Annotated in this window: 52 protein-coding genes, 5 tRNA genes and 2 pseudogenes (1 of these 59 running past the window's edge); 32 read left to right on the plus strand and 27 right to left on the minus strand. The window is 63.4% G+C overall.

Annotated features, from left to right (window positions below; translation table 11 throughout):
* Positions 1-49: 49 nt before the first annotated feature.
* From MAQ5080_RS13995 to MAQ5080_RS14020, 6 genes are all read left to right on the plus strand, one after another.
* Positions 50-124, plus strand: a tRNA-Gly gene (locus MAQ5080_RS13995).
* 55 nt (positions 125-179) lie between these two features.
* Positions 180-255 (plus strand) — tRNA-Glu (locus MAQ5080_RS14000).
* A 44-nt stretch (positions 256-299) separates the two neighbouring features.
* Positions 300-374: transfer RNA gene (locus MAQ5080_RS14005), tRNA-Gly, on the plus strand.
* Between the two features lie 55 nt (positions 375-429).
* Positions 430-505: transfer RNA gene (locus tag MAQ5080_RS14010), tRNA-Glu, on the plus strand.
* A gap of 33 nt (positions 506-538) precedes the next feature.
* Positions 539-613 (plus strand) — tRNA-Gly (locus tag MAQ5080_RS14015).
* Positions 614-839: 226 nt separating this feature from the next.
* Positions 840-2,783 carry a tyrosine-type recombinase/integrase gene (locus MAQ5080_RS14020; protein ID WP_012614046.1) on the plus strand — a complete coding sequence of 648 codons (1,944 nt, stop codon included), beginning with the start codon at positions 840-842 and terminating at the stop codon, positions 2,781-2,783.
* Between the two features lie 66 nt (positions 2,784-2,849).
* On the opposite strand, the gene MAQ5080_RS14025 is transcribed toward MAQ5080_RS14020, so the two are convergent.
* Positions 2,850-3,491, minus strand: coding sequence for a substrate-binding domain-containing protein (locus tag MAQ5080_RS14025; protein ID WP_012614047.1), 642 nt, complete (start codon positions 3,489-3,491; stop codon positions 2,850-2,852).
* 89 nt (positions 3,492-3,580) lie between these two features.
* Between MAQ5080_RS14025 and MAQ5080_RS14030 the strand changes: the two genes are divergently transcribed.
* Complete coding sequence (locus MAQ5080_RS14030) at positions 3,581-3,889, plus strand: helix-turn-helix domain-containing protein (protein WP_021205759.1); 309 nt, start codon at positions 3,581-3,583, stop codon at positions 3,887-3,889.
* 26 nt (positions 3,890-3,915) lie between these two features.
* Here MAQ5080_RS14030 and MAQ5080_RS14035 read toward each other — a convergent pair whose 3' ends face one another.
* Positions 3,916-4,809 (minus strand): LysR family transcriptional regulator, encoded by an 894-nt coding sequence (locus tag MAQ5080_RS14035; RefSeq protein WP_012614048.1) that lies wholly within the window; start codon positions 4,807-4,809, stop codon positions 3,916-3,918.
* A gap of 320 nt (positions 4,810-5,129) precedes the next feature.
* Positions 5,130-5,726, minus strand: coding sequence for a VOC family protein (locus tag MAQ5080_RS14040; RefSeq protein WP_017511445.1), 597 nt, complete (start codon positions 5,724-5,726; stop codon positions 5,130-5,132).
* Here MAQ5080_RS14040 and MAQ5080_RS14045 point away from each other — a divergent pair.
* On the plus strand, positions 5,725-5,943 hold the full coding sequence (locus MAQ5080_RS14045; protein WP_017511446.1) for an Lrp/AsnC ligand binding domain-containing protein: 219 nt from the start codon (positions 5,725-5,727) through the stop codon (positions 5,941-5,943). The two genes, MAQ5080_RS14040 and MAQ5080_RS14045, sit on opposite strands and share 2 nt — an antisense overlap.
* A gap of 100 nt (positions 5,944-6,043) precedes the next feature.
* Positions 6,044-6,238 (plus strand): heavy-metal-associated domain-containing protein, encoded by a 195-nt coding sequence (locus MAQ5080_RS14050; protein WP_012614049.1) that lies wholly within the window; start codon positions 6,044-6,046, stop codon positions 6,236-6,238.
* A gap of 74 nt (positions 6,239-6,312) precedes the next feature.
* On the opposite strand, the gene MAQ5080_RS17770 is transcribed toward MAQ5080_RS14050, so the two are convergent.
* The 5 genes from MAQ5080_RS17770 to MAQ5080_RS14070 form a co-directional block, all read right to left on the minus strand.
* A complete protein-coding gene (locus tag MAQ5080_RS17770) occupies positions 6,313-6,681 on the minus strand; it encodes a MauE/DoxX family redox-associated membrane protein (RefSeq protein WP_223656233.1) in 369 nt (122 codons plus the stop codon).
* Positions 6,682-6,776: 95 nt separating this feature from the next.
* The gene (locus MAQ5080_RS17775; RefSeq protein WP_012614050.1) at positions 6,777-7,049 is read right to left on the minus strand and encodes a glutaredoxin domain-containing protein; all 273 of its coding nucleotides are present in this window, start codon (positions 7,047-7,049) and stop codon (positions 6,777-6,779) included.
* Positions 7,050-7,272: 223 nt separating this feature from the next.
* Positions 7,273-7,611 carry an ISC system 2Fe-2S type ferredoxin gene (gene fdx, locus MAQ5080_RS14060; RefSeq protein ID WP_012614051.1) on the minus strand — a complete coding sequence of 113 codons (339 nt, stop codon included), beginning with the start codon at positions 7,609-7,611 and terminating at the stop codon, positions 7,273-7,275.
* A 15-nt stretch (positions 7,612-7,626) separates the two neighbouring features.
* Positions 7,627-8,106 (minus strand): Cu(I)-responsive transcriptional regulator, encoded by a 480-nt coding sequence (cueR, locus tag MAQ5080_RS14065; RefSeq protein WP_012614052.1) that lies wholly within the window; start codon positions 8,104-8,106, stop codon positions 7,627-7,629.
* 15 nt (positions 8,107-8,121) lie between these two features.
* Positions 8,122-10,617: a heavy metal translocating P-type ATPase gene (locus MAQ5080_RS14070; protein ID WP_017511447.1), complete on the minus strand. Its 2,496-nt coding sequence runs from the start codon at positions 10,615-10,617 to the stop codon at positions 8,122-8,124.
* A gap of 235 nt (positions 10,618-10,852) precedes the next feature.
* On the opposite strand from MAQ5080_RS14070, the gene MAQ5080_RS14075 reads away from it, so the two are divergent.
* The gene (locus tag MAQ5080_RS14075; protein ID WP_015912826.1) at positions 10,853-11,209 is read left to right on the plus strand and encodes an ArsR/SmtB family transcription factor; all 357 of its coding nucleotides are present in this window, start codon (positions 10,853-10,855) and stop codon (positions 11,207-11,209) included.
* Between the two features lie 109 nt (positions 11,210-11,318).
* On the opposite strand, the gene lpdA is transcribed toward MAQ5080_RS14075, so the two are convergent.
* The 6 genes from lpdA to MAQ5080_RS14105 all read right to left on the minus strand — a co-directional run bounded on the left by lpdA (position 11,319) and on the right by MAQ5080_RS14105 (position 19,253).
* On the minus strand, positions 11,319-12,746 hold the full coding sequence (lpdA, locus tag MAQ5080_RS14080) for a dihydrolipoyl dehydrogenase (RefSeq protein WP_015912827.1): 1,428 nt from the start codon (positions 12,744-12,746) through the stop codon (positions 11,319-11,321).
* Positions 12,747-12,851: 105 nt separating this feature from the next.
* On the minus strand, positions 12,852-13,250 hold the full coding sequence (locus MAQ5080_RS14085; RefSeq protein ID WP_015912828.1) for a hypothetical protein: 399 nt from the start codon (positions 13,248-13,250) through the stop codon (positions 12,852-12,854).
* Positions 13,251-13,303: 53 nt separating this feature from the next.
* Entirely contained in the window at positions 13,304-16,450 is a 3,147-nt protein-coding gene (locus MAQ5080_RS14090; RefSeq protein ID WP_012614056.1) for an efflux RND transporter permease subunit, read from the minus strand.
* A 13-nt stretch (positions 16,451-16,463) separates the two neighbouring features.
* Positions 16,464-17,579 (minus strand): efflux RND transporter periplasmic adaptor subunit, encoded by a 1,116-nt coding sequence (locus MAQ5080_RS14095; RefSeq protein WP_003821159.1) that lies wholly within the window; start codon positions 17,577-17,579, stop codon positions 16,464-16,466.
* Positions 17,576-17,782, minus strand: coding sequence for a hypothetical protein (locus MAQ5080_RS17615; RefSeq protein ID WP_231870844.1), 207 nt, complete (start codon positions 17,780-17,782; stop codon positions 17,576-17,578). The genes MAQ5080_RS14095 and MAQ5080_RS17615 overlap by 4 nt, the downstream gene beginning before the upstream one ends.
* Before the next feature lie 379 nt (positions 17,783-18,161).
* Complete coding sequence (locus tag MAQ5080_RS14105) at positions 18,162-19,253, minus strand: TolC family protein (protein WP_017642566.1); 1,092 nt, start codon at positions 19,251-19,253, stop codon at positions 18,162-18,164.
* Between the two features lie 519 nt (positions 19,254-19,772).
* Between MAQ5080_RS14105 and MAQ5080_RS14110 the strand changes: the two genes are divergently transcribed.
* The 13 genes and pseudogenes from MAQ5080_RS14110 to MAQ5080_RS14160 all read left to right on the plus strand — a co-directional run bounded on the left by MAQ5080_RS14110 (position 19,773) and on the right by MAQ5080_RS14160 (position 34,421).
* Positions 19,773-20,030: a metal-sensing transcriptional repressor gene (locus tag MAQ5080_RS14110; RefSeq protein ID WP_003821156.1), complete on the plus strand. Its 258-nt coding sequence runs from the start codon at positions 19,773-19,775 to the stop codon at positions 20,028-20,030.
* Positions 20,031-20,039: 9 nt separating this feature from the next.
* On the plus strand, positions 20,040-21,350 hold the full coding sequence (locus tag MAQ5080_RS14115; protein ID WP_003821155.1) for an MFS transporter: 1,311 nt from the start codon (positions 20,040-20,042) through the stop codon (positions 21,348-21,350).
* Between the two features lie 133 nt (positions 21,351-21,483).
* Entirely contained in the window at positions 21,484-22,506 is a 1,023-nt protein-coding gene (locus MAQ5080_RS14120) for a cation diffusion facilitator family transporter (protein ID WP_003821153.1), read from the plus strand.
* Between the two features lie 43 nt (positions 22,507-22,549).
* Entirely contained in the window at positions 22,550-22,927 is a 378-nt protein-coding gene (locus MAQ5080_RS14125) for an ArsR/SmtB family transcription factor (RefSeq protein ID WP_003821152.1), read from the plus strand.
* Positions 22,928-23,156: 229 nt separating this feature from the next.
* On the plus strand, positions 23,157-23,726 hold the full coding sequence (locus tag MAQ5080_RS14130) for a DUF4148 domain-containing protein (protein WP_003821150.1): 570 nt from the start codon (positions 23,157-23,159) through the stop codon (positions 23,724-23,726).
* A 166-nt stretch (positions 23,727-23,892) separates the two neighbouring features.
* A pseudogene (locus tag MAQ5080_RS17780) lies at positions 23,893-24,117 on the plus strand (cation transporter); the annotation flags it as partial.
* 76 nt (positions 24,118-24,193) lie between these two features.
* A complete protein-coding gene (locus MAQ5080_RS14135; protein ID WP_231870843.1) occupies positions 24,194-26,608 on the plus strand; it encodes a heavy metal translocating P-type ATPase in 2,415 nt (804 codons plus the stop codon).
* A gap of 234 nt (positions 26,609-26,842) precedes the next feature.
* Positions 26,843-27,565: pseudogene (locus MAQ5080_RS14140) on the plus strand (efflux RND transporter periplasmic adaptor subunit); the annotation flags it as partial.
* 16 nt (positions 27,566-27,581) lie between these two features.
* A complete protein-coding gene (locus MAQ5080_RS17785; RefSeq protein WP_497706741.1) occupies positions 27,582-28,025 on the plus strand; it encodes an efflux RND transporter periplasmic adaptor subunit in 444 nt (147 codons plus the stop codon).
* Positions 28,022-31,198, plus strand: a complete 3,177-nt coding sequence (locus tag MAQ5080_RS14145; RefSeq protein ID WP_012614062.1) for an efflux RND transporter permease subunit — start codon at positions 28,022-28,024, stop codon at positions 31,196-31,198. Before MAQ5080_RS17785 ends, MAQ5080_RS14145 begins: the two co-directional genes overlap by 4 nt.
* Before the next feature lie 20 nt (positions 31,199-31,218).
* Positions 31,219-32,724 (plus strand): efflux transporter outer membrane subunit, encoded by a 1,506-nt coding sequence (locus MAQ5080_RS14150; RefSeq protein ID WP_003821143.1) that lies wholly within the window; start codon positions 31,219-31,221, stop codon positions 32,722-32,724.
* 49 nt (positions 32,725-32,773) lie between these two features.
* Positions 32,774-33,160 carry a MerR family transcriptional regulator gene (locus MAQ5080_RS14155; RefSeq protein WP_015912830.1) on the plus strand — a complete coding sequence of 129 codons (387 nt, stop codon included), beginning with the start codon at positions 32,774-32,776 and terminating at the stop codon, positions 33,158-33,160.
* A 79-nt stretch (positions 33,161-33,239) separates the two neighbouring features.
* On the plus strand, positions 33,240-34,421 hold the full coding sequence (locus MAQ5080_RS14160) for an MFS transporter (RefSeq protein ID WP_049285968.1): 1,182 nt from the start codon (positions 33,240-33,242) through the stop codon (positions 34,419-34,421).
* A gap of 163 nt (positions 34,422-34,584) precedes the next feature.
* Here MAQ5080_RS14160 and MAQ5080_RS14165 read toward each other — a convergent pair whose 3' ends face one another.
* Positions 34,585-35,157: a TetR/AcrR family transcriptional regulator gene (locus tag MAQ5080_RS14165; protein WP_017638772.1), complete on the minus strand. Its 573-nt coding sequence runs from the start codon at positions 35,155-35,157 to the stop codon at positions 34,585-34,587.
* 122 nt (positions 35,158-35,279) lie between these two features.
* Between MAQ5080_RS14165 and merA the strand changes: the two genes are divergently transcribed.
* Positions 35,280-36,734, plus strand: coding sequence for a mercury(II) reductase (merA, locus tag MAQ5080_RS14170; RefSeq protein ID WP_003821139.1), 1,455 nt, complete (start codon positions 35,280-35,282; stop codon positions 36,732-36,734).
* 377 nt (positions 36,735-37,111) lie between these two features.
* Complete coding sequence (locus MAQ5080_RS14175) at positions 37,112-37,957, plus strand: MFS transporter (protein ID WP_024082530.1); 846 nt, start codon at positions 37,112-37,114, stop codon at positions 37,955-37,957.
* A gap of 46 nt (positions 37,958-38,003) precedes the next feature.
* Here MAQ5080_RS14175 and MAQ5080_RS14180 read toward each other — a convergent pair whose 3' ends face one another.
* Both MAQ5080_RS14180 and MAQ5080_RS14185 read right to left on the minus strand, forming a co-directional pair.
* Entirely contained in the window at positions 38,004-38,507 is a 504-nt protein-coding gene (locus MAQ5080_RS14180; protein ID WP_003821138.1) for a ClbS/DfsB family four-helix bundle protein, read from the minus strand.
* A 181-nt stretch (positions 38,508-38,688) separates the two neighbouring features.
* Positions 38,689-39,231: a nuclear transport factor 2 family protein gene (locus tag MAQ5080_RS14185; protein WP_015912832.1), complete on the minus strand. Its 543-nt coding sequence runs from the start codon at positions 39,229-39,231 to the stop codon at positions 38,689-38,691.
* Between the two features lie 199 nt (positions 39,232-39,430).
* Between MAQ5080_RS14185 and MAQ5080_RS14190 the strand changes: the two genes are divergently transcribed.
* Positions 39,431-40,126: a FadR/GntR family transcriptional regulator gene (locus MAQ5080_RS14190; RefSeq protein WP_003821135.1), complete on the plus strand. Its 696-nt coding sequence runs from the start codon at positions 39,431-39,433 to the stop codon at positions 40,124-40,126.
* Between the two features lie 155 nt (positions 40,127-40,281).
* Here MAQ5080_RS14190 and MAQ5080_RS14195 read toward each other — a convergent pair whose 3' ends face one another.
* Positions 40,282-40,692 carry a hypothetical protein gene (locus MAQ5080_RS14195; RefSeq protein ID WP_012614065.1) on the minus strand — a complete coding sequence of 137 codons (411 nt, stop codon included), beginning with the start codon at positions 40,690-40,692 and terminating at the stop codon, positions 40,282-40,284.
* 180 nt (positions 40,693-40,872) lie between these two features.
* Between MAQ5080_RS14195 and copM the strand changes: the two genes are divergently transcribed.
* The 3 genes from copM (at position 40,873) to kdsA (ending at position 42,889) form a co-directional block, all read left to right on the plus strand.
* A complete protein-coding gene (copM, locus tag MAQ5080_RS17690; RefSeq protein ID WP_003821133.1) occupies positions 40,873-41,574 on the plus strand; it encodes a CopM family metallochaperone in 702 nt (233 codons plus the stop codon).
* 10 nt (positions 41,575-41,584) lie between these two features.
* Positions 41,585-41,842 (plus strand): glutaredoxin family protein, encoded by a 258-nt coding sequence (locus MAQ5080_RS14205; protein ID WP_003821132.1) that lies wholly within the window; start codon positions 41,585-41,587, stop codon positions 41,840-41,842.
* A gap of 174 nt (positions 41,843-42,016) precedes the next feature.
* The gene (gene kdsA / locus MAQ5080_RS14210; protein WP_003821131.1) at positions 42,017-42,889 is read left to right on the plus strand and encodes a 3-deoxy-8-phosphooctulonate synthase; all 873 of its coding nucleotides are present in this window, start codon (positions 42,017-42,019) and stop codon (positions 42,887-42,889) included.
* A 50-nt stretch (positions 42,890-42,939) separates the two neighbouring features.
* Here kdsA and mobH read toward each other — a convergent pair whose 3' ends face one another.
* Positions 42,940-44,811 (minus strand): MobH family relaxase, encoded by a 1,872-nt coding sequence (gene mobH, locus MAQ5080_RS14215; protein ID WP_003821130.1) that lies wholly within the window; start codon positions 44,809-44,811, stop codon positions 42,940-42,942.
* 316 nt (positions 44,812-45,127) lie between these two features.
* Between mobH and MAQ5080_RS14220 the strand changes: the two genes are divergently transcribed.
* The 3 genes from MAQ5080_RS14220 (at position 45,128) to MAQ5080_RS14230 (ending at position 46,849) form a co-directional block, all read left to right on the plus strand.
* Positions 45,128-45,754, plus strand: coding sequence for an integrase (locus tag MAQ5080_RS14220; RefSeq protein ID WP_003821129.1), 627 nt, complete (start codon positions 45,128-45,130; stop codon positions 45,752-45,754).
* A 12-nt stretch (positions 45,755-45,766) separates the two neighbouring features.
* Positions 45,767-46,399, plus strand: a complete 633-nt coding sequence (locus MAQ5080_RS14225) for an RES family NAD+ phosphorylase (RefSeq protein ID WP_012614066.1) — start codon at positions 45,767-45,769, stop codon at positions 46,397-46,399.
* 84 nt (positions 46,400-46,483) lie between these two features.
* Positions 46,484-46,849, plus strand: a complete 366-nt coding sequence (locus MAQ5080_RS14230; RefSeq protein WP_003821127.1) for a DUF3742 family protein — start codon at positions 46,484-46,486, stop codon at positions 46,847-46,849.
* 11 nt (positions 46,850-46,860) lie between these two features.
* On the opposite strand, the gene MAQ5080_RS14235 is transcribed toward MAQ5080_RS14230, so the two are convergent.
* The 8 genes from MAQ5080_RS14235 to MAQ5080_RS14270 form a co-directional block, all read right to left on the minus strand.
* A complete protein-coding gene (locus MAQ5080_RS14235; protein WP_067211417.1) occupies positions 46,861-48,381 on the minus strand; it encodes a conjugal transfer protein TraG N-terminal domain-containing protein in 1,521 nt (506 codons plus the stop codon).
* 15 nt (positions 48,382-48,396) lie between these two features.
* Positions 48,397-48,768 (minus strand): hypothetical protein, encoded by a 372-nt coding sequence (locus MAQ5080_RS14240; protein WP_003821125.1) that lies wholly within the window; start codon positions 48,766-48,768, stop codon positions 48,397-48,399.
* A complete protein-coding gene (locus MAQ5080_RS14245) occupies positions 48,765-50,162 on the minus strand; it encodes an integrating conjugative element protein (protein WP_003821123.1) in 1,398 nt (465 codons plus the stop codon). Before MAQ5080_RS14245 ends, MAQ5080_RS14240 begins: the two co-directional genes overlap by 4 nt.
* 9 nt (positions 50,163-50,171) lie before the next feature.
* On the minus strand, positions 50,172-51,119 hold the full coding sequence (locus MAQ5080_RS14250) for a TIGR03756 family integrating conjugative element protein (RefSeq protein WP_003821122.1): 948 nt from the start codon (positions 51,117-51,119) through the stop codon (positions 50,172-50,174).
* Positions 51,116-51,562, minus strand: a complete 447-nt coding sequence (locus MAQ5080_RS14255; RefSeq protein ID WP_003821119.1) for a TIGR03757 family integrating conjugative element protein — start codon at positions 51,560-51,562, stop codon at positions 51,116-51,118. The genes MAQ5080_RS14250 and MAQ5080_RS14255 overlap by 4 nt, the downstream gene beginning before the upstream one ends.
* 162 nt (positions 51,563-51,724) lie before the next feature.
* Positions 51,725-52,219: a JAB domain-containing protein gene (locus MAQ5080_RS14260; RefSeq protein WP_003821118.1), complete on the minus strand. Its 495-nt coding sequence runs from the start codon at positions 52,217-52,219 to the stop codon at positions 51,725-51,727.
* 182 nt (positions 52,220-52,401) lie between these two features.
* Positions 52,402-53,187, minus strand: a complete 786-nt coding sequence (locus MAQ5080_RS14265; RefSeq protein WP_012614069.1) for a DsbA family protein — start codon at positions 53,185-53,187, stop codon at positions 52,402-52,404.
* A gap of 13 nt (positions 53,188-53,200) precedes the next feature.
* A protein-coding gene (locus tag MAQ5080_RS14270) for a conjugative transfer ATPase (protein ID WP_003821116.1) crosses the window boundary here: on the minus strand, positions 53,201-55,895 show its 3' portion. 182 nt of this gene lie beyond the right edge of the window; the window shows 2,695 of its 2,877 coding nt (coding positions 183-2,877); its start codon lies beyond the right edge, outside the window; it ends in the stop codon at positions 53,201-53,203.

Here is a 55,895-nt window from a genome sequence, read left to right on the forward strand (position 1 = left end):
CGCCAACTCTTTCTAGTTTAAGAAAGTAGGTTGTAAAACTTAGTGTTATGCGGGAATAGCTCAGTGGTAGAGCACAACCTTGCCAAGGTTGGGGTCGCGAGTTCGAGCCTCGTTTCCCGCTCCATTTACTCTCCTTATCAGTTGGATAGAGAAGAGTGCTTCTACGGAAGCAATGATGTGTCCCATTCGTCTAGAGGCCTAGGACACCGCCCTTTCACGGCGGTAACAGGGGTTCGAACCCCCTATGGGACGCCAACTCTTTCTAGTTTAAGAAAGTAGGTTGTAAAACTTAGTGTTATGCGGGAATAGCTCAGTGGTAGAGCACAACCTTGCCAAGGTTGGGGTCGCGAGTTCGAGCCTCGTTTCCCGCTCCATTTCTCCTTGTGAGAAATCCTCGAAAGAGGGCGCTTCTACGGAAGCACATGATGTGTCCCATTCGTCTAGAGGCCTAGGACACCGCCCTTTCACGGCGGTAACAGGGGTTCGAACCCCCTATGGGACGCCAACTTAACGTAGTTGTAAAACAGCGTAACAATATGCGGGAATAGCTCAGTGGTAGAGCACAACCTTGCCAAGGTTGGGGTCGCGAGTTCGAGCCTCGTTTCCCGCTCCAGATAGTGATCTACAGACTTCTACTGACGTCTGTAAGTCGTTGAAAAGAGGGGCTTTGGCCCCTTTTTTCATTCCAGCGAGCGCCACGGAAATCCACCCACAGCTACCGTTTTTGAGTGACCAATTGAGGCACAAGAATACGGTTGGGACGGCTACCGGATAGTTGCTGGGGCTGAGCGGGAACCATGACGAGCATTAGGCCTAAGTCATAACTTAGGAGCCTCGAAATGGCACTCTCTGATCTGACAGTCCGGCAGGCAAGAACCACCGGCAAGCGCTACACCCTCTCCGATAACGACTGCCTGGGCCTGATGGTCTCTGCCGCAGGCGGCAAGTCGTGGATCTTCCGATACTACTGGCTGGGCAAGCAAAAGCGCATGTCCCTGGGTGGCTATCCCGCCCTCAGTCTGCGCGAGGCCCGCGCCGAGCGGGACAAGGCTCAGGTTCTGCTCGCCAAGGGCATTGATCCCCAAATCGAACGCGACCAGCGCCGGCACGCGGCCAAGCTGGCGGGCGAATACACCTTCAAGAACGTCTTCGATGCTTGGGTCGAGCATCGCCGCAAGGAACTCAAGGAAGGCCGTCAGAGCACGCTTTCGCAGATCCTGCGCATCTTCAACAAGGACGTGCTGCCTACCCTGGGGAAGATGTCGATCTACGACATTCGACGGCCCCAGCTCGTGGGCGTCGTGGCGGCGATCGAGAAACGCAAGGCGTTCACCACCGCCGAGAAGGTCCGCACCTGGTTCAACCAGATGTTCCGCTATGCCCTGGTCATCGCCGAAGGGCTGGAAGTCAATCCGGCCGCGGACCTGGACGTGGTGGCCGAGCCCAAGCCCCCGGTGGCCCACAACCCCTATCTGCACCTGCCCGAGCTGCCCGAGTTCCTTCAGAAGCTCCGGCGCTACAACCCCCGGGGCTGGCAGACCCAGCTTGGCGTCCGGCTGCTGTTCCTGACGGGGGTGCGCACGGGCGAGTTGCGCCTGGCCGAGCCTGAGCAATTCGACCTCGACCGCGGCTTGTGGATCATCCCGCCGCAGGTCGTCAAGCAACTCCAGGACGAAATGCGCAAGGCCGGCAAGCGGCCGCAGGACGTGCCGCCCTACATCGTGCCCCTGTCCCTGCAGGCCATCGAGATCGTGCGCTATCTCCTGGGCGTGATGCGTCCAGCGCAGAAGTACCTGCTGTCGCATCGCAGCGAACTCAAGAAGCGCATCAGCGAGAACACCCTCAACAAGGCCGTGCAGCTCATGGGCTACGAGGGGCGCCTGACCGGCCACGGCATCCGCGGCACCATCTCGACCGCGCTCAACGAGATCGGATACCCGAAGATTTGGGTGGACGCTCAGCTTTCGCACTCCGACCCCAACAAGGTGAGTTCGGCCTACAACCACGCCAAGTACGTGGAGCCTCGGCGTCGCATGATGCAGGACTGGGCAGACCGTCTTGACCTGCTCGAACAGGGTGAAGTCGAAGCCGCGAGCGCGCATCTGACCATCCGTATCGACGGGGTGCCGGCAATGGCGGAAGTGGAGGAAGTGGTGGGCGCGGTCTCCACGACTGCTGAGCCTGTTGTCCCCGGCGTGCCGCCCGTGGTGGCCACGCCTATCGTCGTGACCCCCAACAGCGGCGGAATCATGTTCCAGCGGCTGTCGCAGGTGCCGCCGCCTCCGGTGCATGCCCCGGAGCCGGAAGTCTCCGCGATCCAGCGCGAGCGCGAGGAAATGCTGGCCATCTACGAGTCGCCGAACAATCTGCCGGTCCCGCTGTTCGGCAAGCTGGCCGGGAAGTCCAAGGACCAGATCAACCGCGAGCTGAAGGCGGGCAAGCTGCTGTCGATCAGCCTGGGCAACCGGGGGCAGCGGGTTCCCGACTGGCAACTGGTGCCGCTCAAGCACAAGCTGGCCCAAGTGCTCATGAACCAATGCCCGCACGCCGATTCGTGGGACCTGTACCGCATGCTGACCCAGCCTCACCCCGACCTGGGTGATCGTGCGGCCATTGATGCGGTCACGCCAACGAACGTGCCCGCAATCATCCGGGTTCTCATGGGCGACTACCAGCACCATGCGGATGTGCCCGAGGCCGTTGCCCCGCGGCCCATCCCCGAGGACGTGCGGCAGAGCGTCCGCCGACTGGTGGACAGCGCAGCGGTGCTTGAAGGGGTCTAGTCCGGTCTAGTCCCATGCTGCAACCTATGGCCGGGATGAGACGGCTCCGGCCTATAGGAGTGCCTGCTACAGGGCGCCTGCCTCGGCGATCTGCAGCGCCCTGCGCTCGAAACGCTTGGCAGCAGAATCTGCTTGCGCGTGGGGCCGTTGGAGGTACGTCACGATCTCATAGGGGCCATCGGCGAGCGGTCGCATGCTTACCCCCCATTGATGGGCACGCTCGATGCGCGATTGCGCGCATACGCCGATGCCGTAGCCGGCTGAAACCCACAGCGCCATCATCTCGAATGAAGTTGCAGGCAGGATGTTCTCTTGGTCCACTGGCATCAGGGAGGCCAACCTCTCGTCCAGCAAGGGACAAGCCTCCGCCTGCCAGCGATAGATTGGATAGTCCTGAAGATCGGAGATGGTGAGCTTCGCCTGATCAACCAAACGGAACCGCGGTGGTATCGCGACGGCCATGCTTTCGCACCACAGCCTCCGGCTACTCGTCAGGTGATCCCCCGCACTGCTAAGAGATAGCCCCGCGTCGTAGCGGCCCTCATGCAGGCCCGTTACCAGCTCTTGATCCGAAACTTCACGCACGGCGATCGCGACACCCGGCTCGTGCGCTCGCTGCAGTGCAAGCAGCGCCGACAGCCGTGAAGACGGCACACCTGGCGCTATGGCGAGTGTGAAATTCGGGGACGGTCTGATGGCGTTGTGCATGGATGCCCCCAAGAGGCAACGGGATCGAAAAGAGCAGCCGACATCATACTCAAGAGATATCTTTAACGTGGTTAAAGATCAGTGATTCCATGACGCTTCTGCGAATGCAGAAGCGCACTATTCGGCCTGGACGGCCCGCCGGAGTAACCACCTATGAGTCCGCACCGGCGTTGGCGTTCGGGCAAGCGGTGCGAGCCGCTCGCCTGGCTCAGGGGATTGCTCAGGATGAGTTCGCGGGCTTGGCGGGGATCGCGCGCTCGCACATGGGCAAGATTGAGCGCGGCGAGCACATGCCGACACTCGCTCTCATTCTAAAAATTTCCCTGGCTCTCAAGATCAGCTCGGCCGAACTGATGACGGCCACGGAGCGCAACCTCTACCTTCAGGGCGATGCGTGACGCCGGATGTGGCGCAGGCGTCGTAGCTAATCGCTCTTTGGCGAACGCAAACGCTCGATGAAGCGCTCTACGGGTGCGGATAGTCCGCTACCGCCTTCGGGCCGAAGCAGGTAGGTGATGATGACGGCCGAATCGAGCGCCAACGGCCGGATCACCACGTCGGGACGTTGACACGCCGCGATTCGGGTCGCCGTTGCGAAGCCGATGCCGTAACCAGCTCCGACCAATGTGAGCATCATGTCCAGCGACGAGACATGCTCAACGATGGTGGACTCGCGCTCCAGGGGATGTAGCAGCCGGGTCAATTCGCGGCAGTAGCCCTCGCAAAGCTGCGGATCGCACATCACCAGCGGGTAACTCACGAGTTCACGTAGCGACACTTCCTTGTGGGCCAGCAACGGGTGCCGGATCGGCACGGTCACCACCAGCGGGTCCTGCCAGATGGGCTCCGTCACCAGTCCGTCGCCGACGTCCGCGGTGTGTGCGAAACCGATCGCGAAGTCGCCGGATCGCAGTCCCCGCAACTGTTCCGCCAGGGTGACCTCGGAGAGCCGTATTTCGATCTCCGGCTCCTCCTGGCGGCACAGGGCAAGAAGTGCAGACAGCCGCGGGTCGATGGCGCCATCGGAGATGGCGATGCGCACGCTGCCTCTTAGGCCTGCGGCGATCGCCCTGACGTTTTCTCGTGCCTGCTCCAGGTTGGTGAACAGCCTGCGAATGTCCTGAAGGAAGGTGGTGCCCGCTGGCGTCAACCGCGTTCCCCGCCGATCGCGGTCAAAGAGCAGCACCCCCAGTTCGTCTTCCAATTCCTTGATCGTGCGGGACAGCGGCGGCTGCTCGATGTGCAAGCGCTCCGCAGCACGGGTGAAATGCAGCTCTTCGGCGAGAGCCACGAAGCAGCGCAAATGACGAAGTTCCATGGGCACGTCCTTCAGCAATCCTGGTCATTGGGTTGGCCACGGCGCATTGCTGCCGAAGTGCGCTTAGAGGGGGCGACGTAGTGCTGGGTCCCTCTTCAGGGCGAGGAAAAAGGCCATCGGTGTATCTGAATAAGAATACATATGTTCATGTATTAACTCAAGTCAAGGGCGGTAGCAACTGTTTCGGAACGTGACGCCGAAGCCAACCCGCTCAATGCTTGAGCGGCTAAGGCAGTACTGACGCCAAAGTAGCGCGAGCCCACAGAGGGGCTCGCGAGATGTAGGACTGAAGGCGCTCTGCCTTCATGGAAAGGCCCAAATCAGGCCGGGTTGATTTCCAACGAGCCACGGTTGATCTGGTCGCGTTCCATCGACTCGAACAAGGCACCGAAGTTTCCTTCGCCGAAGCCCTCGCGGTAGTTGCCCTTGCGCTCGATGAACTCGAAGAACACCGGGCCAAGCAGCGGCTCGGAGAATATCTGCAGCAGCAGGCGGGGCTGGCCGCCTTCGGTCGTGCCGTCGAGCAGAATGCCGCGCGCCTGCAACTCGGGTACGGGCTGGCCATGGCCGGGCAGGCGCTTTTCCAAGTTTGCGTAATAGATGTCGTTGGGGGCGGTCAGCAGCGGGATACCGGCCATCTGCACGCGGTCGAGCGCATCGAGTAGGTTGTCGCACAGCAGGGCGATGTGCTGGATGCCCTCGCCGCTGAACTGCATCAAGAATTCCTCAATCTGGCCGCCGCCCTGGCGTGCTTCCTCGTTCAGCGGGATGCGGATCAGGCCGTCCGGCGCGCTCATCGCCTTGGAGGCTAGGCCGGTGTACTCGCCGTTGATGTCGAAGTAGCGGATCTCTTGGAAGTTGAAGAACTTCGTGTAGAAGTCGGCCCAGTACTCCGACTCGCACAAGCGCAATCCCATGGACGTGTTCCGCGCGTCTGTCCAGAACTGGCCAGAGGTTGTGGAGTGCCATGCGCTGACCGGCGACATGGACTATCTGCTGCGGGTGGTCGTCATGGACATGGCTCACTACTCCCGCTTCGTGCTCGACACGCTGCTCAAGCACCCCAGCGTGCAGGACTGCAAGACCAGCTTCGTGCTGGATCGCGTAAAGAGCACCACGGCCTTGCCCCTATGAGCATTCGGCCGGTTGGTGTGGCGGGGATGCAAATAGCGATTGACCTTCCAACGGTGGCAAGGAGCACACTTCAAACACCCCAACCCGAAAGGAGTTTTCCATGCAATTCCATCTCGAAGACATGACCTGCGGCGGCTGCGCCCGCACTGTGACGAAAACGATCCAAATGATCGACCCCAACGCCAAGATCGTCACGGACCCGCCGACCCGCCGTGTCGAGGTCCAGACCTCGGCCTCGCAAGAGCAGATCGCCGCGGCCCTGAGCGAAGCTGGCTTCCCGCCGCGCGCGCAGTAACACCGCATCGTGGCCGGCATGCACACAGGACGGCCGATGCGAGCACGTGCGCTGCGCCGTACCTGGCGCGGCGCTCAGTGCATCCCAAGGTAGGCCGACCTTGGCCACAGGGCCATCGCCACCATCATCAGGTTCTCGGTCAGGGACACGAAGCCCAGCGGCACGTTGCTGTCCCCGCCCACGCAGGCGCACTTGAGTTCCCGGCGATCGACATAGACCGCCTTGAAAACCGACACGGCCCCGACGGTCCCGATGAACAGCGCCAACGGAATCGACACCCACATCCCCACGCCCGCGACCATCTGGACGCCTGCGATGGCCTCCGCGAACGGGTAGAAATAGGCATACCGAACCCAGCGCTTGGCCAGCAGGTCGTCGCGAAGCCGTCCACGTCCTTGAGCTTCTGCAGCGCCAGGAGGCACATGGCAAAGGCCACGAACCACTCTGCCGCCTGAATGCTCTAGACTTGGCCGAAGGCCGCCCAGCTCGCCGCCAGCGCCATTGCGGCCGCCGTGGCGAACAGCGCGATCACAGGGGTCTAGGTCACGGCGTTCTTGTCCTTCACGGACATGCCGAAGAATTTGCGTAGGTCGTCGTAGCCGCCCACGCGCCGCCCGTTTATGAAGACCTGGGGCGTGGTCTCGATGCCATGCTCCTTCTTGAACGCATCCGTCTGCTCGCGGCTTGCCAAGTGTTTGTCCTCGACCTCGTAGCCCTTGCGGTTGAGCAGATCGAGCGACTTCAGCCCGTAGGGGCAGGTATGGCCGGGCATGACCATTCGGTAGAGCGTGGCTAGCTTGGGCGCAGACATGCAGGACTTCTCCTGTGGGACTTTCCATGGGCCGGCCGTCACGGATTTAAGGACGTTGATGACCTTTCCAGCCTAACCGACGACCGTGCAAAGGGAGTGTAGACACCTGGCTCGCGGGTTGGTCTGGCCCACGGGTTGGTTATCTGGCGGCAATGCCGTCAGTCCTCCATCTGCCAGAGCAACCCTGCCGCAGGCCGGTGCGCCTGAGGCAGCACGCAGGCTCCTAGTGGTTCTCCTTGGCATGGTTGATCGTGTACTTGGGGATCTCGACGGTCAGGTCTTCGGTCGCAACGATGGCCTGGCAGCTCAGCCGCGACTGCGCCTCCAGTCCCCAGGCCCGGTCGAGCAGATCGTCCTCGCATTCCTCGACTTCGTTTAGAGAATCGAACCCCTTGCGCACGATGCAGTGACAGGTCGTGCAGGCACAGCTCATGTCGCAGGCATGCTCGATCTCGATGCCGTTGTCCAGCAGGGCCTCGCAGATCGAAGTGCCTGCTGGCACGTTCAGTTCGGCTCCCTCAGGCGCCAGTTCAGGATGGGGCAAGACGGTGATTTTGGGCATATCTCTCCTGGCTGCTCAGTGCGCACACGGCTTTTTTCCTGCTGCGTTGGCTCGCGCGCGGCGCGGCACTGCGCCAGTGCGCGCTTCGGGCTTGTTGTCACTGATATCGGGCTGCTCCAGCGTGTGCAGGATCGGGCAGTCGGGCCGTTCGTCGCCGGCGCAACACCGGATCAGCGCCTTGAGCGTCGCGGCCATCTCCAGCATGCTCTCGATGCGCCGGTCCAACTCGTCGATGTGTTGCTGGGCCAGACGCTTTACATCAGCACTCTGGCGCGACTTGTCATTCCACAGTCCCAGCAAGTCCGTGATCTCGGCCACCGAGAAGCCGAGGTCGCGCGAACGCCGGATGAAATGCAACCGGTGAACGTCGTCCTGGGTATAGGCGCGGTAGCCCGAATCGGTGCGGTCAGCCGGAGGGATCAGACCGATTTGCTCGTAGTAGCGGATCATTTTGGCCGAGACCTTCGAGGCCTTGGATGCTTCACCGATGTTCATGGTGTTCCTCCTTTCTCAATGAGCGGTATCCGCCGCCAGCGGCGGCTGGAAGCGGCGCAGGCGCAGCGCGTTGCCGAGCACGAACACGCTGGACAGCGCCATCGCGCCAGCCGCGAAGATCGGCGACAACAGCACACCGTATGCGGGGTACAGGACGCCAGCGGCCACCGGGATCAGGGCCGTGTTGTAGCCAAACGCCCAGAACAGGTTCTGGCGGATGTTGCCGATGGTCGCCTTGGACAGCGCGATGGCGTTGGGCACGCCCTGCAGGTTGCCCGACATCAGCACTACGTCGGCCGACTCCACCGCCACGTCGGTGCCGGTGCCGATGGCCAGGCCCACGTCGGCCTCGGCCAGCGCCGGGGCGTCGTTGATGCCGTCGCCCACGTAGGCGATCTGGCCGTGGCTGGCTTTCAGCCGGCGCACGGCTTCGACCTTGCCCTCGGGCAGCACTTCGGCCACCACCTCGTCGATGCCCAGTTGCTTGGCGATGGCCTGCGCGGTACGCGCGTTGTCGCCGGTGATCATCGCCACCTTCAGGCCGAGCTGGTGCAACGCGGCAATGGCCGCGGGCGTGCTGGACTTGATCGGATCGGCCACCGCGATGATGGCGGCCAGCCGGCCGTCGATCGCGGCGTACAGCGGTGACTTGCCCTCGTTGCCCAGGCGCTCGGCCGTGCGAGCGAAGCTGCCCACGTCCAACCCCAGCTCACGCATGAAGCGATCGGCACCGACCTCGACACGCGCGCCGTCCACGGTGGCGCGCACGCCCATGCCCGTGACCGAATCGAAGTCTGTCATCGTCGGCAGCGCGATGCCACCTTCCACGGCCGACTCGACGATGGCGCGTGCGATCGGATGCTCCGAGCGCGATTCGACAGCGGCGACCTTCGCCAGCACCTGGTTGCGGTCAAAGCCGTCGGCAATCTCCAGGTCGGTCAGGACCGGGCGGCCCTCGGTCAGCGTGCCGGTCTTGTCCACGGCCACCACCTTGGCGTCCTTGAGCAGTTGCAGGGCTTCACCCTTGCGGAACAGCACGCCCATCTCGGCGCCCCGGCCCGTGCCGACCATGATGGAGGTCGGCGTCGCCAAACCCATGGCGCAAGGGCAGGCAATGATCAGCACCGCCACGGCATTGACCAGCGCGAAGGACAGCGCGGGCGACGGGCCGAACACCAGCCAGACCAGGAAGGTCAGCACCGCGGCCAGCATGACGGCGGGCACGAACCACAGCGTCACCTTGTCCACCACGGCCTGGATCGGCAGCTTGGAACCTTGCGCCTGCTCGACCATGCGGATGATCTGCGCCAGCATGGTCTGACCGCCCACGGCGGTGGCACGCAGCGTCAGCGCACCCTTCTGGTTGACGGTGCCGCCGACCACGGTGCTGCCTTCCGCCTTTTCGACGGGAATCGGCTCGCCGGTGATCATCGACTCGTCCACGAAGCTGCGGCCCTCGGTCACTTCACCATCGACCGGCACGCGCTCGCCGGGGCGCACTTCCACGATGTCGCCCTGCGCCACGTCGTTGATCGGGATGTCCACGATGCGGCCGTCGCGCAGCACGTGCGCCTCCTTGGCCTGCAGGCCGATCAGGCGCTTGATGGCCTCGGAGGTGCGGCCCTTGGCCCGTGCCTCAAGAAAGCGGCCCAGCAGGATCAGCGCCACGATGACGGCTGCCGCCTCGTAGTACACGTTCACCGTGCCGGCCGGCAGCAGACTGGGCGCGAACGTGGCGACCATCGAATAACCGAAGGCCGCGGCCGTGCCGACCGCGACCAGCGAGTTCATGTCGGGACCCAGGCGGAACAGCGCCGGGAAGCCCTTCTCATAGAAGCGCCAGCCCGGAATGGCGAGCACCAGCAGGGTCAGCACGAACTGCAGATACCAGCTCTGCTGGATGCCAATGGTGGAAGCCACCCACTCGTGCATGCCGGGAATCATGTGCGAGCCCATTTCGAGCACGAACACAGGCAGCGCCAGCACGGCGGCCAGGGTCAGGTCGCGCTTGAGTTCGGCGCGCTCGGCGTCCTTTTTCTCGGCAGCTTCCTCGTCGGCCTGCATGCCTGTATCGACCGGGCTGGCCTCGTAGCCGACCTTATCGACAGCAGCAATCAGATCCTGCACGGATGCTACGCCACGCACGGTAGCGCGCTCGGTCGCCAGATTGACCACAGCCTCAGTGACGCCCGGCACCGCCTTGAGCGCCTTCTCGACGCGGCCCACGCACGAAGCGCAGGTCATGCCTCCGATCGCCAGCTCGATGGTGCCCTGAGGCACGTCGTACCCTACCTTCTCGATCGCCTGGATCAGCGCCATGCGATCGACAGGACGGTTCAGGCGAATGTCCGCTCGCTCGGTGGCGAGATTGACAGACACGCTTGCCACGCCCTCGACCTTGGCAAGGGCGGCCTCGACTCGGCCGACACAGCTTGCGCAGGTCATGCCCTCGATGGGCAGGCTGATTGCCGCTGCTTGGGCGCCAGCACTACTCGTTGTTGCCATGCTCATGGTGTGCTTCCCATAGTTGAAATTCGACATGGAGGGAGCTTAGGGTTTACCATCGTGGGAAGGTCAAGCGCTTTTTCGGATGCTGTCAGGTTTCAGAAATGACCCGGTGCACGGGGAACGGAGGCCTTGCCTGCCAGGCTCGCACTGGTTCTTTGCTGCGCGCGCCTAAGCGGCCGCTGCCTTGTTAATTCTGAAGGGCGAAAACAGCCATTCGAGGTTAGGAAATATTTTAAAAATGAATACAAGTAAGCCATTCAGTACCCCACCGAAGGGTCCCAGCGCCGATTTGGAATCGCTGTCACAGAATGACGTGACCATCTTGGCTGAGACATTCCGCCTCCTGGGTGACCCGTCCCGGCTGAGAATCATGCTGTGCTGCATGAAAGGCTCTTCCTCGGTCGGGGACATCGCTGAAACCCTCGAACTCTCGCAGTCGCTGGTGAGCCACCACCTGCGGCTGCTGCGCGGTGCTCGCCTGGTCAAGGGCGTGCGCCAAGCCAAACAGATCTTCTATGAGGTGGCGGACAAGCACGTGAACCAGGTGCTGCTGGATATGGCCACCCACATCGCGGAAGACCACAACGACGAGTAACTGTTGGGCATAGCATGCCGTTGCGGCGTGGCCTACGTTCCATGGCGATATGCGCCCCACCGCCCGCAGCTGCGTTCGGTGAGGTGGTTTGGATGCCGCTTCCGATCAATCAGAAGTTGAGCGCGCGCTTGTCCACGGCCAGCGAGGCCTCTTTGAACGTCTCGGAGAGGGTCGGATGGGCAAAGCAGATGCGGGCGATGTCTTCGCTGCTGGCCTTGAACGCCATGGCGATCACGGCCTCGGCCACCAGTTCACTGGCCTGCGGGCCGACCACATGCACGCCGAGTATCTCATCAGTGGCAGGATCGGCGATCACCTTGACGAGGCCCGGCGTGTCGCCCAGCGCACGCGCGCGGCCATTGGCCATGAACGGGAAGGAACCGATTCGATAGGCGGTGCCCTGCTCTTTGAGCTGCTGCTCGGTGCGGCCTACCCAGGCAATCTCTGGGCTGGTGTAGATGACGTTGGGGATCGTATTGAAATCGACGTGACCGTGCTGGCCGGCAATGCGCTCGGCCACTGCGACACCTTCCTCTTCCGCCTTGTGCGCCAACATCGGGCCACGCACCACGTCACCGATGGCCCAGATGCCGGGCACACTGGTGCGGCATTCATCGTCCACCAGCACGGCGCCGCGCTCATCCAGTTGGAGTCCCACGGCGGCCGGATTCAGGCCTTCGGTGTTGGGCACACGGCCGATAGCCACGATCACTTTGTCTGCCTGCAAGGACTGCGTCTGGCCCTGGCTGTCGGTGTAGTGAATAGTCACGCCAGCCTCGGTTGCATTGACTTCGCGAACCTTCGCACCTAGTTCGATCTTCAGGCCTTGCTTGTCGAACGCCTTCTTCGCCTCCTTGGCGATGGCTTGGTCGACGATTGGCAGGAAGCTGGGCAAGCCTTCGAGGATCGTGACATCCGCCCCCAGGCGGCGCCAAACGGAGCCCAGCTCCAGGCCGATCACGCCGGCACCGATGACGGCCAACCGATCGGGCACGGCCGCGATGTCCAGCGCGCCGTCGTTGGAGAGCACGACCCGCTCATCGAACGGTAGGTTGGGGAGTGGCCGCACGTTGGAGCCTGTGGCAACGATGATCTGCTTGCCCACCAAGGTAACAGCCTCATCGGCGGCGACGCTCACCTCGAAGCCACCATCGACAGTCCTGGTGAAAGACGCCAGGCCGTTGAAAAACTGGACCTTGTTTTTGCGGAACAGATAAAGGATGCCTTCGTTGCTGGACTTCACGACCTGATTCTTACGTTCCAACATCGTGGTCACATCCATGCGCAGATCACCCGTGGAGATGCCGTGCGTGCCAAAGTGGTGCTTGGCTTGTTCAAAGTTCTCTGACGACTGCAGTAGCGCTTTCGAAGGGATACAACCGATGTTGTTGCAGGTGCCGCCAGGTGCTGGCTTTCCGTCCTTGTTCTTCCAGGCATCTACACAAGCGACCTTCATGCCTAATTGGGCAGCGCGAATGGCCGCGATGTATCCGCCTGGGCCGGCACCGATAACAATGACGTCGAAATGCATTTCCATGATTTACATCTCCAAAGTTTTTGAGGAAATAGTGAGCGCCTATGTCGCGCCTTTTGTCAGGTGGTCGCCAGATTACAGCTCGTTCCCTGACGATCACGTTGAACACTACGGCAGAACGAACCGGGCGCTCGCGGTATTGCCCCCACGTTCGACTTGGACGACGGCCTTCGTGCCCTTGGCTGCGGCGAAGGTCCCGCTGCCTTCGAGGCGGCTTCCGTCCGCGGCAGGCGTGAGTTGCACCTCCTGCTTTTGTGAGCCGGTCAACAGTGTGAGCTTGGCTTTGGTGTTGCTTACATTGACCTGCTTGCCGTGGTCGCGCAGGTAGAGTTGCGCTGCTGCGGGCTGAACGACCAACTCGTAGTCCACGTCCCGGACTTCGGTCACGACGCCACCATGCAGCGGCTTGTGGTCATGCGCGTGGTCATGGTCGCCTGCGGCGAAGGCGGTGACGGATGCCAGGGCGAGGGCGGTGCCGGCCGTGAGGGAACGAAATCGAACAGACATGAAAGCTCCTATAGGGTTACGGTGGTTGAAATCGGGTGACAGAAGGCGTTGCATCAGAATGCCTCCGCGTCGCGGTCGTCCAGCAGGCGTTCGGCAGGCTTGCGGCCGAACAGCCAGAACATGGCGGGTGTAAGGAAGGTGTCTAGCAGCGTGGAGCTGACCAGCCCCGAGAAGATCACCACCGCGACGGGGTGCAGGATCTCAGTACCGGGTCGGGACGCCTCGAACAGCAGCGGGGCCAGCGCGAAGGCCGTGACCAGCGCGGTCATCAGAACCGGGGAAAGCCGTTCGAGCGAGCCACGCACGATCATCTTCTGGTCGAAGTCCTCGCCCTCCATGCGCATGAGGTTGAGGTAGTGGCTCACCTTCAGGATGCCGTTGCGCACAGAAATACCCGCGAGCGTGATGAAGCCGACCAGGGCGGCCACGGACAACGGCTGGCCAGACAGCCACAGCCCCAACACGGCGCCGACCAGGGCCAATGGAATGTTCACCATGATGAGCGCTGATAGGACGACCGACTTGTAGCGCGTGTACAACACCACGAACATGAGCGTCAGGGAGACGATGGACAGCAGGCCCACCAGTCGCGAGGCTTCCTCTTGTGCCTGGAACTGGCCGCCCAGCGTGATGAAGTAGCCTTCGGGCAAGCGCACTTCTTGGACGACGCTGCGTATGTCGGCCACTACTTCGGACAGCGGCCGTCCCTGAGCGTTGGCCGACAAAACTATGCGTCGACGGCCATCGTCGCGGCTGACCTGGTTGGGGCCGTCGCTGTCTTCGATGGTGGCAAGGCGCGACAACGGGACCCGACCCATGGGCGTGTCGATGAGGATGCGGCTCAAGCCCTCAATCGACCGCGCCTGCTCGGGCAGGCGAACCACCAGCGCGAAGCGGCGGTTGCCCTCGATGACCTCGGTGATCTTTTCGCCTTCGACCAGGCTTTGCAGCGTGGACAGAATTTGCGGTGCGGCCACGCCGTAGCGTCCCGCCGCCGCATAATCCACGCGGATTTTGATCTGCGGCGCTAGGACCTGCTTTTCGATCTCCAGGTCAGCAAGCCCCGGAATTCCGGCCAGCTTGGCGCGCAGCAGATCCGCCTGCCCGCGCAGGACGTCCAGGTCCTCGCCGAACACCTTGATGGCGATCTGCGAGCGCACCCCCGACAACATGTGGTCGATGCGGTGCGAGATCGGCTGGCCAATGCCGATGGAGCCGGGCAAGTGAGCCAGACGCGAACGGATGTCGGCGGTGATCTCCTCCATGGAGCGCTTTAGCTCCGAGGCGGGCAGCAGGCCCACGTCCAGCTCGCTGACATGCACGCCTTCGGCATGCTCGTCCAGCTCGGCCCGTCCGCTGCGCCGGCCCACGTGCTGCACCTCTGGCACCTGCGCGACCAGCAGCTCGGCTTGCTGGGCAAGCGCCGAAGATTCGGCCAGCGTCACACCGGGATTCAGGCGCAGGCCCACCAGCAACGTTCCTTCATTGAACGGGGGCAGGAACGTGGTCGGGAAGAATGGCACCGCGGCGACAGCCAGTGTGACAGCCACAGCGGCCATGCCAAGGGCGGCACGCGGCCGCTGCAAGACCCGCTGCAGGCCGCCCTGATAGCGCGTCTTCAACCAGGCTAGAAGCCGAGTGTCGCCATGGTCCAGCGTCCTCATCTTGGGCAGCAGGTAGTACGAAAGCACCGGAGTGACCGTCACAGAGACCAGCAGCGAGGCCAGCGTGGAGACGATGAAGGCGATGCCCAGCGGCACGAACAAGCGCCCCTCCATCCCCGGCAGCGCGAACAGGGGCAGGAACACCAGCACAATGATCATCGTGGCGTAGAGAATCGCCGAGCGAACCTCCATCGAGGCCCTGGCAACGATGACCAGGGGCGTCAGCCGGTTCTCAGGGTGGCGGGTGCGGTCCTCCTTGAGCCGCCGCATGATGTTCTCCACATCGACCACAGCATCGTCCACGAGACCGCCGATGGCGATCGCCAGCCCACCGAGCGTCATGGTGTTGATTGATAGGCCGAAATAGTGGAACACCAGCCCGGTCACGAAGATCGAGGCAGGAATCGCGGTCAACGCGATCACCAGGGGGCGCAAAGTGCCCAGGAAGAAGAACAGGATCACCGCCACGAAGACCGATGCGCCGATGAGCTTGCCTTGCAGCGTGCTGATGGACGCCTCGATGAAGTTGGCTTGTCGGAAGGTCACCTGTGGCTCGGCCATGCCAGCCGGCAGTGAGCCCTTCATGTCCGCCAACGCTGACTCGATCGAGCGGGTCAGTGCAATCGTATCGGCCGTGGGCTGCTTTTGGATGCCCAGGATCACGGCTGGCAGGCCCTCGAAGCCCGCATCGCCGCGCTTGATGGCTGGCGCAAACTGAACATCGGCGACCTGGTGGAGCAGGATGGGTTGGCCCGCACGCACCGCGAGAGGCAGGTTACGCAGGTCGTCGAGTCGGGACGTGCGGCCCAGGTTGCGGATCAGGTACTCGCGGCCATTGATCTCCAGGAAGCCGCCGGAAGTGTTCGCGGAGAAGCCCTTGAGAGCCGCATCCAGATCGGACGCAGTCACGCCCAGCTCTGACATTCGCGTGGTGTTGGGCTGGACCTGGAACTGACGGACCTCGCCTCCGATCGGGATGACTTGGGCAACACCAGGTATGGCCATCAGCCGGGGGCGTAGCACCCAGTCCGCGTACTCGCGAGTGTCCATGGCCGACAGCGGCGGGGCTGCGTTCTTCTGCCCTGAGGGCTTGGCACCGATGGGGATTGCAATCTGCATGATCTCGCCCATCACTGAGCTGATTGGCCCCATAGTGGGCGTCACGCCCGGGGCTAGCCCTTCCTCCATGGACGTCAGGCGTTCGGAGACCATCTGGCGCGCCCGGAAGATGTCGGTCTTCCAGTCAAATGTCACGTAGATGAAGGAAAGCCCGGCGCTGGAGACCGAGCGCACGCTTTCGACGCTGGGCAGGCCGTTCATGGCCGTTTCGAGCGGGAACGTGATGAGTTGCTCGACTTCTTCGGCAGCCATGCCGCCAGCCTCCGTCATGAGAGTGACGGTCGGCTTGTTGAGATCGGGAAAGACATCTACCGGCGTGCGCGTCAGGGTGAACGCGCCATACGCCATCAGCACCAGCGCCCCGATGATGACCAGGAGCCGGTTTCGTAAGCTATTTTCGAGAAGCCACTTGAACATGGAATGGTGCCCCTCAACGAACTTGATTGATCAGGGACGCGCCCTCGACAACCACGCGGTCGCCGTCCGCCAGGCCCGAAGTGACAGCGATGGATGCACCATCCAAAGGAGTGATGTTCACGACACGCGGCTCGAAGCGCTCGGCCTGGTCTTTGACCCAGACGATGTTCTGGTTGGCAGGGTTCTTCATCAGCGCACCGGAAGGCACGCGGTAGCCAGGTACCGTCGTCGCCTCTTGCACGAAGACCACCACCGGCATACCGACCGCCAAGCGCGAGAGGCTTTCGCTGGTGCCCTTGAACAGCATGGGCAGGGCCTGCTCGCGCAGGCTGCTGGCGGCACCGACGAAGCTCAGCGGCACCTTCTGACCGCCTACTGCGAGTGCAGCACCGGCCAGGTTCTGTGCCATTGCCGGATCGTAGGCAAGCGCCTCGATGCGCAGTTGGGTCGGATCGACCACCTCAAACACCAGTTCGCGCGCATCCACGACCTGCCCGGCAACTGCGGGGCTGGATGCGATGACGCCGCTGACTGGGGCCTTCAGTACGTCCCTGCCGGCGAGGCCCCCGCTCAAGGCGCGGGCGCGTTCGGTCAGGCTGTTCACTTCGCTTTCGGCTGCTTCGATCTCCTTGCGGGGCACGGTCTCCGACAGCTCGCGCAGCCGGGCCAAGCGCTTCTGCGCGAGCGCTTGGCCCGCACGCAGCTCGGCAACCTGGGCCATCTGGCCTGAGCGCTCCAGCACACCGCTGGCCGGTTCGATGTAAGCCAGCACCTGGCCCTTGCGCACGGATTGGCCGATCTGCGGCAGACCATCCGGCCCGGGCACCAGCCGGCCCATTACCATTGCCTGGACCTTGCCGCCTGTCGTCGGGTCCATGATTACTTTGCCAGCCAGTTCATGGCTGCGGGCCAAGGGCTCCTGCTTGATCAGCTGGGTGCGTACACCGATCTGACGTTGCGACGGTTTCGGAAGAAACACGCTGCCATCAGGCTGGCGCTGGGGGCCATTGGAAGACGCAGCCGGCGCTTCGTCGCCGTGGTCATGGCCGTCGTGAGCGAACGCGGGAGCAGCCAGAGCCAATGCAGCCGCCATGGCCGTCGTCATTAGGAAACGGAAGTTGCGCTTCATGCTGCACCTCGCAGTGCACCGTTGGTGCGTGTACGTCTGCGCAGCGCCCACGCTAGGACACCGACGCCGAGGACTGCGGCACCGCCACCTAGTACGACCACACGGCCGGATGCGACGGCATGCTCGTGTTCGGCGTCTTCGCTATGAACATCGAGAACGCCCGTCAACAGGTCCGATTGGCCCTGCGCAGTAATAGTGGCCATGATTGAGGTCTCGCCATCGGATAGCGGCTCAGTCAGATCGGCCTCGAACTCTCCAACCCCGTGTGAGCTGACCTTTACCTGTTGACCACCCAGCTCGAGGGTCAGCTCGCCATCGGTCACCGGCCGGTTGTCGGCAGCATGGTCGAGGTAGAGTGTGAGACGCTGGCCGTTCAGCACACCCACCAGTTCGAAGTCATCGGAAACTGCGGCAAAGCGCGGAAGCGCGGCCGCTGCGGGGGCAGGAGCGGCTTCGCCATGGTCATGGCCGTCGCCGGCCCACGTTGCGCTACTGCCAAGCAGGAGGCTGGACAAGGCAGCTGCACGCCAGAAAGAGGATTGCGACATTTCTAAGGTTCCAGGATGGTTGAGCGCGCGCCGATCAGCGCGTGCCGGAGATGTCAGTGAAAGTCTCGGTCGGCTGCGGCAGCGTGCCTTGTGCCTGCAACAGGGACGAGATGGCCGCGGCATGCTCCACCTTGGCGAGCAGCGCCGCGCGCTCGGCCTCGGTGGCCTCCTGCTCGATGCGAAGGCGTGTCGGCATGTCCGTCTCGCCCATCGCGAACGACTTTTGGTAGAAGGTGCGCGTTTGTTGGGCTAGTCGCTGGCGCTCCGAAGCGGCCTGCATCTGGGTGCTGGTTGCCAGTTCGCGCGATTGGGCAGTTCGAATTTCCGAGAGTAGCCGGGTGCGCTGGGCCGCGAGTGCCGACTCAGCCTCCAGTGCCTGCGCATTGGCGCTGGACAATTGCTCGGTATGACGGCTACCCGTACCGAAGGGAATGCGCACACCCACCGTGATCGTCTGGTTGTAGCGTTCGCCGTAGCCGCCCCGATCCCGCGTGGTCGCCAGGGTCAGTTCGGGGTTGGCGTACTTCTGATGGGACACCAGTTCCGCAGAGCGGCGGGCCGCCAGCGCCTTGTGCTGCAGTTCCAGCAGCGCAGGGTGGTTACCCAACAACGCGCCGGACGGCTGTGCCGATGCCGGTTGAACTCGGACACCTGACTGCTCCGGCTGCGCGGAATCGGCCTGCGACGGGATACTCTCGATGCCGGTCAGTGCCAACAACGCCTCGCGCTGCGTGATTTCTTCGGCCTGAGCAATGGCCAGGGCACTACGAGCCGACGCCAAGGCGCCATCGGCCTGGTTTCTGTCGGCTTGCGCCAGGTCGCCCGCGCGAACCCGGCGAGCCACATCTTGCGCCAACTCGTCCGCGCTGCGGGTGCGATCCTGCGCCGCCACCAATTCGGCCTGGGCACGCTGCCATGCCCACCATGCCTGGCGAACCTGTCCGGCCGTGCGTAGCTTGGCGGCCAGCATCCGGCTGGATAGCGCGAGGCTTTCCGCGTCCGCCCAGCGTGCCGACGAGGCGCGCTCACCAGGCATCCAAAGGGGAATAGCCACCCCGACTTCATATTCGCGCTGTCCGTTGCGGTTGTTGAACCGATCAGTTTTGGTGGAGGCTTCCAGCGCCATCGGACCTGCCACCCAACTGCCGGCCGTCTCTTGGCGTGCTTGGGCGGCCTGCTGCCAGGCGCCTTCTCCAGCGGCTTCTGGCTGCCGCTGCCAAGCTGACTCCCACAATTGGGCGACCATGTGGCTGTCTGGTCTGGATGGGACGTGAGGGGCGGCTACTGGCTGGGCTAGCACGGTGCCGGCCCAAAGCGTGGATACCGCCCATATCCATCCCTTGCGTATGTCTTTGCGAAGCATTCAATTCTCCATCGGTGTTGCATCAGTACTTACCCCCGGCTGGGTGTTCTCTTTCCGAGCAAGTGCTTGTCGTTGAAAAGCCACTGTTCACTGGCTTAGATATGAACAATTGTATATCTATTCATATGAATGGGAAAGAAAACCTTACATCCTTTGAGCACCAATCGCCTTAGAGAGGGCGTCGGGCGCAAGACATCGAGAGGCGAGGTGGGGCTAATCCACTGCGCAAACAGCTATGCAGACTCCTTGAGCATATCCCCCGGGGGGGGATATGATTGCTGCATGAAAGAGATGCACAAGCACACCAGCCACCCAGATCTCGTGAAACGGCTCAAGCGCGCCGAGGGTCATCTGCGACACGTCATCGGGATGATCGAAGGAGAAGAAACCTGCCTGGACATCGCTCGCCAGCTCGCTGCGGTGGAGAGCGCCGTCACAGCGGCCAAGCGCGTCCTGATCCATGACCACATCGACCACTGCCTATCTCATGATGAGGACTCCGTTCTAGCCGAAATGAAGGCGCTAACCAGACTGCTCTGAGGTCTCTCGATGCTCTCCGTCCTAAAGAACCGCACCTACCGCCACCTGTTCACCGCGCAGGTGATCGCACTCGTCGGCACAGGCCTGATGACGGTAGCGCTCGGCCTACTTGCCTACGAGCTGGCCGGGGCCGATGCAGGTGCGGTGCTCGGGTCGGCGCTGGCTATCAAGATGCTGGCCTATGTGGGAGTCGCTCCAGTCGCACAGGCCTTCGCCGACCAGTTCCCGCGACGGTCATTGCTCGTAGCGCTGGACCTGGTACGAGCGGTTGTCGCGATCTGTTTGCCCTTTGTCACCGAGGTCTGGCAGATCTATCTGCTGATCTTTGTCCTGCAAGCGGCATCCGCCGGCTTCACGCCGACTTTCCAAGCCACTATCCCGGACATCCTTCCCGATGAAGAGGACTACACGAAGGCGCTGTCGCTGTCCCGGCTGGCCTATGACCTGGAAAGCCTGATTTCCCCGATGCTGGCTGCTGCGCTGCTGACCGTCATCAGCTTTCACAACCTGTTCGCGGGAACAGTGCTCGGTTTCCTCGTTTCAGCCGCGCTCGTGGTCAGCGTGCGGTTGCCCACAACTATTCCCGGACCGCGCCGCGGCATTTGGGATCGCACGACCCGCGGCACACGCATCTATCTCGCTACGCCACGCCTGCGGGGCCTGCTGGCGATCAGCTTGGCCGTCTCGGCGGCGGGCGCCATGGTGATCGTGAACACGGTGGTTCTCGTGAAGGCGCGCTTTGGCCTAGGCGAGGTCGAAGTGGCGTCGGCACTGGCGGCATTCGGAGGCGGTTCGATGGTGGCAGCCTTCGTTCTGCCATCCTTACTGGAAAAGGTGGCCGACCGAACCGCGATGCTCACCGGCGCTACCGTACTGGTCGTGGGCACGGGGATCGGCGCACTGCTGCCGAGCTATGCATTGTTGCTGCCGCTGTGGTTGATCATCGGCTTTGGCTACAGCGTGGCGCAAACGCCATCCGGCCGTCTTCTGCGCCGCTCGGCCCATGCCGAGGACCGTCCTGCGATCTTCGCGGCACACTTCGCGCTGTCGCACGCCTGTTGGCTCATCTGCTACCCACTTGCCGGCCGCTTCGGCGCGGTCATGGGCTTGCCATCGACCTTCATTGTCATGTCCCTGGTCGGCTTGGCCGGCGTGGCGCTGACGCTCTGGCTGTGGCCGGCCAGCGACCCTTCTGACGTGGCGCATGACCACCCCAGCTTGCCGCCGGATCACCCTCATTTACGCACACACGCAGACCAAGGCAGGCACCATCACCAGCTGATTCTGGATGACCTGCACCGTATCTGGCCGAAAGGATAGGCACATTTTCTCGTTGCGGCATCACAACGCATGGCTTCGGAGGCTGAGAAGGGTGAGCGAAAATATATCACATGAACACATATTTATGTGTTATATTTCGCCATAGTCAAACACTCAACCAGCAGAGGCGCCCATGTCCCAATCCAATGCACATGACCATGGTCACGACCATGATCACGACCACACCCCCACAGTGACGAGCGCCAACGAGCGCAAGGTTCTGGTTTCCTTCTTCCTGATCTTCGGCTTCATGCTCGTGGAAGCTGTCGGCGGCGTGCTGTCGGGCTCGCTAGCCCTACTTGCCGATGCTGGCCACATGCTGACCGACGCCGTGGCACTTGCCCTGGCTTACGCTGCCTTCCGATTCGGTCGCCGCGCAGCCGACAGCAAACGCACATTCGGTTACCTGCGCTTCGAGGTCATCGCCGGCTTCCTGAACGCCGTGACCCTGTTCGCGATCGTCGCATGGATCGCCTACGAGGCGTGGGAGCGGCTGCAGGCGCCGCCCGTCATCCTCGCCGGCCCGATGATGATCGTCGCCGTGCTCGGCTTACTGATCAACGTCCTCGTGCTGTGGATCATGACCCGCGGCGAAACCGATCACGTCAATGTGAAAGGTGCCATCCTCCACGTGATGGGTGACCTGCTCGGCTCTGTCGGCGCCATCGTTGCAGCGATCGTCATCTACTTCACCGGCTGGACTCCGATCGACCCCATCCTGTCGGTTCTAGTAGCGGCGTTGATTCTGCGCAGCGCCTGGAAGCTCCTGGCCAAGTCGATCCATATCCTGTTGGAGGGTGCGCCAGAGGACGCTTCGCCGGAAAAGGTGGAACAAGGCCTGATGAGCACTGTGCCCGGCCTGGCGGCTGTCAGCCATGTTCACGTGTGGCAACTCACTTCCGGTCGCACGATGGCCACGCTACACGTTCGACCCAACGTGGACGAGGAGGCGCGAGCTGTGGTCAAGCGCGTCGAGGCGGTGCTGCGAGAGCAGTTCAGCATCGAACACGCCACAGTCGGAATCGACTGGAACTCGGAGGCTGACGAGAACATCTGCAGCCTGCAACCCACGACAGGCCGTCAGGACCACAGCGGCCACGACCACAGTGAGCACAATCATGACCATGACCACTCCGCTCCCGGTCACAAGCATTGAGGCCGTGCTAGACGGTTCGCAGTTCACTTGAGGGTTTGAATCCATGACATCCCGCAAAACCACCAGCGCCGCTATTGTGCAATGTTCGACCTCTAACCACGGCACGACCACTGATGTCCTCGCACTATCGCAAAGTGACGTCGCTGTTCTGGCAGAGACCTTCCGCCTGCTGGGCGACCAATCGCGATTGAAAATCCTGTTGCAGTGCATGCGCGGATCGGTCGCAGTGGGCGACATTGCTGGCTCGCTAGACCTGTCGCAGTCCTTGGTCAGCCATCACCTGCGCCTGTTGCGCGGCGCGCGCCTCGTGCGCGGCGAGCGCCAAGCCAAGCACATCTTCTACGGCATTGCCGACCAGCACGTCAGCCAGGTACTCCAGGACATGGCGGTTCACATTTCGGAGGACAGACACGACGATTGACTGAACATGTGAGTGCGCGCCGGCCTACGCCTTCAAGGGGTAGGCTTTTTTTGGCTATTAATCTAGAGAGACACCGGCGCGCCTTGCTGAATGCCTAGAAGACCCCAAGCAAAAAGCACTCTAAAAATAAACACTTGAACATATCTTCATGTGTGTTATTATTTGTCTACGGGGTATCCGAAAGGCGTAAGGACCACGCCATTATTTTTAACGTCAAGGAGTATTGACCATGTCCAAGAAAATTCGCTTTGCTGTTCTGCTTTCCGCACTTTTTGCTGCTGGAGTAAACGCTCAACCGTTCGCCGCAGATATGACACGGCAACAGGTCCAGGAGGATCTGGCTGCTTGGAGGCAATCTGGGTTGGAAGCGTTGTCTCGCGGCGAAAGCGGCCCGGATACGTTCAGCCCTCAATACCAGGCTGCCTTTCAGCGCTACTTGCAATTGACCCAAGGTGATATGTATCAGGCGCCCTCAGCAGGAAAGACTCGTGCTGAAGTGATGGCTGATTTGGAACTGTGGAAAATCTCCGGCATGCACGCGTTCACCTCGCGCGGAATCACCACCGCTTCGCACACCCAAGCCTACCAACAAGCCTACGAGAGCTATCTCCAGCTCAAGCTGGGTGCGGCTTACAAGGCTCCGGTGGCATTGACTCGTGCTCAAGTAAAGAGTGATTTGGCAGATTGGCAGGTTGCGGGAATGGCTGGATTCTGGGCTGGTGAGCAGACGCCTGATACCTATAGTGATGCCTACCGCACCGCATTTGAAACCTACCAGATGCTGCGCAACAAAAAATGACTTAATGGCAGCTGCATAAAGCAGCGGTCGGATGGTTCAGCCAGAAAGAGATTCTTTCTTTTTTTTGAATAAACATACAAACAAGTGTTCATTTGTTTGCATAACATTCCGATCGCTGATTTGTGCGTCCTGCCACGGCGATTACTCAGAGAACCAGGAGATTGATATGTCTTTGGAAACATTGGACGGCACAGGAGCGCAGGACGAACAACTGGGCTTTCGGGTCGAAGGTATGGATTGCGCCAGTTGCGTCGGCAAGATTGAAACAGCGCTTGGTCGAATTGATGGCGTATCAAATGTACAGGTTAATTTTACAAATGAGACGCTGACGTTGACGCGCAGCACAAGTAGCCGAAATACTGCACGCGACATTGCCAAGAAAATCCGGTCCCTGGGCTTCGACGTGCAGGCACTGCCCGCGTCCGAAATGTCCGCAGCACCTGCACCGTGCCATGCGGCCCACGCGCATGACCACGCCGGCTGCGGCGGCCACCATGACCATGGGCATGCCCACGACCACGGGCACGATCATTCGCACGGCAAAGCGTGCGGTGATGACCATGGGCATGGCCATGCTCACGGCCATGCCCATGCCCATGACCACGGTCACGATCACGGGGCCTGCAGCGGGCATGACCATGCGCCGGCCTCTGCCTCCCGTGGAGCACCCAGCACGCCCCCCCAACGTGTCCATGCGCGTCGAGGGCATGGACTGCGCCAGTTGCGTCGGCAAGATCGAAACGGCGCTCGCTCGCATGGATGGCGTGTCCGATGCCCGCATAAACTTCACCGCAGAAACGCTGGAATTGACGCTCGCGTCTGGCGGCCCCACGCAGCTCGGCCACATCGAGAAGACCATCAAGAGCCTGGGCTTCGGCGTCTCCGACGTGCGCCGCCATGATGGCTCAGCACCCGCGGCCCCAGCAGCAGCATCGACGGCGCGCCATCAGCGCTGGTGGCAGACGAAGAAAGGCAAGCACGTGCTGGGCCTGGGCGGCCTGATGGGCTCGGCCTACGCGATCGCGCAGTTCGTTCCTGGCTACGCTGAATGGATCTTCGCCGCTGCGGTGATCGCGGGCGTGCTGCCGTTCGCTCGCAAAGCCTTCGCGCTGGCTGTGTCAGGCTCGCCGTTCTCTATCGAAACGCTGATGGTCGTCGCCTCGCTGGGCGCGCTCGTGATAGGCGAGGCCGAGGAAGCTGCTGCCGTGGTGTTCCTGTTCGCGATCGGCGAGCTGCTGGAAAGCGTGGCCGCCGGCCGCGCGCGCGCCGGCATCAAGGCGCTGGCCTCCCTGGTGCCTAAGACGGCGGTACTGCTCGATGCCGCGGGCGGGCAGCGCGAAGTGCCCGCCGCTTCCCTGCGCGTGAGCGACCGCGTGCTGGTGCGCCCTGGTGACCGGGTGCCTGCGGACGGCAAGATCCTCCGCGGTGAAAGCAGCCTGGACGAGTCGCCTATCACCGGCGAGTCCGTACCGCGTCAAAAGGCTATCGGTGCCGACGTGTTCGCCGGCTCCATCAACGTCGATGGCGTGCTCGAAGTACAAGTCGAGAAGACGGCATCGGACAACACCATTTCTCGCATCATCCAACTGGTGGAGCAGGCGCAGTCCTCCAAGGCGCCCACGGCTCGCTTCATCGAAAAGTTCAGCCGCTACTACACCCCTGCCGTCATGGCCATCGCGGCGTTGATCGTGGTGGTTCCGCCACTTGCCATGGGTGGCGACTGGGGTACCTGGCTGTACCGCGGCCTCGCACTGCTGTTGATTGCCTGCCCATGTGCGCTGGTGCTCTCCACACCGGCGGCCATCGCCTCGGGCCTTGCGGTGGCCACGCGACGGGGCCTGCTGATCAAGGGTGGCAACGCGTTGGAAACCATCGGCCGCGTGCGCGCCATTGCCTTCGACAAGACTGGCACGCTGACCGAGGGCAAGCCGCGCATCACCGAGGTCCTGCCCTTCGGGCTGTTCAAGCATCAACAGGTCCTTGCGCTTGCCGCCGCTGTCGAGTCCGGCTCAAACCATCCCTTGGCGAAGGCCATTGTCGCCCATGCCAAGAGCCTGGACGTGGCGATTCCCCAGGCCACGGGCGCATCGGCCATTGCCGGCAAGGCGGTGCGCGCCACCGTGAACGGCAGTGCGCTCGCTGTCGGATCGCCCGCCCATGCGGAACAGACGGCCACGCTGACAGCCGCGCACCGCAGGGAAATCGACAAGCTGGAGGATGGCGGCAAGACCGTGGTGGTCCTGTTCGACGAAGCCAGCAAGAACGTTCTGGGCCTGCTGGCCCTGCGCGACGAGCCCCGCCGCGACGCGCGCGAAGGCGTGGCCCAGCTCAACGCCATGGGCGTGCGCTCGGTCATGCTGACCGGCGACAACCGCCGCACCGCGCAGGCGATCGCCGGCAAGCTGGGCATCGAGTGGGAGGCCGAGCTGCTGCCGCAGGACAAGCTGCGCTTGGTCAACGAGATGAAGCGTGATGCCAAGGTGGCGATGGTCGGCGACGGCATCAACGACGCGCCGGCCCTGGCGACCGCCGACGTGGGTATCGCCATGGGCGGCGGCACGGACGTGGCGCTGGAAACCGCCGATGCCGCGCTGCTCAAGAGCCGCGTCACGGACGTGGCCCACCTGGTGGCCCTGTCGCGGGCGACGATGGCCAACATTCACCAAAACGTCGTATTCGCCATTGGCCTCAAGGGCTTGTTCCTGGTCACCACCGTGTTGGGTATCACCGGCTTGTGGGTTGCCGTGCTGGCCGACACCGGCGCCACGGCCCTGGTCACGCTGAACGCACTGCGCCTGCTGCGCTTCAAGGGCGCGCCGGAGGCCAACCACGGCGACGACGCCGGGCGTCCCACCACCTTGTCCGTGCCGTCTGCCCGCTGAGGCAACAAGAGGGCTTGACCTTGCCGTCGTTGTAACGCCTAGCCTCCACACAAATGTCTGCAGAGCGCTTCGGAAGGGCCGGAGTCCTGCATCCAAGAAAGGGTCACTTCCATGCGTAAAAAAATCAGAATCATTGTGGTGGCAGGCGTCATCGCAGCCGTCGGGGGGATAGCGATCGCTGCCCGCGACGCCAAGGACGAGGGCAAGGCCGCGGCGCCCCCGGCGGGCGCGCCGATGGCGCCGCAGGTGCCCGTGGCCGAGGTCATTACCCGCACGGTCGCGCCATCGGCCGAGTACACCGGCTTCCTGGCCGCGCCCAAGACCGTCGAGCTGCGCTCGCGGGTCGGCGGCGCCGTCGATGCGGTGAGCGTTCCCGAAGGTAGCCTCGTGCGCAAGGGCCAACTGCTGTTCCAGATCGACCCGAGGCCGTTCCAGGTTGCGCTCGACACGGCCGTGGCGCAACTGCGTCAGGCCGAGGTGCTGGCCAGCCAGGCCCAGGCCGACTTTGACCGCGCCGAGCGCCTGGTGGCGACCGGCGCCGTCGCGCGCAAGACCTATGACGATGCCGCCTCCGCACGCAACGCGCGCCAGGCTCAGGTGCAGGCGGCTAAGGCCGCCGTTGCTGCGGCTCAGCTGGACCTGTCCTACGCCCGCGTCACTGCGCCCATCGCCGGGCGCGTCGACCGCGTGCTCGTGACCGAGGGCAACTTGGTCAGCGGTGGCGGCGCCGGCGCGGCCACGCTGCTGACCACGATCGTATCCATCGACCCGTTGCACGTGTACTTCGACATTGATGAGGCCACCTATCTCAACGTCGTCAGCCGCTCGCGGCCCGCTGCGGGCGCCGGTAGCAAGGCTTCGCTGCCCGTGCAGGTCGGGCTGACCACGGACAAGGGTTTCCCGCACAGGGGCGCGCTCGACTTCGTGGGCAACACCATTGACCGAAGCACCGGCACGATCCGCGCGCGCCGTTGTGCCCAACCCGGATGGGCGCATGGCACCCGGCATGTTCGCCCGGGCCAAGCTGTCCACCGGCGCGGCGCGCGAGGCCGTCCTGATCGACGATCAGGCCGTGGGCACCGACCAAGGGCGCAACTACGTGCTGGTCGTGGGCGAGAACAACCAGGCCCAGTACCGGCCCATCGAACTGGGGCCGGTGGTGGACGGGCTGCGCGTCATCAACGGCGGCCTGCAGGCCGGTGAGAAGATCATCATCAAGGGCCTCGTGCGCCCCGGCATGGCGGTCACGCCGCGCATGGTGCCCATGCAGGCGCCCGCGGCACCGGCCGCCGGCGCGACCGGCGCGACCAAGGCTGCGGCAAACGCTCCGGCTCCCGCTGCGGCGCCTGCCAAGGCCGGTGGCGCGGACCCCGCCAAGGCTGACGGCGCGGCCGGCTCGGCGGAGGCCCGCAAATGAATTTCCCCCGCTTCTTCATCAACCGGCCGATCTTCGCCATCGTCCTGTCGGTGCTGATGCTGATCGCGGGCGCGATCAGCTATTTCCAGCTCCCCCTGAGCGAGTACCCCCAGGTCACGCCGCCGACGGTGCAGGTCACCGCCAGCTATCCCGGCGCCAACCCGCAGGTGATCGCCGACACCGTGGCATCGCCGCTGGAGCAGGCGGTCAACGGCGTGGAAGGCATGATGTACATGCAGTCCCAGATGTCCACGGACGGGCGGATGGTGCTGACCATCTCGTTCGAGCAGCACATCGACCCCGACGTCGCGCAGATCCAGGTGCAGAACCGCGTCTCACGCGCGCTGCCCCGGTTGCCGCCCGAGGTCCAGCGCATCGGCGTGGTCACCGACAAGACCGCGCCCGATATTCTCATGGTGGTGCATATGCTCTCGCCGGGGGACCGCTACGACCCGCTGTACGTGTCCAACTACGCGATGCTCAACGTGCGCGACGAACTGGCGCGCCTGCCGGGCATCGCCAACGTGATCATCGGCGGTGAAGGCGAGTACGCAATGCGCGTCTGGCTCGACCCCGAGAAGGTCGCATCGCGGGGCATGACCGCCAGCGATGTGGTCGCCGCCATCCGCGAGCAGAACGTGCAGGTCGCAGCCGGCTCGATCGGCCAGCAGCCGAATGCGTCGGCCGCCTTCCAGGTCAGCGTCAATGCGCTGGGGCGCCTGACCACCGAAGAGCAGTTCGGCGACATCGTGATCAAGGCCGGCGCCAACGGCCAGGTGACCCGCCTGCGCGACGTCGCACGCCTGGAACTGGGCTCGGACAACTACACCATGCGCGGCCAGCTCGACGGCGAGAACGCGGTCGGCCTGCAAATCCTGATGACGCCCGGCTCCAATGCCCTGGACACGTCCAGCGCGGTGCGCGCGACGATGGAGCGGCTGCAGGCCAAGTTCCCCGAAGGCATCGAGTACAAGATCGCCTACGACCCCACAGTCTTCGTGCGCGCCTCGCTCCAGTCCGTCGCCGTCACGCTGCTGGAGGCCATCCTCCTGGTGGTGATCGTGGTGGTGCTGTTCCTGCAATCTTGGCGCGCGTCGATCATTCCACTGATCGCCGTGCCGGTCTCGCTGGTCGGCACGTTCGCGGTGATGCACATGTTCGGCTTCTCGCTGAACACGCTGTCGCTGTTTGGCCTCGTGCTCTCCATCGGCATCGTGGTGGATGACGCCATCGTGGTGGTGGAGAACGTGGAGCGCCACATGGCGCTGGGCGAATCGCCCAAGGATGCGGCGCGCAAGGCGATGGATGAAGTGACTGGCCCGATCCTGGCCATCACCTCGGTGCTGGCAGCGGTCTTCATCCCCTCGGCGTTCCTGTCGGGGCTGCAGGGCGAGTTCTATCGCCAGTTCGCGCTGACCATCGCGTTCTCGACCATCCTGTCGGCGATCAACTCGCTTACGCTGTCGCCAGCGCTGGCCGCCATCCTGCTCAAGCCGCACCACGGCGCGGCCAAGCCCGATCGTCTCACGCGCATCATCGACGGCGTGTTCGGCGGCTTCTTCCGCCGCTTCAACCGCTTCTTCGATCGCGCCTCGAATTCCTACGTCGGGGGCGTGCGCCGCGCGGTGCGCGGCAGCGCCATCGTGCTGCTGCTCTACGTCGGCTTCCTGGGCCTGACCTGGCTGGGCTTCCACAAGGTGCCTGCGGGCTTCGTGCCGGCCCAGGACAAGTACTATCTCGTGGGCATCGCCCAGCTTCCGACCGGCGCCTCGCTGGATCGCACCGAGGCGGTCGTCAAGGAGATGACCAAGATCGCACTGGCTGAGCCGGGCGTCGAGAGCGTGGTGGCCTTCCCGGGCCTGTCGGTCAATGGACCGGTGAACCAGCCGAACACCGCGCTGATGTTCGCCATGCTCAAGCCCTTCGATGAGCGCAAGGACCCGTCGCTGTCGGCCTTCGCCATCCAGGGCAAGCTCATGGGCAAGTTCAGCCAGATCCCGGACGGCTTCGTTGGCATCTTCCCGCCGCCGCCGGTGCCGGGCCTGGGTTCGATGGGCGGCTTCAAGCTGCAGATCGAGGACCGGGCGGGCCTGGGTCCCGAGGCGCTTGCGCAGGCACAGGGCCAGATCATGGGCAAGGCCATGCAGGCGCCCGAGCTGGCGAACATGCTCGCCAGCTTCCAGACCAATGCGCCGCAGTTGCAGGTGGACATCGACCGGGTGAAGGCCAAGTCGCAGGGCGTATCGCTGACCGAGGTGTTCGACACCCTGCAGGTCAACCTTGGCTCGCTCTACGTCAACGACTTCAACCGCTTCGGTCGCACCTACCGGGTCATGGCCCAGGCCGATGCGCAGTTCCGCATGCAGGCTGAGGACATAGGCATGCTCAAGGTGCGCAATGCAGCGGGCGACATGATCCCGCTGAGCGCGATCGCGACCATCGAGCGCAGTTCCGGCCCCGACCGGGTGATGCATTACAACGGCTTTCCCTCGGCCGACATCAGCGGCGGGCCAGCGCCGGGCTACTCGTCCGGCCAGGCCACCGCCGCGATTGAGAAGATCGTGAGCGAATCGCTGCCGGACGGTATGACCTACGAATGGACGGACCTGACTTTCCAGGAAAAACGGGTTGGCAACACGGCGATCTACATCTTCGCGCTGGCGGTGCTGCTCGCCTTCCTGTTCCTGGCGGCCCAGTACAACAGTTGGTCGCTGCCGTTCGCTGTGCTGCTGATTGCACCCATGGCGCTGCTCTCGGCGATCGCCGGCGTCTGGCTCTCTGGGGGCGACAACAACATCTTCACGCAGATCGGTTTCGTGGTGCTGGTCGGCCTGGCTGCCAAGAACGCGATCCTGATCGTGGAGTTCGCCCGCGCGAAGGAAAGCGAAGGGGCCGATCCGCTGGCAGCCGTGCTCGAAGCCGCGCGCTTGCGGCTGCGCCCGATCTTGATGACGTCGTTCGCCTTCATCGCTGGCGTGGTGCCGCTGGTGCTGGCCAGCGGTGCGGGCGCCGAGATGCGCCACGCCATGGGCATCGCGGTGTTCGCCGGCATGCTGGGCGTGACGGTATTCGGCCTGGTGCTGACGCCGGTGTTCTACGTTGTGGTGCGCAAGCTGGCGCTGCGCCGCGAAGCGCGCCATGCCCGTGGCGGCATGACCGACCAGCACGCATGACGGCCAGGAGGACATACGACATGAAAACATCTTTCGCATTCACACGACCCGCCAGGACGCTGGCGCCGCTCGCCCTCGCGGCGGCGCTGGCTGGCTGCTCCATGGCACCGAAGTATGACCGGCCCGCAGCGCCGATCGACACGGCCTATCCCTCGGGCGCGGCCTATGTGGAACTGGCGGCCGCGACGCCCGACGACGCGATCACGGCCGAGATCGGTTGGCGGGACTTCTTCCGCGACCCGCTGCTGCAGCAGTTGATCGGCATTTCGCTGGAGAACAACCGCGACATGCACAAAGCCGCGCTCAACGTGGAGGCGGCTCAGGCGCTGTACCGTATCCAGCGTGCCGAGATGCTGCCGAACCTGGGCGTTTCCGCCCGCGGCGCGTCAGAGCGCGTACCGGCCGACCTCAGTACCACGGGGCAAAGCGACGTGCTCCGGCGCTACGACGTGGCCGGGGTGACGGCCGCCTGGGAGCTGGACCTGTGGGGCCGCATCCGCAGCCTCAACGACCGGGCGCTGGCGTCCTACCTGGCCCTCGACGAGACCCGCATCGCCACGCAGATGAGCCTGGTGTCCGAGGTGGCCAGCGCCTACCTCACGCTGCGCGCCGACCAGGAACTGCTGCGCCTGACGAGCGACACCCTCGCCACACAGAAGCGCTCCTATGACCTGACCACCCAACTGGTGGAAGCGGGAAATTCCACGCAGCTCGACCTGCGCCGCGCGGAGATCGCGCTGCGCACCGCCGAGGCCAACCGCGCCGCCTACACGCGGCAGGCGGCCAAGGACCGCAACGCGCTGGTGCTGCTGCTGGGCCAGCCGCTGACGCCGGAGCTGTCCCGGCAGCTTGACGAGGCCGTGGCGCTGCCGGACGACATCGTGCCGACCGACCTGCCGAGCGGCCTGCCGTCCGAACTGCTCGCGCGTCGGCCGGACATCCGCGCCGCCGAGCAGATGCTGATCGGCGCCAACGCCAACATCGGCGCGGCGCGGGCCGCGTTCTTCCCGACGATTAGCCTCACGGGCTCGGCGGGCACGGCCAGCGCTTCGCTGGACGGCCTGTTCGATTCGGGCTCGCGGGCCTGGAGCTTCCTGCCGCAGATCACGCTGCCCATCTTCCGCGGCGGCGCGTTGCGAGCCAATCTGGACGTGGCACAGGTACAAAAGAGGATCGAAATCGCCAACTACGAGAAGTCTATCCAGGCGGCCTTTGCTGAGGTGGCTGACGGCTTGGCGGGCAAGCGCACGCTTGATGAGCAGATCCGCTCGGAGCAGCTCCTGGTAGCGGCTAGCCAGAAAGCCTACCAACTAGCCGAGCAACGCTTCCAGGAAGGCGTGGACGACAACCTCACCTTGCTCGATGCGCAACGCACACAGTACGGTGCGCAGCAGACCCTGGTGCGCACGCGCCTGACGCGGCTGAACAACCTCATCCACCTCTACAAGGCGCTGGGTGGCGGCTGGACTGAGCACACGGTGCAATCGGGCGCCACCGGGCAACCATCCGCCCGGTCGCCGGGATAAGGGCTATGCGCAACGGCGGCGTTCCCCATCGTTGCGCACGGAGAACCGGATGAGGATCGGTGAACTTGCGCGCTTGACGGGCACCCCCCCGGAGAACATTCGGTTCTACGAGCGGGAGGGCCTGTTGCAAGCCCCGGAGCGGTCACGCAACAACTATCGGCGCTATGGCCCGGCCCATGTCGAACGGCTTCACCTGATTCGCAACTACCGTGCCTCGGGAATCGGCCTGGATGACGTGCGCCGCCTACTGGGTTGGGCACATGAGGGGTTCCTGGAACCTGAGCTGCTAAGGCAGGCTGTCCAAGGCCATCTCGCCTGTGTTGAGGAACGCATGGAGCAACTGATCCAGGTGAAAGAGCACCTGCTCGCATTGGCCCTGCACGGTGCTGCTTCCGCCGGGGCTTCCGAGGATGGACCGGCTCGCGATGGTTCGTGAGCATCGCATGTCCATATAACTGAATATATATTCATGCGTGTAATATTTCCGGCCAGACAAACGAATAAGAAAGACGCCCATGACCGACCAGAGCATCACGCGCCGAAACATCGGCGTTCTCACCGCCGCGCAGGCGCTCGGCGGCGCCAGCGCGCCCATCGTGATGTCGCTGGGTGGGCTGGTCGGCCAGCAGCTTGCCAAGAATTCGGCCTGGATCACCTTGCCCGTGAGTCTGTTCGGCCTGGGTCTTGCCATCGGCACCTTGCCTGCCGCCTTCATCATGCGGCGCCATGGCCGCCGCAACGGATACGTGGTGGGGGTCGGCTTCGGCGTGGCCTCGGGCCTGATCGCCGCGTTGGGCATCATGCTGGCCTCGTTCTGGATCTTCTGCGCCGGCACCTTCCTGGCGGGCTTCTACGGCGCGTATGTGCAGAGCTACCGCTTCGCAGCCGCCGACACCGCCGAGGACGCGCTTAAGGCCAAGGCCATTTCCTGGGTCATGGTGGGCGGTCTCGCGGGCGCCATCATCGGGCCGCAGTTGGTGATCTTCACGCGCGATGCGGTAGCGGGCACGCCCTACGTTGGCAGCTTCCTCAGCCAGGCGCTGCTGCCGCTGATCGCCTTGCCGATCCTGCTGATGCTGCGCACGCCGAGCCAGACCCAGGCCGAAGCAGTCGCCGATAGCGGTCGGACGGTGCTGCAGCTCTTGGCGATGCCGCGCTATCTGCTGGCCGTGGCTGCGGGCGTGGTGTCCTATGGGGTGATGGCGTTCGTGATGACGGCCGCGCCGGTGGCGATGGTCAACCACGGGCATTCGGTGGACAACGCCGCCCTAGGAATACAGTGGCACCTGCTGGCGATGTTCGGGCCGAGCTTCTTCACCGGGCGACTGATGGTGCGCTACGGCAAGGAGCGCGTGACCGCCGTCGGCATGGTGCTGCTCGCCGCCTCCGGGGTGGTGGCCCTGGGCGGGCTCGGCCTGTCCCACTTCTGGGGCTCGCTGGCGCTGTTGGGCATCGGCTGGAATTTGAGTTTCATCGGCGCCACGGCGATGGTCACCGACTGCCACACCCCGGCCGAGCGGGGCAAGGCGCAGGGCATGAACGACTTCTTCGTCTTCGCCGCCACGGCGGCCGTGTCGTTCCTCGCGGGGTCGATCCTGCACAGCTCGGGCTGGCAAGCGGTCAACTGGATGATCTTCCCGGCCTTGGCGCTGATCTTGGTGCCGCTGCTGTGGCAGGGGCGGTACGGTTGCAACTGACTTGACTTGGGGCATTGATCGAGGACTGGAAGCCGATAAGTGGCCCGTTCCGGCACTACACGACTTGTCTCCACTGCTGAAACTTCGGAAAGCTACTTTGCCGTTCCACCTTTATTGATGGTCAAAGAGTTGTATGGACAGATGAATTTAGTTAGTTAGTTAGTTAGTTAGATTTATCAAGAAGCAGTTTAACCACGGCTTTGGCTTTGCGAGCAGCGTGCAGATCTCCAAGAACGTGAGCCTGAATAATCGCCCCTTCAAGCAACATAGCAATTGTTTCAGAGATTTGAACTATCGATTCTCTGGACGTTATGACAAGTGAAGTGTGGTGTGTGATCCATCGCAGCATAGCCTCTTTGTTTCGGGCGCAAAGCTTATGTATATCATGATCCGGATTGCTGAATTCGGCGCTGACATTAATGAAATAACAACCCAAGAAAAGTGGCTTGGATTGATCGAGACCCTGAAACAGATCGTCAAAAGCATCAAGCATGGCATACAAGGCGTCCCTACCTGGCGTCGCTTCGTGCAAACGCAAATCGAGCCAAGAGAAATACTGCTGATCACAATATTCGACGGTCGCAGCAATTAGATCTTCCTTGCTGGAGAAATGGTTATATAGCGTTTTCTTGGCAATGCCGGACTCTTCAAGTACCCGATTGATGCCAACAGCATGAATGCCGTACTTATAAAAAAGGTTAAAGGCAGTTGCGACTAACTGTTCTTTTTTGTCCATGATGTTATTCATCGTTGTGAGGATTCATACGCGACATGTTGACACAAGGAGACAGGGTTGTCTACAATCCCTCAAGGAGACCGATCTGTCTCTTTCTTTGCAATTTCCTTGAGGCTTCTTTTATGAACACGACAACAGCGGCTTCCGCACAACAGCCCTCCGTCATCTATGATCTAGTCACGATAGGTTCCGGTTCGGCGGCTAGAGCCGCAGCGAACGAAGCACGTAGGCTCGACAAAACAGTCGCCATGATCGAACAGGGGTTGGCAGGAGGGACCTGTCTCAATGTAGGATGCGTTCCTTCAAAGACGTTGCTTGCGGCGGCTTCTGCTCGCATGTCTGCTGCGCATGGGAAGTTCCCAGGTATAGCGACCTCGGCCGGGCCTGTCGACTTGTCTTTGCTTGTCAGAGATAAAGATCAAATGATCGGGCACTTCCGGCAGTCTTTCCATGTACAAGCACCCAAGGATGCAGGTATTGCGGTATTTCGCGGCAAGGCGACCTTTGTAGCGTCAGATGAGCCAGATATCGTAGCGCTCGTCGTCGCGGACTCAGACGGAAACACAAACCTGGTGTACGCCAAGCAGGTACTGATCGCCAGTGGGGCAGCGCCATTCATTCCTTCCATTCCTGGCCTCAGTGAGGTGGACTTTCTCACTTCCGGCTCGGCCATGTCCCTTGAGCAGGTGCCTGAGTCCATGCTGGTCGTCGGCGGCAATGCGATCGGTCTGGAGCAAGGTCAATTGTTCGCTCGACTGGGCAGCAAGGTTGAAGTGGTCGAGATAGCTCCTCGAATTGCACCGTTCGAGGATCCCGCGATTTCTGCGGCACTGGAGCAGGCGCTGTCAGCGGAGGGCATCATGTTCCATACTGGCGCCAATCTGACAAACGTCGTACCACACGAGAGCGGGGTGCTTGCAACTGTCGTCGCCGAAGGACGTACTCAGCAAATTTTCGCCCATAAGATTCTCATAGCGACGGGGCGCCGTCCGGCAACTGAAGGACTCAACTTGGATGCTGTCAATGTGTCCAGGGGCGATCGAGGCGAAATAATTGTGGACGAACATCTGCGAACCTCAAATCCTCGCATCTGGGCAGCGGGCGATGTCACTGGTATGGCTCAATTAGTGTATGTCGCTAGTGCGCAGGGGACCGTGGCCGCGAGCAATGCTCTGGGCAACGAGCCTCGGTCCCTAGACTACACCGCCTTGCCCCGCGTCATTTTCACGTCGCCCGAGATGGCTGCTGTCGGCATGACTCCTATGCAGGCTGAGGCGGCCCAAATTGCCTATGATGTTCGTGAAATTCCGGTTTCCTTTGTTCTACGTGCTATTGTAAGTCGTCACGACAAAGGGATAATCAAGATGATATCCGAGCGTGAGACAGGAAGGATTCTGGGTATTCATATGGTAGGCGAATCTGCTGGAGAGGTTATTGCAGCTGCAACCTATATTATCTCCGCAGGACTTACGGTTGACCAACTTGCAAAACAGTGGTCTCCGTACTTCACTATGGCGGAGTCGCTTAAAAACGTAGCAAGCAGTGCGCCAACTTTGGAAGATTCGGCTAATGGCTAAATCTTATTATTACTATGCGCTTAAATTTCAAGGGATCGTTTCAGGGTAAAGTTTCCTGATGTGAGCATGTTTGAGTTTTTTGCTATGGCGGGATCGCTCAATGGGCTTCCCGCCTTTTTTGTGGTGAATCATTAAAGAATTTGCCGATCTTGAATATATGCATAAAAACTCAGGGGGTGCCGTTCAGTCTGTTGACGAGAAAGATAGGATTCTTTTACTGAGAAATTCCCGTCAGAACTTCAATTTATCTTCTCTAAATTTGAAAGGTTGTCAGGCAATTCATGCGCGATGAGTAGACACGCTGGCCTGCTTCAGTGCCCCCGAGTACTGCGACCAGAAGAAAAGGGGTTATTCGTTTCATAGTTCGATTTCCTGCTGTGGGCTACTGCTTCGCAGCCGCCGTCACCGCCGAGGACGCGCTTAAGGCCAAGGCCATTTCCTGGGTCATGGTGGGCGGTCTCGCGGGCGCCATCATCGGGCCGCAGTTGGTGATCTTCACGCGCGATGCGGTAGCGGGCACGCCCTACGTTGGCAGCTTCCTCAGCCAGGCGCTGCTGCCGCTGATCGCCTTGCCGATCCTGCTGATGCTGCGCACGCCGAGCCAGACCCAGGCCGAAGCAGTCGCCGATAGCGGTCGGACGGTGCTGCAGCTCTTGGCGATGCCGCGCTATCTGCTGGCCGTGGCTGCGGGCGTGGTGTCCTATGGGGTGATGGCGTTCGTGATGACGGCCGCGCCGGTGGCGATGGTCAACCACGGGCATTCGGTGGACAACGCCGCCCTAGGAATACAGTGGCACCTGCTGGCGATGTTCGGGCCGAGCTTTTTCACAGGACGACTGATGGTGCGCTACGGCAAGGAGCGCGTGACCGCCGTCGGCATGGTGCTGCTCGCCGCCTCCGGGGTGGTGGCCCTGGGCGGGCTCGGCCTGTCCCACTTCTGGGGCTCGCTGGCGCTGCTGGGCATCGGCTGGAACTTCAGCTTCATCGGCGCGACGGCGATGGTCACCGATTGCCACACCCCGGCCGAGCGCAGCAAGGCGCAGGGCATGAACGATTTCTTCGTCTTCGCCGCCACGGCGGCCGTGTCGTTCCTCGCGGGATCGATCCTGCACAGCTCGGGCTGGCAGGCGGTCAACTGGATGATCTTCCCGGCCCTGGCGCTGATCCTGGTGCCGCTGCTGTGGCAGGCCGCGCGAAAGCCGGCGCTGCCAGCTCCGGTCTGATCGGAGCGGTGCAAGAGGCGCTCCGCGCAGTGGGTCGCCTCGGCCGCTACAGCACCTGCTTCCACTGGCGCAGCCTCGACAGCGCGTCGTCGTAGGCGGTGGAGGTGAAGAACTGGATCTTGCGCCCGAGGGTCTTCATCGGGCTCAACGCGGGATCGAAAAGCGAGGCGTTCGAATGGTGCGCCACGCAGTCGAGCACCCGGTCCTGTCCCTCCGTGAGCATGGCTTCCAGCTCGCGAAGGTCTCTGCCCGCGAAACGGCGCTGGAAGCCGGCAGAAAGACGCTCGGCCCGCTGCGCCATCGCACTCGGCGAGTAAAAGGACGCCGAAGGTCCAGGCGTCCGATCATGCGCGAACTGCAGGATCATCGTGTTCCAGACGATGACGTCCACCAGGACCATCGCAGCGTTGGTATGCAGGCGCGGCTCCTGCCAGATCATGGCCGTGTGCCGGTAGTGGCTGGCGGGAATGGTGGCAGCTTCTACCCCGAGCTTTCGGTGGCTGGCGCGAACCTTGTCAAGGAGTTCCTGCTTCGTGGTTGGTAGTTTCATTCGGGATTTCTATTTCATCGAGACAAGGCTCGATAACCGGCGTGTCAGATATTCATCAAGTCACCAGCGCAATTACCTTGGATTGAGGAAAAGCGCTTGCCTCACCGCTGCGCTGGCGGCGCCGAGGGCTTGTGCATGATGAAGCGGGACATGTCGGTGATTTCCTGTTTGCGGATTTACGTTACTGCTGAAGCTGCTTCTGCATGGTGTTGTGGTTGTAGTAGTCGCTGGCATAGACAATCTTTCCGTTCGAAACACGGAAGAAGCTCGCGCCGAAATAACTGATGGTCGAACTGGAGGGCGACGTCCCGCCATTGCTGTTCTTGGTGGCGGTGAATTCCCACTCGATCGCCACACCATCGCCGGAGGCAACCGGCTGCGAACGGATTTTCATTTTTCGGTCGGGCAGGATTTTCATCAGAAACTGCGAGACTTCGGTAATGGCTTGAGGCCCAGTGCGGGACGCTTCATTGCTGGTATTGAAATAGACGACGTTGGAATCGAGCACTTTTTCCATCGCGTCGGTTCGCCCGCCATTCCAGGCGTCAAGGTATTGCCGGACCACCTTCACGTTCTCTGGCTCATCTGCCGCCTGCGACGTGACGCTATAGGCGAGTGAAGCCAGCCCGAGGAATATCGCTCCCAAAGCCTGCACCGGACGGCAGCGCAAGCCGTCTGAAGAACGAAGGGGCCTGAATGACAGGGCGTGCTGCATGTTGTTCATGGTCGAAATACTCCAAAAGGTGTTGAAAAAAATCCCGCTCGCACGGGCGTGGTGGAAAATCGCATGTCGCGCGCAACGAAGCACAGGCCGTCGGCAATTGCTCTTTTGTCAAATACATAGAATCATCCTATGTATAAGGCCTGAGTTGCTACAATCGAGGTCCGATGGGCTCCCGTCTCTACGTCATTTGAGAACCGCGATGAATAACCGCTTCACACTCCCACAGGCGCCGCGGCGTTCGCTCGTCGATTCGACGATTGAGCTGATCCGCGGCCAGATCGAGGGAGGCGCCTGGAAGGTCGGCGAGCGCATCCCCAGGGAGCAGGAACTGGCCGAGATGCTGGAGGTTGGCCGCAACACGGTGCGGGAAGCCATTCGCGTGCTCTCGCACGGCCAGGTCCTGGAAGTCCGCCAGGGTGATGGCACCTACGTGCGAACCAATATCGATCCGGCCGAGGTCATGCGCCGTGTCGGGCGTTCCGGCTTGCGAGAGCACTTCGCGTTGCGCTGCATGCTGGAAACCGAGGCGGCCAGGTTGGCCGCGGTGCATCGGTCCAAGGCGGACGTTGGGCTGCTGCGCCGACTGTTGAAGGCCCGCGGCGAGCAGGAGCAACACGCATCGAGCGCGGCCTTTGCCGAGGCCGATACGGCTTTCCACTGCGCGATCGCCGGGATGTGCGGCAACGGCGCGCTGGCTGAGCTGTACCGCTACTTCGCGAACTCGGTCCGCATGAACACGCTGACTGCGCTGAAGGACAAGGAACTGCCCGAGCCGGGTCTCGCGACCCATGAGGCGATCGTGGATGCTATCGAGCGCCAGGATGGAGAAGCAGCTGCGGCGGCTGTGCGGAACGTGGTCGCTCCGCTGATTGCGGCACTTGAGAAATCGGGTTGATCCGAGCGCGACTCCCGCGCTGGCAATGCCGCTTTCCATCGAGCAGCCGGTCGCCGGCCCCGTTGATCGGAACGCGGGTTGTTTCCCGGAGAGCACGCGGTAGCCGGTCCTCATGGATAGGCCCTTGGTGCGCTACAGCGACCGGACGGTGCTGTTCATATCGAATCTTCGACGCGACCACCCGCCAGGACATACCGGGCCAGCGCCTCGGCATCGGCGTGGGTGGCCCGGGTGGACTGCGGTGTACCGAAAGCCTGGACGAGCTTTGGCAGCATGGCCTCCAACTGGGCTCGCTTATCCGAATCCGGTTCGACGTGGATGAGCGCGAGCAATGTGCCGCCAAGCGTCTCCTTGTGAGTCTTCAGCCAGACGCCGCGCTGAGCGCGATCGTCGAGAGTCTCTTCTGGCCCTCCCGCGACGTAGATAAGCACGAAGGGCTTTCCGCAGGCGACGAGTTCATCCATTTCCGCGCACCAGGCGCTGCTGTATCCGTTGTAGATGCTTGCGCCGTCGAAGCGGACGATGGGGAAATCGCTGGTGTCGTGAACTTTCGGTTGCTGGGACATGATCCTGGACTCTCGCTATTAACGTCCTAACATCCTACCTTTGTTGAGAATTACTTGCAACTGAAATGGGCATGGGCACACCGCCGTGCAGCGCCAAGTGACGGGCGAAATAAGGGCTTGACCTTCCAACAATGGGAGGCCCTACAGTGAACCCATCAACCTCATTCAAGGAGTTTTTTCATGAAGGTCAACAAGTTCAGCCTCTTGTTCATTGCGGGCGCCGTCGTGGTCGCCGCCGGCCTGATGGCCGTCCAGAAGAAGGTGGTCGTCCCGTCGGGTGAAGCGATGCAGGCCAGTGCGGGCGGAGGTCACCAAGGGCACGCGATGCCCTCCAGCGCCTCGGCCAATGACAGTCCTTCCACGACCGCGTATCGCGCCGTGAACGACCAGATGCACGCCGGGATGGGAGCGCAGTTCACTGGCAACGCCGACGTCGATTTCATGCGTGGCATGATCCCGCACCACCAGGGCGCGATCGACATGGCCAAGGTGGCGCTGCAGTACGGCAAGGACCCGGAGGTTCACAAGCTGGCCCAGGAGGTCATCACCGTGCAGGAAGGCGAGATCGCCATGATGAACAAGTGGCTGGGCGACAACGGCCAGCAGGCGGCGGCCGGCAGCTCGGGCGATGCCTCGACGGCCGCCTACCGTGCCGGCAACGACCGCATGCATGCGGACATGATGATCGACTTCAGCGGCGACGCCGATGTGGACTTCATGCGCGGCATGATCCCGCACCACCAGGGTGCGATCGACATGGCCAAGGTGGCGCTGCAGTACGGCAAGAACCCGGAGGTCCGCAAGTTGGCTCAGGAGGTCATCTCCGCGCAGGAAGGCGAGATCGCCATGATGAAGAGTTGGCTTGTCGCTCGGGGCAAGTGAAGGCACGACCATGAACCAAGCCAACACCCCGCGCATCCTCATCTATAGCACTCCAACTTGCCCGGACTGCCGGGCACTAAAGGAGTGGTTGTCCCAGCAGGGCATCGCGTTTGAAGAGCGCGACCTGACCGACCCGAAGATTTCCGCGGAGGCCAAGTCACGAACCGGCGTGCGCGTGGCCCCGATCACGATCGTCGGCGACGAGGTCTTCTATGGCACCTTCGCGAGCCAGAAGCCGAGGCTGATGAAGGCGCTCGGTCTTCAGTGAGCCGCTGAAGGAAGACCGTGGTCACGGGCGGAGTCGCCGGTGCGGACCCCGGTCGGACCCTGTAAGCGCTGTTGTGGACGCGTCTGCACGCAAAGCTCAAGACCGTGAGGCATTCTTCGCCGACGACGCTCGGCGCTTTCGCCTGCGGTCGTTGACATCACGAGAGGAATTTTTATGCGATCGACATCATCAGCCACCTCCCTGCACGTCGCCATTTCCGAGGGCATCACAGTCGCCAACGACCTGCCGTTCGTGCTGTTCGGCGGCATCAACGTCATCGAGGATCTCGATACGACCCTGGCTGCGGCTGAGCACTTCGCGGAGGTGACGCGCAAGCTGGGGATACCCTTCGTTTTCAAGGCGTCGTTCGACAAGGCCAATCGCTCGTCGATCCATTCTTTCCGAGGTGTCGGCCTGGAGGAAGGGCTGCGGGTCCTCGATGCGGTCAAGTCGCGGTTCGGATGCCCAGTCTTGACCGACGTGCATGAGGTTGAGCAGGCCATGCAGGTCGCTGCCGTTGCCGACGTACTGCAAGTTCCGGCCTTCCTGGCCCGGCAGACCGATCTGGTGGCCGCCATTGCCCGCACCGGTCGGGTAGTGAATGTCAAGAAGCCGCAGTTCCTCAGCCCGGGCCAGATCAGGCATGTCGTCCACAAACTGCACGAGGCTGGCAACCCGCGCGTCCTGCTGTGCGAGCGTGGCACGCAGTTCGGCTACGACAATCTCGTCGTGGACATGTTGGGCTTCCGCGAAATGAGCGTTGCCAGCAGTGGCCTGCCACTGGTGTTCGACGTAACCCATAGCCTGCAGCGGCGAGAAGCGGATGCGTTGGCTTCGGGTGGGCGTCGCCAACAGTTGCCCGAACTCGCGCGGGCCGGCATGGCGGTCGGCATTGGCGGTTTGTTCCTCGAAGCACACGCCGACCCGGCGCATGCACGTTGTGACGGACCCAGCGCTCTGCCACTGGACACGCTCGAACCGCTGCTGCGGCAGGTCAAGGCGGTGGACCAACTCGTCAAGTCGTTCGAGCCTCTTCGGATCGACTGAAGCCTGCCACCCGTTCAAACAGAACGTGTGGCACTTCCCCTCTTAGTCGGCTATTTGAGCGACAGATAAGGATTGTTCGGTGGAACGGCATCGAATATGTGCGATGGGTCTTCGAGCAAATAGCCATGCACCTGGCGCGTTTTGCGCGGTCCCATGACCTCGCACGTCCTGATGTTCAGACCCGATGGCTGTTTCCTGTGGAGTCCGAGTTTTTCAAAGCGCTTCTGCACCCACTGCCAGTCCTGCAGGGCCGCGTCCTTCGCAAGCGGCCCAATGGTTGGATGCTCTTGTGCGTAGCGCTGGAAAACACCAGGGCTGATCAGGTAAACCGTGTCGGACACGGTATGTACCAGGGCCTTGGCGTCATTGATGATGAGCTTGCGGGTCTGGACGGCCTGTTTCAGCCAGGCCATGAAATGCTCGCCCGATGGCCGCCCGGTAAATGAGGCGAAATCGTGCGGCGCAGGCGCGGCGGTCGGCGCCGAAGGACCTGGGGCCGATGCGGGAGGGTCGAGCGGCACCGCTGCATCGTCGGCACCCTCTGGCGGGGCTTCGACGGACTGCTCCGGCTCAGGCGTTGTCTCGAACATCGCCAGCATGCTTTCCAGTGGGTCGGCCGGATTGCGCTGCGTGCTGGGAGGTATGGCGTGACTTCCGCCCGACTGATCTGGACGGCTGCTTGCTGCGGGCTCCTTCTCCGTTGCCACCGCTGCTCCAGGTAGCAATGCAGCGTCGGGTGCGGACGGGCGCGGCCCGTCCTCGGCCTCGCCGGCGTTGTCCACGGTCACGGTTCCCGCAAATGGGCTGGGTCGCTCCGAGGGCTCCCAGATCAGCGCCGGGGCCAGGCGCAGGAGCGTGAAGGCATGGGACCAGCCACTCTCACTGGTAATAGTTGCGCGCCAGATGGCCTTGCCGGAGGCGGTGGGCTGCAACATGGCATGATCCTGTAGCACGTTGAACACGGCCGTGTTGTTCGCGGGGATGCCATCGACCCCCTGGGACAGCAGGTGCGCGCGCAGCTTGTCCGAGACTGTCTTGCTCACCAGCCACAGCGCGTCCTCGGTGAGCCAGCCATCGGAGGCCTCCGGCTGGTTCAGTTTCAGCTCTTCCTTGAGCAGGTAGCGCAGCCCGTTGACCAGCTTGCGTTGGAGCGAGTGCTTGGGCGCGGCCATGGCGCGCGCGGGATCGCCGCCCAGCTCCTGGGCGACGGAGGCGCGGTCGGCCTGCACGACAAGCTCGCCCAGAACCCCGGCGTGCTCGTACTGCCCAGCCAAGACGTAGAGCAGCGGCGCCCACAAGGATGGATAGCCACTGAGCCAGTCCAGCAGATCGCGATTGAGCAATTGCTGGTACAGCAAGCCTGTCGCGGCGCTATGAAGCCGGTACTCGCGGTCGTCGCGGTAGCGGAAGCGGTACGGTTGGCGCAGCGGGCCGTGCCATGGGTGCCAGGTGCTGCCGTCGGCCAGCTCGACGTGCAGATCGACGGCCACCTTGCCGATGTCATGGAGCAGTGCGGCATAGGCGACGGCCGCAGTCCAGGCTTCGGCCTGCGCCGCCTGGTCTTCGGGGCTGGCCCCGATGGGCAGCAGATGGGACTGCCGCAGCTTTAGGCTGTAGGCGACGATTTCGAGGCCATGGTCGAGCATGCCGCCCGGGTAGGCATGGTGATGCGCTTCGGAAGCCGGGAAGGCCTGGACCAGCTCGGCGTAGCGCTCCAGCGGCGCGCGGTACAGGGAGGCGAACTGCTTGCGCGAAAGCGAGGTGCGCTGCCAGATGTGTTCCAGCAGCTTCTGCCGGCGCGGGGTGGCGAGCAACGATGCGGCCGACTCCGGCCGCATCAACCCTTTCGGGAGGTCGGTGGCGGGTGCTGGCGACGGCGCGGCAGCGACCGGGGGCCGTTTTCGCTGGAACAGGGAGAGCATGTCGGTGTCCTGATGGCGGGCCGGGCGGGAGGCCTTTTGGCCTTTTCAAGGTAGGGCCTTTCCCCTTGCACCCCATTCCCTTGCCGTTTCGACCCTTTGGCCTTTAACCGTTTCGGTATAGCGGGGCCTGGGCTGCGGCTCCAGCGTCAATGCGGAACCCGCACGAATGGATTAGACGGCGACCTGGCGCTGGGCCCCGGCCTATGCTGCCGGGGCGCTACACCGCCAGGTAGGCTCCCACCCGGGCGACTAAGTTGACAAATGCGACAAAGGAGACTAGAGTGAATCCTGTCTCAAACCTACCTGGGAGCTGACCATGCCCACTGCGATCGAATTCATTGCCGACCGGCTGCCGCGAGTCACGGTGGAGGATGTGCGACGCTTCGCCGATACCGTCGAAATCCGGGATGCACCGGCGTTCGCGGCTGAGTTGCAGGCGTTCATCCACGAGCGCGTGGAGGCGGTGACGCTGCCCGCCAACCTGGAAGGTGAAACGGTGGCGCAGGCCTTGCAGCGCAAGGCGGCCGCGTTGCGCTCCGACACGCGCTGGACACCGGCTGAAACCGATGTCCAGCGAGGCCGCGCCTTGCTGCTGGAAGCCTTCAACCAGCCGGACAACCTGCCGCCTGCCGAGTTCGCCAAGCTGGCGGACAAGTCGCGCCAGCAAATCTACAAGGACATCCTCGCCCGTCGGCTGCTGGCGCTGAACGTGGGGCCGCGCGGCCAGAAGCTGCCCGACTGGCAGCTCGACCCGGTGAAGCAGCAGTTGACCCAAACCGTGCTCCAGGAGGTCGAGGGCATCGACCACTGGACGATCTACCGCGCGCTGTCCGAACCCCTCGAAGGCCTGGGTGGTCGCTCGCCCGTGGATGCGGTGACGCATGGCACGATCGATGACGTGGCCGAGGCCGTGTTCAACGTGCTGGGCGTCCAGGTGCATTGAAGCGAGACCGCCATGAGCCACGAGCTGCCTTCGTTCCTGATCGATGCCGGTGAACTGCTCCAGCATGTGAGCCGCGTCGTCTATCGGGGCAGCCCGCTGTACTATGGCCGCAGCAGCACGAATCGCTACGATGACCCAGCGGGGGCCTACGGCGTGCTCTACCTGGGGCGCGACCTGCCCACGGCGCTGATGGAGTCGGTGTTTCACAAGCACCAGTGGCTTGCGGACACGCAACGCTCGATCGCGCTGAAAGAAGTCCAAGCCCGGATGGTGCGCGCAGTAGGCGTGATGGACGACGTGTTTCTGGCCGATCTCACGGCGCAGGGCGTCATGGCGGGCTACTTCGGCCTGAACCTGGAGCAGTTGGCCAGCCGCGACTACACGCACACGCAGCGGGTGTCCGCCCAGGTGCATGCGATGCTCGGAGATGATGGCCAGGCGCTGTTCGACGGGGTGCTCTATCCGTCGCGCAACAACTATCCCGCCAAGAGCATCGCCCTGTTCGAGCGTGCGGGAGCGAAGGTTGGCGTCATCGAGGACATCGACCTGGTGGACCATGTGGACTGGCCGCGTTTCGTTGTTACCTACCGCATCGGCGTTGAACCCGACCCCGGCCCGGTGGGGCCGGATGACGAAGCGTCCTGAAGCAGCAAGAAAACACATTGAAGCCGCAAACCGAATGAAGTGGAGCAAACTGGAATAGGCATTCCTCAACAGCAGGAGACGACCATGAACACGACGACCCGCACCAGCACCGCAGAACGCCTCGGCCGCGCCTTTGGCCGCGGATGGCGTGCCTATGCGCGACGCGAACGGCGGGCGTCGAACTGGTTGGTGTCCAAGGGCATGCCGCGAGCTGGCGCTACCGCGCTCGTGTGGGTAGCCAAGCTGGCTGTACTGGGGGTGCTGCTCTACGTTGCGTTTTGGTTTGCACTCGTGATGCTGGGCGTTGCGGCGGCGGGATGGGCTGCTGCTGCAAATACTTCGGATGAGGACGAGTGGCCTTTCACCGACCTCACCGAGCTGCGCAAGACGCCGGGCTACGATCCCAACCTGTACAACGACACGTCGCACGAGTTGTACACCGACGACTGACCGGCCTCGCGCTATTTCAGTTTTCCTCCGGTGAGCGCCCCGGCACCCTTGCCGCCAGCTTGGCCGGCGCTCTTGCTGCCATCGGAAAGTCCCTGGATGACGTGCCCGGCCCGAATCCCAACCCAGGTAAGGCTCGCCAGCCAGAATCCCGGCAGAACCAGGAACATCGTGCCCATGACGAACATCAGGAGCATGTCGCCGAAGGCGTTGTTCAACCCTACCAGCGGGTCAAAGTTGGTGTGCGGCCGGTTCCAGCCAAAGCCCCAGCCATAAAGCGCGTCCAGAATCGTTGAATCGATCCAGCGTGCGAGCTGGAACCAGAAGTCCGTGAAGAACAGCGCGAACTGCACGACGCTGACGGTGACGACCGTCTTCAGGTCGTAGGTGCCCACAACCAGCACGAGCGGGATGCAGATGACCAGCGCCATCTTCAGTAAGGCGAGGATCATGGGCAGGGATTGGCGCACGACATCCATGGCAGGAAACGCGGCAATCGCGCCGACTGCCATCCCCACGTCGCCCGTGGCGCGCGTCACGATGTTCGGCAGGGTCTTGTCGATCTGGCCGCCGTAGTCCGTATAGACGCTGCCCTGGTTCAGTTTCTGCTGCCGCGGTGACGCGATGGCGCGGATCACCGAATCGTCCACCTCGGCCCGGCTGAGGAACCCGGCCCAGCCCGCCAGGCGATTCAGCAGGGTCGGGGCCACTTGCCCCAGCAGCCGCGCGCGCAGGCCGTTGCTGCCGTCTGACCACCACTGCCTGCAGGTCGGGTAGCCGCCACCATTGGCAACCTGCGCGAGGCCTGCATCGCGGGTGTCGTCATAGGGCCATGCCTCGCGCGCCGTGCTGGAGCGGTAGCTGTCGTAGTAGCCACCCGTGTCCGTGAAAAAGCGCGAGCCGATCCAGGTTACGTCGTGCATCTGCTGCTCATCGAGATCCGGGCGCTGCATGAACAATTTGGCCCGCGCAGGCCCATAGCAATCCCGCGAGAAGTCCGCGACCTCCTGAGCCAGTACCGGGTCGTCAATGCGGGTCGCGTCGATCTCCATCCTCATCTGCCGCAGGTCCGTACCGCACGGGATCGCCGCTACCGAGGCGCTCGTGACGGCGCGCGAGAGCGCGTGCATGAAAGCCCACCAGACCGGCACCTTCGCCGACTGGTTGTTGATGGTGCTGAAGGACTGCGACCAGCCGGTTTCCGTGGGCTGCGGCACGCTGACCTGGCACTGCGCCGAGCGCGAGCTGTCGTACTGGATGGTGCTGAGGTCCACGTCGATGAACGGAATGCCCGCGAACATCACCACCACGATCGCGACGAACACCCGGTTCTCGATACGGGCGGCACTCAGAACGCCTTTGTTGCCCTCGTCAGCGCCTTCCGCGCGGGCCTTCAGCCACTCCTGCACGACGATGGCGACGAAAGGCAGCGCGAACACCCCGCTGGACACCAGCACGGCCCAGATACCGTTGTTGACGATCCAGGACACGAGGGTGAGGTAGTACTCCAGATAGTCGGTCGTGAAGAGCGTCATGGCCCCGATCTCCCCTCAAGCGGCCTGCATCAACAGGCTGGCTTCCAGCGCGACGATGGCGACGACGCCGGCGACCTCGGTACGGATCAGCCGGCGCCGCGCCTGCCCATCTGTCCCGCTTTGGTCTTCGCGGGCCAGCACCCGGCGGCGCATCCAGAACCATCCATAGGCCGTTGCCGCGTACACGCACAGCCGCCAGATGAAGAAATACCCTGCGGAGGCCGCCAGCCACCGTTCCCAGCCTGCAACGCTGCCGACCAGGTTGATGCCCGCGACGTTCGCCCCCACTGCGGCGGCAACGATAAGCACCAGCCACAGCAGCGTCTTCGCCGCGCGCCGGCTGAACAACCAGCGCAGCGGCCGCCAGGCCATGCGCGCCGGGCTCATGGCCGACTCCCCGGATTGCCCTTCTGGAGCTGGTCGAGACGGTCCGGCACAGGATCGCCCTCGTAGATGCCGCGCGAACCGGCCGCGCGCGCGCCGTGGCGCTGGATGATCGCCATGGGCGAGTTGTTCGCCAGTTCGCGCCGCAGCTCCAGTTCGGTCTTGAGGTTGCGAATCTCACGGTCGAGCGTGTCGCTCTCGTGGTTCACCGCCTCCACGGCAAGTTCGTTCGCCGCGACGTTGGGCTCCTTCTTGCCCGTGAGCAGCGTGCGCTGCAGCAGCAGCGCTTTCTCCAGCACGGATGCCAGCGCGACCTCGGACGCGAGGCGCTGCGACAGCAGGTGCTGGTCGGGCTCGTCGCGCAGCGCCTCGATCACGCCGCGCGTGATCGGCAGCGACGCACTGCCAGCTTCGCGCAGGTTCTCCGGCGTCGTGTTCTTGGCCTTGGTTACCAGGTCCTGGAGCGCCTGCAGCTTGGCGTCGTACTCCTCCTGGATCAGCGGCGTGAGCCCGACGCCCGGCGTCGTCTCGGTCTTGGTGCAGGCATCGCACGTGCGCTGCTCCTTCTCGCCGAGCACGCGCGTGGCCCACTCGACGGCAGCCTGCGGCGAGGTCCAGGTCTGGCACGAGAGACTGCTGCAACTGGCCGGCGCAATGGACGAGGTGTCGGTCACGCCGCGGCCGTTGACCAGGTTGTAGCCAGCGCGGGTGACATCGCCGACGACCTTGATCGCGGGCTGGCCGGAGCCGCCCGCGTTGCTGCCCCCGACCCACGGCACGCCGTCATTGCCGCGGCGCGTCTCGGCCTGCTCGATGGCCGAGACCGCATCCGTGCTCGACACGGCATCGCGCAGCGCCAGCCCTTCGGCCATCTGGCTCCAGCCGAGTTGGCCGCCCGCCGTTTCGGCCATCTTCTCGGCCATGGCACGGCACGTCAGCTTGCTGCGGTCGAAATCCAGCCGCGCCTGCAGCACGCCATTGGTGAGCAGGTTGTACAGACCGGGATCGGCCCGCTGGATGATCAGTGCGGGCAACGATGCCACCGCACTGGTGGCACTCTGGATCACCGACGACATGATTTGCTGGAAGCCGTTGGTAATGCCGTTAAGTTGGTTCTTCAACGTGGTCTGGATGCTCATGTCGCCGCAGATCAAGTTGCTGTTCCAACCCACGCCGACACCGATGGAGCGCATGCCGGCTGCACGTCCCATCGACACGGCGTTGCCGCCACCGATCGAGTACATGACGTCATCGCCGATGACGCTGCCGCTGGTCTGGTATCCCAGTTGACCCCAGGCCACGCCGCTGCCCAGCGCGAGCGCGCCGGCCAGTGCCAGGACGATCTCCGTGCGACGTACCCGGCGGGAGAACGGATTGAATGCAGGACGGAACTTCATGGCACCCCCTCAGAGGAAATCGACGCTGCCCAGGAACACCTGGCCCCGGCGCTCGCAGCAGGCATACGGCCGCCACAGCGCCCATGCGTAGTCGCCTTGCTGGGCCTGGGTAAGGAAGCCGCTGCGCGGGAAGACCGTGCAGGACGAGGACAGGACGGGCGTGAGTTCTTGCCACTTGCCGGTCGAGGCCTCGCCCTCCATCAGCGCGCCGGCCGGCCAGTAGCCGTCACGGGAGTTGGCAAGCAACGGCTGATAGACGTGGATCTGCCCGCGGCGCGTGACCACATCGCCCGCACGCTGGGCCACCACTGCGCCGGCCTTGAAGTCGTCGGTCTGGTGCAGGAAGCCGCCACGGGGATACACGTTGCCCCAGAGATTCATCGTGGTACGGGCACCGACTTCGCGCCGGCCCGGAATCAGCGCTTCCGGGTAGGCCATCTCGGGCACGTTGTAGCGCCAGGCCAGCGTATCCAGGGTGCTGAGCAAGTACGGCATAAACGCCGTGCCCGCGCCCTCACAGAAGTAGCCTGACGAAGAGACGAACTGGTTGAACACCTCTGCGCCGGGGTGACCGATGACATCCGCGTTCTTGAATTTGGCGAGGCTGTTTTCGTGATCCTCGTTCGTCGTTCCGTCGCCGCCAGCTTGGGCGGACGGGTTGGGCGTGCTCATTGCCTGGACTTCGACCCAGGGGTTTTCTCCGGTATTCGAGTACGACGACACCACTGCATCGGGGATGTAGTGGCGCACCTTGATCGACGTGCGCACGGTGCAGCCCGTCCATGTGCAGTAGAGCCAGTAGCAGATGCCGACGACGCGGTATTCGAGGCAATCGGGCGATGCCACCGAGCCGATGATGGTCGCTGTATTGAGGGCGTAGCTGCCCGTGGCGCTGAGCAGCAGCAACGAAGCCACGCCAGCGCGCAGGCGGCGCATCAGGTCGAATGGTCGGGTCACGGCTGGGTCCTCCGGTGCTGCTCGATGCGCGCGACAGCGCGAGCCACATCCGGCTCGCCATAGACCACATAGCGCCTGTCCACCACCACGGCCGGGAGGCTGGTGATGCCGAGGCTCCATGCGTCGGTAACGCCTTGGTATGCGGAAGCGATGCGTCGCTGCAGATCGGCACCGCCGCCATTCAGCCGGCGCTTGACGATGGCCGTCGCCTGTTCGGGGTCGGTGGGCAGTCCCGCGGAAAGCTCCGCTTCAATCCTGTGGGCTTCGTCCAGCTCGATCAGCCGCTCGCCGCCCATGGTCTTGACCGGGTGGCGGCTGTCGGTGACGACCACCACGTCGGCGGCGAAGGTGGCCGGGCTGAAAACGGCCAGGGCTGCCGGCAGCGCCACGGCCCGGCCGAGGGTTCGCCAGCCCGGCGCGAACCTGGAAAGGGATGCTGTCATGTCGCGTGCCCTTGAAGTTGATCAGAGCAGTAGTCAAACGCGAAGCCGACGCGGCCCCAACAAACAATGCGCATCGCGCACTGCCCGCATACCTGCTTGTCTCGCGCCCATGAAAAAGCGGAGGCCGAAGCCTCCGCGTGGATCAGGGAGCCGATGCCGTCGCTACAGCAGGCCGGATTCCGCGAACGAGTACGGCGTGCCCTGGCCGACGATGAGGTGATCCAGCACCCTCACGTCGATCAGCGACAACGCGGCCCTCAGCGTTTGGGTCAACGCACGGTCCGCGCTCGACGGCTCCGTGCAGCCCGAAGGGTGTTGGTGAGAAAAAATGACCGCTGCCGCATTCAGTTCCAAGGCACGCTGCACGATCGGACGCGCATGCACCGAGGTCGAATGGATCGTGCCTCTGAACATCGGCTCGTAGGCCAGCACCTCGTGCATGCTGTTGAGGAACACGATGGCGAAGACTTCATTGGGCTCGGCGGCCAGTTTCAGGCGCAGGTAGTCCTTGACGGCGGCAGGCCTCTCCAGGGATGGCCCCTTCTTGAAGACCCGCTGCTCCAGCAGCGCGATGGCTTGCCGGATGATCCAGTCATCGGATTGGGACATGGGGGCAAAACGTGGCTCCACGCAGGAGTCGTTGGCGACGAGAGACATGGCGGACCTCCAGAAAGTGAGCGGAGGGCGCCACCCTGGGAGGGCAAGCCCTCCTGGGGATGGAAACAGCGGAACAAGGTGCATCCATCACCGCGCGGCGGTGATTGTTCGCGGCCAGGATGCGAAAGCGAACGGGTAGCGGTCAGCGCGGCGAGCCGCGCCGTAGCCTTCAAGACCGAGGGCTACCTGGGCATGTCGCCGACAACGTCGGCAGGCATTTCGGATGTGGGGGTGGCGGGCGAACCCGGCGCGTCGCTGGCCATTTCCCCGGCCGCCAGCAGGTCCATGGCCGAGAGCAAGGCATCGCCCTCGATCGGCCCCTGCAACAGGATGGCCTGGCCCGTCTGGCGATCGAGCAGTCGCAGCGACGGCGTGGCGGTCACGCCGCTCTTGGTGGCTTCCGCGGCCTGCGCGCGGATGGCCACGTTGGGGCGCTCGCTAGCCATGCACTGTTCGATGGCTGACGTTGTTTCGGGGTAACGCAAGCCATCGGGCAAGCCCTGGCCGTCGCTGCGCGTGTGGGCATAGACCCATTCGACCGCCTGCCAGAACGCCGCATGCCCGCCCGCTTCGGCGGCGCACTCGGCCAGACGTGCCTCGGCCGACGCGGCAGGCTCGTGCGCGGCCAGCGGCTGGTGATGCCATTGCAGCGCCACGTCGGTGTTGTTGCCGACCCAGCGCTTGAGCTGCGGGAAATACTCCCGGCAGAACGGGCATTCCAGGTCGGCATAGAGCGTCAGCGTGAAACGGCCTTCCGGGTTGCCCATCTGCCAGGGTGGCCCAGCGACCTGCGCCGTGCTGACCGGCGCGCGCGACGGCGCTGAGGATTCGCCGGGCGTCCGGGACACCAGCCAGATCAGCAGCAGCGCGACCAGCGCAGCAGCCAATACCCAGGGCCAGCGAGGCCGCCAGCGGCGACGGCGGAACGCCTGGACCTGCATCGGAATGGAAGGACGTTTCTGTTCCATGGCGTTCTCCGGTTTACGACAGTTCCAGGGCCGGCGACTCGATGCCGCGGGCCTGGTCGATCTTCTCGGCCACCTTGAAAGCCGCTTCCAGTTCGGTGCAGCCGTACTGCTGCATGAGCTGGTAGCGTTCGGCCTTCTCCTCGGGTTCTGTCTGCGCGAGGGCGAGGTACAGGGACGGCGGCACGGCGCGGAACAGCACTTCCATGCTCTTGGAGAGGATGACGCCTTCGGTGAATTTCCCCGCTTCCTTGCGCGCCGAAAGCATCAGCGCCTTCTGCGCGGGCGAGAGTTCGCGGAACCGCGCGATCTTCTCAACTTCATCGGGCGGCATGCTGAGACAGATCCACCACTCGATCATGTTGAGCATGGGCTCCGCGGCGCGCGGCAGGTCGTCGATGTTCTGCGTCGCGAGCCAGAACCAGGCCCCCAATTTCCTCCACATCTTTGTAATTTTCACGACGTAGGGCGCGAGCAGCGGGTTCTTCGTGATGATGTGGCCTTCGTCGGTGACGTTGATGATCGGGCGTCCCAGGTATTGGTCGCGCTCGGCGATGTTGTTCACCGTGCTGATCAGGCTGATGTAAGCGATGGAGAGCTGCGCGTTGTAGCCCTCGCGGGCGTATGTCGCGAGGTCAACCAAGGTGATGTCGGCTTCGGGCCACGGCGTGCCGTCGCGGTCGAACATTTCGCCGTCCGTGCCTTGACAGAACATGTCCATCGCATCCGCCATCTCCAGCAGCCGCACGCGGCGCATTTCGGGCAGCGTCGGGTCCTGGCCGCGGGCGCGCAACGCGTTGCGCACGTCGCGCGTAAGCACCGTGCGTTTGTCGGCCACGCAGTGCTCGGCGGCGTCGAGGATGCACTGACGGATCAGCGAGCGGTCAGCCCGCGTCATCCGGGCTTCCTCCTTGTCCTCTCCGCCCGTGATCATCAGCCGCGCCGTGATCTCCAGTTCGCCGAGCACGTCGCGCTGCTCGTCCGCCTCCATGGCCGAGGCATCTGGTGGCGGGTCTTCATCCAGCGCGTCGGCGTCGAGCGTCTGCACGTCGCTGGGCGTCTCGATCAGCCGACGCGCGTCTGCGAATGGCGCGAGGCTGATGCCCGAACCTGGGGCCAGCTTGACCCGGTTTACCGTCAGCCCGAGCATGCGTGCGAAGTCGCTGAACAGGCCGAAGCTGTTGCCAGCCTCCACGATGAACAGCCGCGGTCGGTAGATGGCCGTGACCTGATTCAAGAGGTTGTTGAGCGTGGCGCTCTTGCCGGAGCCGGTGGGGCCGAACAGGAACAGATGGGCGTTCATCTGCCGATCCAGGCGGCTGAGCGGGTCGAAGGTGATCGGCCCGCCACCGCGGTTGAACATCGTGATGCCCGGGTGCCCCGTACCTTGAGCGCGGCCCCACACCGGCGACAGGTTCGCCGCGTGCTGAGCGAACATCAGTTGGGTGTACCACTTGCGCCGATCCTGGCCGGGGTTGTAGCAGCATGGCAGCCACCGCAAGTAGCTGTTGAGCGGCGCCACCTCGTCGTCCTCGCGCACCGGCTGCAAGCCAGCATTGAGCATCACGTTCGCCAGGTCCAGGCCGCGCCGGTCCAGTTCCGCTTCGTCGCGTCCGCGCAGGTAGAATGCCAGCGTCCCCCGGTAGAGCTTGTGTGCGCTGCCGATGAGGGAGCGGGCTTCCTGCACGTCCTTCAACGTCTGCTCCGACGCCAGCGTCTCGCCCACGGCCTTCTTCGCCAGGTGGTTGAGATCCGCTTCCAGGACATCCTGCGGCGTGGCGACCATCGTGAGACACAGCAAGGTGTCTTCCGGCATCTGGTCGAACAGCGTGTTGATGGCATCCCCTTTGCGGGTCTCGCCGGTCAGGTGTCCGGTGCCGGGCGGCATGCGCAGCCGGTCGGTGATCAGCACGCGGTGCGGCATGCCGTCGAAATACCAGGTGCCGTGCTCCACGTCGGAGCGTGGCTGGCCGAAGAACAGCCGCTGGCTGAAATCCCGCCCGCTCGCCAGCTCGATTTCGCCGGCCTCGCTTTCTTCGGTGCTGTCGGGGTAGCGCGCCAGCGCGTAGAAGCGCTCCCGGTCCTCTGCACTCGGTCCAAGCATCGCCGGGCGCGGATTGAACCACCGCAGCAGCCAGTCGTGGACGTCGGCTGCGACCATGCGCCGTGCCTGGATGCCGGCGTTCGCCAGGCCGCCGCACAGGCGGTCGCAGACGATGTTCAGCATCTGCTCGGGCGTCTGGCCGCGGCGGCTTGCCTGCCCAGTTGCACGGCGATAGATCACCATGCGCACCCGCCGCGTCTGGCCGCGCCAGCGCAGCCGCGTGACCACCGTGTCCTCGAACAGGCCGCCCGGCTTGGCGACCGCGCGCAGGTGGTGGCCGAAGAAGCGCAAGTAGAACTCGGTGAAAGCGGTGCCGCGGGCACGCGGCTGCACGTAGTCGCGCAGGGTCTGCATGTACTGGTCGAAGCTGGGCTCGTCCTGGGCATAGAGCTGGAGTACCCAGGGGTTTTCGTCCAGCTCATCGAACGAGTCCTGGAGCGCGTTCTCCAAGGCATCGCGGGCATGCGCGAGCCAGCCGGGCTCCCGCCCCTCGGTGCCCAGCGGCACCAGCTCGTAGAAGGCAGCGACCGACTGCCCATCCTCCAGCAGCATGGACTTCGACTGCGGCAAGAACTCCACCCAAGGCAGCAGTTCCGCGAACGACGGC

The sequence above is a fragment of the Marinomonas aquimarina genome (assembly GCF_900089755.1).
In the GTDB taxonomy this organism is placed as follows: domain Bacteria; phylum Pseudomonadota; class Gammaproteobacteria; order Pseudomonadales; family Marinomonadaceae; genus Marinomonas; species Marinomonas aquimarina.

Coding starts and splice junctions, on each gene's coding strand:
- MAQ5080_RS14150 (WP_003821143.1), top strand. CDS start 31,219: ATGAAAACATCTTTCGCATTCACACGACCCGCCAGGACGCTGGCGCCG.
- MAQ5080_RS14020 (WP_012614046.1), top strand. CDS start 840: ATGGCACTCTCTGATCTGACAGTCCGGCAGGCAAGAACCACCGGCAAG.
- MAQ5080_RS17615 (WP_231870844.1), bottom strand. CDS start 17,782: ATGGCCACTATTACTGCGCAGGGCCAATCGGACCTGTTGACGGGCGTT.
- MAQ5080_RS14075 (WP_015912826.1), top strand. CDS start 10,853: ATGAATACAAGTAAGCCATTCAGTACCCCACCGAAGGGTCCCAGCGCC.
- cueR (WP_012614052.1), bottom strand. CDS start 8,106: ATGAACATCGGTGAAGCATCCAAGGCCTCGAAGGTCTCGGCCAAAATG.
- MAQ5080_RS14155 (WP_015912830.1), top strand. CDS start 32,774: ATGAGGATCGGTGAACTTGCGCGCTTGACGGGCACCCCCCCGGAGAAC.
- merA (WP_003821139.1), top strand. CDS start 35,280: ATGAACACGACAACAGCGGCTTCCGCACAACAGCCCTCCGTCATCTAT.
- MAQ5080_RS14145 (WP_012614062.1), top strand. CDS start 28,022: ATGAATTTCCCCCGCTTCTTCATCAACCGGCCGATCTTCGCCATCGTC.
- MAQ5080_RS14085 (WP_015912828.1), bottom strand. CDS start 13,250: ATGTCTGTTCGATTTCGTTCCCTCACGGCCGGCACCGCCCTCGCCCTG.
- MAQ5080_RS14105 (WP_017642566.1), bottom strand. CDS start 19,253: ATGGCGCTGGAAGCCTCCACCAAAACTGATCGGTTCAACAACCGCAAC.
- MAQ5080_RS17775 (WP_012614050.1), bottom strand. CDS start 7,049: ATGTCTGCGCCCAAGCTAGCCACGCTCTACCGAATGGTCATGCCCGGC.
- MAQ5080_RS14110 (WP_003821156.1), top strand. CDS start 19,773: ATGAAAGAGATGCACAAGCACACCAGCCACCCAGATCTCGTGAAACGG.
- MAQ5080_RS14070 (WP_017511447.1), bottom strand. CDS start 10,617: ATGAGCATGGCAACAACGAGTAGTGCTGGCGCCCAAGCAGCGGCAATC.
- MAQ5080_RS14240 (WP_003821125.1), bottom strand. CDS start 48,768: ATGAGCCCGGCGCGCATGGCCTGGCGGCCGCTGCGCTGGTTGTTCAGC.
- MAQ5080_RS14165 (WP_017638772.1), bottom strand. CDS start 35,157: ATGGACAAAAAAGAACAGTTAGTCGCAACTGCCTTTAACCTTTTTTAT.
- lpdA (WP_015912827.1), bottom strand. CDS start 12,746: ATGGAAATGCATTTCGACGTCATTGTTATCGGTGCCGGCCCAGGCGGA.
- MAQ5080_RS14135 (WP_231870843.1), top strand. CDS start 24,194: ATGACCACGCCGGCTGCGGCGGCCACCATGACCATGGGCATGCCCACG.
- MAQ5080_RS14090 (WP_012614056.1), bottom strand. CDS start 16,450: ATGTTCAAGTGGCTTCTCGAAAATAGCTTACGAAACCGGCTCCTGGTC.
- MAQ5080_RS14095 (WP_003821159.1), bottom strand. CDS start 17,579: ATGAAGCGCAACTTCCGTTTCCTAATGACGACGGCCATGGCGGCTGCA.
- fdx (WP_012614051.1), bottom strand. CDS start 7,611: ATGCCCAAAATCACCGTCTTGCCCCATCCTGAACTGGCGCCTGAGGGA.
- MAQ5080_RS14025 (WP_012614047.1), bottom strand. CDS start 3,491: ATGCACAACGCCATCAGACCGTCCCCGAATTTCACACTCGCCATAGCG.
- MAQ5080_RS14195 (WP_012614065.1), bottom strand. CDS start 40,692: ATGTCCCAGCAACCGAAAGTTCACGACACCAGCGATTTCCCCATCGTC.
- MAQ5080_RS14160 (WP_049285968.1), top strand. CDS start 33,240: ATGACCGACCAGAGCATCACGCGCCGAAACATCGGCGTTCTCACCGCC.
- copM (WP_003821133.1), top strand. CDS start 40,873: ATGAAGGTCAACAAGTTCAGCCTCTTGTTCATTGCGGGCGCCGTCGTG.
- mobH (WP_003821130.1), bottom strand. CDS start 44,811: ATGCTCTCCCTGTTCCAGCGAAAACGGCCCCCGGTCGCTGCCGCGCCG.
- MAQ5080_RS14125 (WP_003821152.1), top strand. CDS start 22,550: ATGACATCCCGCAAAACCACCAGCGCCGCTATTGTGCAATGTTCGACC.
- MAQ5080_RS14260 (WP_003821118.1), bottom strand. CDS start 52,219: ATGTCTCTCGTCGCCAACGACTCCTGCGTGGAGCCACGTTTTGCCCCC.
- MAQ5080_RS14245 (WP_003821123.1), bottom strand. CDS start 50,162: ATGAAGTTCCGTCCTGCATTCAATCCGTTCTCCCGCCGGGTACGTCGC.
- MAQ5080_RS14035 (WP_012614048.1), bottom strand. CDS start 4,809: ATGGAACTTCGTCATTTGCGCTGCTTCGTGGCTCTCGCCGAAGAGCTG.
- MAQ5080_RS14180 (WP_003821138.1), bottom strand. CDS start 38,507: ATGAAACTACCAACCACGAAGCAGGAACTCCTTGACAAGGTTCGCGCC.
- MAQ5080_RS14205 (WP_003821132.1), top strand. CDS start 41,585: ATGAACCAAGCCAACACCCCGCGCATCCTCATCTATAGCACTCCAACT.
- MAQ5080_RS14225 (WP_012614066.1), top strand. CDS start 45,767: ATGAGCCACGAGCTGCCTTCGTTCCTGATCGATGCCGGTGAACTGCTC.
- MAQ5080_RS14185 (WP_015912832.1), bottom strand. CDS start 39,231: ATGAACAACATGCAGCACGCCCTGTCATTCAGGCCCCTTCGTTCTTCA.
- MAQ5080_RS14115 (WP_003821155.1), top strand. CDS start 20,040: ATGCTCTCCGTCCTAAAGAACCGCACCTACCGCCACCTGTTCACCGCG.
- MAQ5080_RS14235 (WP_067211417.1), bottom strand. CDS start 48,381: ATGACGCTCTTCACGACCGACTATCTGGAGTACTACCTCACCCTCGTG.
- MAQ5080_RS14255 (WP_003821119.1), bottom strand. CDS start 51,562: ATGACAGCATCCCTTTCCAGGTTCGCGCCGGGCTGGCGAACCCTCGGC.
- MAQ5080_RS14045 (WP_017511446.1), top strand. CDS start 5,725: ATGGACGTGTTCCGCGCGTCTGTCCAGAACTGGCCAGAGGTTGTGGAG.
- MAQ5080_RS14130 (WP_003821150.1), top strand. CDS start 23,157: ATGTCCAAGAAAATTCGCTTTGCTGTTCTGCTTTCCGCACTTTTTGCT.
- MAQ5080_RS14050 (WP_012614049.1), top strand. CDS start 6,044: ATGCAATTCCATCTCGAAGACATGACCTGCGGCGGCTGCGCCCGCACT.
- MAQ5080_RS14265 (WP_012614069.1), bottom strand. CDS start 53,187: ATGGAACAGAAACGTCCTTCCATTCCGATGCAGGTCCAGGCGTTCCGC.
- kdsA (WP_003821131.1), top strand. CDS start 42,017: ATGCGATCGACATCATCAGCCACCTCCCTGCACGTCGCCATTTCCGAG.
- MAQ5080_RS14120 (WP_003821153.1), top strand. CDS start 21,484: ATGTCCCAATCCAATGCACATGACCATGGTCACGACCATGATCACGAC.
- MAQ5080_RS14030 (WP_021205759.1), top strand. CDS start 3,581: ATGACGCTTCTGCGAATGCAGAAGCGCACTATTCGGCCTGGACGGCCC.
- MAQ5080_RS14220 (WP_003821129.1), top strand. CDS start 45,128: ATGCCCACTGCGATCGAATTCATTGCCGACCGGCTGCCGCGAGTCACG.
- MAQ5080_RS14230 (WP_003821127.1), top strand. CDS start 46,484: ATGAACACGACGACCCGCACCAGCACCGCAGAACGCCTCGGCCGCGCC.
- MAQ5080_RS14190 (WP_003821135.1), top strand. CDS start 39,431: ATGAATAACCGCTTCACACTCCCACAGGCGCCGCGGCGTTCGCTCGTC.
- MAQ5080_RS14040 (WP_017511445.1), bottom strand. CDS start 5,726: ATGGGATTGCGCTTGTGCGAGTCGGAGTACTGGGCCGACTTCTACACG.